This is a genomic window from Bacillus sp. PS108 (assembly GCF_037963335.1).
Lineage (GTDB): Bacteria > Bacillota > Bacilli > Bacillales > Bacillaceae > Bacillus > Bacillus subtilis.
Genome location: NZ_CP150155.1, coordinates 2,510,766 through 2,566,962 on the forward strand (window position 1 = coordinate 2,510,766; position 56,197 = coordinate 2,566,962).

A 56,197-nucleotide genomic window follows, 5' to 3' on the forward strand; every position below is an offset into this window, starting at 1 on the left:
TTAACACCAACAAACGATCTTTAATTGAGTAAAAAGTAAACATATTGGTATTATCTCTAAAACAGTATGCACTTAGATTAGTGATGATTTTGATGCTCTTGATGCTTTTTGTTATCAGGTTTAAAAACGTTCTTGTCCTCTTCAAGTAGCTTACCGACTATAACCTGTCTGGTGGGCATTACATGTGCGTCTCTTGTTTTTACATCTGCTTTAATATTATATAAGCCATCATCAGTAAATGTCTTTGTAGCAACGTATATCCCATTGTTTTCATACTCAGCTTCTACCACTTCTAAATGCTCTTTATGATTTTCTTTCCATATCTCAAACTTTACATTCGTTGCATACTCTACTTTTTTTCCTTCTTGCGTCAGTTTCATTTTTAAATTTTGTTCTTTATTCTTTGATAGGCTAGAAGGTAAAATTATCTCTACATCAAGTTGTTTTGATTGTACATACTGGTCAGCAGCATTAGGATCAACAGTGCATGAAGTTAATAGGAGCATTAATATGATTAGGAAAAAGAAAGACAATCCTCTACTATTCAAATCGACCTCACTAATCAATCAATTTTTATTAATTTATTATGGTTTTCAACTTTGAAATCCTTTTAATGAGGAGATTATCAATTATCCAGACTAGCACAAGAGATATTCCTACCAAAGGGAATAGGACACCAAACATTATGATGATAAGTATTAGGAGTTTCATGGTTTTGAGTTCGGGAGATTTTGGTGCCCCTAACTTTCCGGCAGGTTTACGTTTCCACCAAAGAATAAATCCACTTATCCCAACTGCTACAATTCCAATACAGATCATTAAACCGATCAATTGGTTAACCAGTCCAAACTGTGTCCCTTTGTGAAGAGTTATTCCAAGAGCAATTATTTTTCCCATAGTGCCGTAGTTGTCATAACGATAATCTGCTAGGACAGCCCCCGTGTATTGATCTATATGCATCGTTGCCTCATCTTGTGCTTTGGGCGGAAAAACGGACATTGTATAAACTCCGTCAGTTTTTTGAGGAATGTAAATATCATAACCAGGCGTAATGTTTTGTTCTTCTGCAATCGTTACAACATCATCAATAGAAAGTTACTTGAAACAGGAACTTCTAGATTCTCAGCTGCCCAAGGGACATCGGCAACTTCTTTTGTTTGAGTTGATGTCGGAGCTTCTCCAACCCAAATAGATGGAGGATATCCGAATCCTGAATTTGTAGTTAATTGCTGAAATGTGTTTCCCCATAAACCAGACCATGGTAATCCCGTTAAAACCAAAAATAACATGCCTGCAGAAATCCAGAATGCAGGTACTGCATGTAAATCCCTAGTCAATATTTTCTTTCCTTTTGTAACTCTGGGAATCATGACACCCCGTACCTTCATTCTATTTCTGGGCCACCATAAATAAATACCGGTCACGATAAGTATTAGCGCCCAACAAGCTGTTAATTCCACAATTCTGTCCCCTGCTGTTCCTGCCATTAATTCACCGTGAAATTCTTCGATTTTATCCATTATTCGATTATCATCAGCAAGTTGCCCTATAATTTGCCCATTATGTGGATTAACAAACACAATATAGGAACTGTCTTTGGAAACAATACCCACTTCGGCAGATCGTTCTGGATGATCACTGGGTCTATATTTTATTATTTCAGCGTCAGGATACCTTTCTTTTATTGCTTCAAATTGTACTGATGGAGAGACTGTTTTTGATTCTGCCTGAACCTCGTATAGATCTTTGTATAAATGATTTTCGATTTGAGGCTTAAACAAGTACACACCACCTGTGACAGCCAATATAAGTAAGAAAGGCAAAAAGATCAAACCCGCATAAAAATGCCATCGCCAAACTGTCTGATAAAGTGAAGTTCTCGCTGTTTTTCTCTTAGAATATTCCTTCTTTTCAATTGCAGAATAATCTGATTTTAACATTTGTTTTCTCCTTTTTATTTTCTAAAACAAATTATTGTCTTATCACAAAGTCAATATTTAATGTTGTTACAAAAAGAAATGTGCAAGACAAATTACATAGCCCCTTCCTCATTCTCTCTTTTTAAAAAAATACTAAAGAGACCTTATAACAACAATACGATCATGTTAATATTTGTTAATTTTTGTTGAATTATGTTATTTCATAACAAAAAAAGACTCTTTTAAGGTCTTTTAAGATTTTACGCATAGGTTTTGTTTAGATTCCATTTTTTCAAACAAGAATAACCTTACTTTGGTGCAAGTCATGAAATCCTAAAGAAGATTTAATAAAACTCCAAAACAAAAAAGATACCAATATAGTTTGGTATCTTAAATAAAGTGAATGCTTATGAAGTAGTGAAGTCATTCATTATATGGTTTTAAGGCTAGCACTATAATCCTTGCTTACCTCAACGCTTGTTATACTTCAGGCCTCATTTCTGTTTTTATATTCGCTATATCTTTTTCTGTTACGTAAAGAGTAGAGATTGAACCAATAGAATTAAGTGAGCTTTAGAAGACTTAAAAAGCTCTGATAACAAATCTCTTTATAATATTCATGTGAATTTATATCTTCACTCATTAGCCATTGAATGAGCAATCCATCTACAATAGATCGCATTGTTTTTGAAGCTTTTTCAACATCTATACTTTGGTCAAATACTCCTGTTTCCTGTCCAAAAATAATAATGTTAGATGTGATGCCCCAGCACTGTTGATAAAAGCTATGGTTAATTTTCCTGTACGTTTCATTTCGGGTTGCCTGAGACAAGAAATCTAAATAAACCTTGTAAAACTTTTCATTTTCCTCGGGAGAGACAAATATTGAATTTACATAAGCTTTCAACTTATCCAGTGGCGTAGATTCCGAATCCACTGCTTTCAATTCATGTTTATAAATTTTATTTGTAATCCACTCAAGTAGTTGAGAAAGGGTATCTTCCTTATTATCAAAGTAATAATGCACGACGCCCTTACTAACTCCTGCGTGATCAGCAATACTTTGTAGTGTAACTGAATTATAACCTTGTGTTGACACAGCTTGGAAAGCTGCCCTTAATATCTGATTCTTTCTTTCTTCTGCTTTTTTCTTCATAATAAACCTCCAGAAAGCTAACCTTCAATTAGTATACAACAGTTCATGAAATCCACACAAAATTATTCTGACCAGACAAAATAGTTTGACCGGTCAGAATAATTGTGTATACTTAAAGTGGTTTCACATCAAGATAGCATATTGGAGGATTTATAAAATGAAAGACGAATTCAAGGCTCTAGTTGTAAACAAAGTTGATGATGAATTTTCAATTAAAGTAAAGAATGTTTCTCCAGCGTTTTTACCAGAAAGTGATGTCCACATCCAAGTACACTACTCTGGAATTAACTACAAAGATGGACTTGCAGGGAACCCCAATGGGAAAATCGTAAGAAAATACCCATTTATACCGGGTATAGATTTAGCAGGTGTAGTCATTTCTTCTAATGATCCTCGCTTTAAAGAGGGGGATAAGGTGATTGCCACAAGTTATGATATAGGTGTTTCTCATTTTGGCGGTTTTAGCGAATATGCAAGTCTCCCTGGAGACTGGATTGTACCTTTACCCGATAATTTGACCCTCAAAGAAGCAATGATAGTAGGAACAGCTGGCTTCACAGCGGCACTGTCTATTCAACGTCTAGAAGAAAACAACCTATCTCCTGAAAAAGGAAAAGTTCTGGTAACAGGAGCAACAGGTGGTGTTGGTAGTTTTGCTGTTTCATTCCTTAACTCTCTCGGTTATCAAGTAGAAGCTAGTACAGGTAAAGAATCAGAATATGATTACTTACGAAAACTTGGAGCTAGTACAATTATTTCACGGGATATGACCTATGGAGGGAAGGTTAAAGCCTTAGGATCACAAAAATGGGCGGCAGCTGTTGATCCTGTAGGCGGGGAACCTCTTGCCTCTATCTTAAGCCAAATTCAATATGGAGGTTCCGTTGCTGTTAGTGGATTAACAGCTGGAACAAAACTGCCAACTACTGTTTTTCCATTCATCTTAAGAGGTGTTAATTTACTTGGGATTGATTCTGTATATTGTCCAATGGAAACACGGTTAAAAACATGGCATCGTGTAGCAACAGATTTTAAACCATCTAGTTTAGAGGAATTTATTTCACAAGAAATTACTTTAGATCAACTTCCTAACGTTCTTCCTGAAATATTGGAAGGACAAGTAAGAGGGAGAACGATTGTAAATATCGTATGATTATTCATCAGAACTCATCCAGTTGCTAAAGATGAAACAATGTCTTAAAGGGCTAGTAAAGGGATTCTCAACAGGAATTCCTTTACTTATTATAGCTTACTTTATGTAAATGCAAAAATATAAGGAGTGATCCTCCCCATTCAGCTTACACAGTCTTAATGATATGAAAACGCTTATTCATCGTACATTATAAATGTGGCTCCTAGTCTAGAGTTTCGTTTATGGGCAAACAAAGCTCAAATAAATAGGAACCCACCTTGTCACAATAAACTCAATAGACTAATGCTGAGAAGTCTCCATATTTACTACAATACACCCACACCCCTGTTTGACTGGTTCCCTTGGAGAGAAGAAGACTTTGAAAAAGCCAAATGCGAAAACAAGCCGTTTCTGGTCAGCATCGGTTATTCGAACTTTCATTAGTGACAAGTTCGTGTATCTACACATATCCCTTAAGATGTACATAACTTTGAAATTGTAATTAAAGACAAATAAAAAAGGAACTCATTTGAATTCCTTTTTATAACTTATTAGTTTAATCGAATGATAGTCAAGGCTGCTCCGGTTGATCCCCCTCCTAAAAGAATAACTGTAGCTACTACTCCGAATAATTGAAGTGATATTCTGTCTCCTGCATCCAAAGTAGCGAACACATCATCATTGTAACTAGAAGTTGATACTGCTGGAGAAATGATTGAACCTGGTATTGGATCACCATTACGCATTAATCTAGAACCAGCAAGTAATGAAAGAGTGGTATTGATTTGATATGAGAGATAATAACGTCCTGCCACTGGCACAGTAAACATATTATTACCTCCATTTACTGTAAAACCGTCTAAGCTTTGATTGTTCGGTAAGGGTACTGGGGAACCACCCAGTACCACTGCAATTGTACTACCAACTGTATTAGATGCATACATAGAGTTTCCTGTTACACTTCCGCCTGTTCCTGTTGGTCCGGTTATTCCTGTTGGTCCGGTTATTCCTGTTGCTCCCGTTACTCCCGTTGGTCCCGTTGCTCCCGTTATTCCGGTTGCTCCCGTTATTCCGGTTGCTCCCGTTGCTCCGGTTGGTCCTGTTGCACCCGTTGGTCCGGTTATTCCTGTTGCTCCCGTTACTCCCGTTGGTCCGGTTGCTCCTGTTATTCCGGTTGCACCCGTTGGTCCGGTTGGTCCTGTTATTCCTGTTGCTCCCGTTATTCCGGTTGCCCCTGTTGCTCCCGTTGCTCCGGTTGGTCCTGTTGCACCCGTTGGTCCGGTTATTCCCGTTACTCCCGTTGGTCCGGTTGCTCCTGTTATTCCGGTTGCACCCGTTGGTCCGGTTATTCCCGTTACTCCCGTTGGTCCGGTTGCTCCTGTTATTCCGGTTGCACCCGTTGGTCCGGTTGCTCCCGTTGCTCCGGTCGGTCCTGTTGGTCCTCTACTACTACCTCCACATGCGTTAAGTTGAGCGCACATTTCTGTCACTACTTTCAGCAAAAGTTTGTGGAATCAAAGATACAAACTGATTAATATTGATAATTTAATGAAAAAGAAACGGTCACATTTGCTGTTCCAGTTCCCCCTGCCCCAACAATACCTATTGAGTTGATATCATTCAAAGTGATTGATCTACTTTCTCCTGGTGCTACTGTAAATCCCGCAACTGCTGTTCCATTAACTGTAAGAGAAGCTGTGGGGCCTACTCCTACAATCCCATTGTTTTCTACCATTATTGTTCCATTTATAACAAAAGAAGTTGCGTCTTCCCAAACTGGTGTAGCTACAGCTCCAGTATCCCCCAAATCAATCGTGAAACATACAGCATCGTTTACAAAACCCGTTTGCTCGTTACTACAACCGCCCAAAATAGCCATAATTATCCTCCTCATTCATATTATCTTTATAAAAATATGTTATTAAAAACAATTTCGATTGGATAATCAACCAAACTTAAAAATATTTAATAGATTTAATAATGTGATTCAGCTGAACATCTATTTGTCCTTTCGATTTTCTTTTTGATGATTCGATCTTAAGACACTCAAGATCTTTAACCGTAATAGAGCAACTTTCTCCTTTATTCACACCTAATGAATATATATTTTCTTTAGTCTGAAGAATAATTTTAATCGAAGAATTCTTGGTATCTTTATGATGAAGAGTGACTGTAGCAGTATTAGCAAAGTTAGATTCGTTGTTCCATAGAACTCCTGTTTTATTTTCATTTGTTAAAAAACAAATTTCAAATTTATCTTTTATACTTGGTTTTAAAATCAGATAATCATATACAGGAATTTTAACTTCACCAATACCACAAAAAAATGAAATATCAATCAAAATACGTGAATCTGAACGATACAAAACCTTATTGGCACATAATGTTTTCATACAACAAGGAACGAGTAATTCTAGCACAACACATTTTCGCAGTTCATTAACCGAAATAACTTTAAAATAACACGTCTGAAATAGTTCTCCATTCGATATGCCAGATGCAATAAAATGTTCTCCTTCTTGATTAATTAAAAAAACTGGTGTTACAGCAAAACATTCATCAACTTTTATTTGTTTTTCACTTTGAATTCGTTTAAGTTTTTCAATGATGCAGCATGTCAAGTTAAACCAACTCAATTCATTGCTTTAAAGTTAAAGTGGCTTTTTATAACTTATAATATGTGACGTGAGATTAATTGTGCATTTGGTGAGGTACACCTTCATTGACTTGTATTTGATGCTATGTAATTGGTGATCTTCTAGACAAATTGACTAACTAAAACAAGAAGATGAGAGGCCAACAAGTGTAATAAAAAAGTTATTGCGGTCTCACCGAAAATTTAAATTGCGGTGCCCTATTGCCTTTTTCTGCGAACCAAAACTTGTTAATATTTACATTACTAGTAGAGTTAAGGGAAGGGTGAATATCTTGATATCAATCACATCAGCTGAAGTGGGAATGAAGATTAATGAATGGCATAGGCATATTCAAAAATTCAACGTTACTGATGCTGAAATGTTAAAAGCTGAAATCGAACGTGATATAGAGGTTATGGAAGAAGATCAAGATTTGCTTATTTATTATCAATTAATGGCCTTCCGCCATAAAATCATGTTGGAATACACGATGCCATCCGATGAAAACCGAATGGAACTTTCAGAATATTTAAAGAAAATCGAAGGGCATAAGAAGAAGCTAGACAATATGCGGGCATATTATTATAACTTCTTCCGCGGGATGTATGAGTTTAGAAACGGTGAATACACAAAGGCCATTACATATTACAAAAAAGCTGAACGCAAAATTCCTACAATCTCCGACAAGATTGAAAAAGCTGAGTTTTATTTTAAACTGTCTGAAGTCTATTATCATATGAAAATGACACACATTTCGATGCATTACGCTGAGCTTTCATATAACATCTATAAAAAACACGAGCTTTATTCTGTTCGGCGTATACAGTGCCATTTTGTCATTGCCGGTAACTATGATGACCTTGAAAATCATGAGAAAGCTCTCCCCCACCTTCAAGAAGCTTTAAAAGGTGCTGAGCTGCTTAAAAGTAAAAATACTCATATCTATGCCACTGCGTTTTTCAATCTCGGCAATTGTTATCACAAAATGGACAACTTAAATAAGGCTGCTCGTTACATCGAACAAGCCTTGGTTCAATACAGAAAAATTAACTCTGACGTACTTCCGCAAGCTTATCATGACCTAGCATTGATTTATTTTAAACAAGGCAAAAAAGAACAAGCAATGGATTGCTTCCGCAAAGGAATTAGAAGTGCTGTAGATTTTAAAGACGAACTTTTTATGAACTTATTTGAAGCATTAGACGTTCTTTATATAAGAAATGGCGATACACCTAAACTCCTCAACATTTTTTCTCGTTTAGAGAACGGCAAAGGATACCCTTATCTGGAAGAGCTGGCATTGTTAGGAGGCAACCTTTTCGATTATAATGGAAAAATAGAGGATAGTATCATCTGTTTCAAGAAGATGGTATATGCTCAAAAGCAAATATCGAAAGGGGAATGCATGTATGAAATCTAAATTGTTTATCAGTTTATCCGCCGTTTTAATTGGACTTGCCTTTTTCGGATCTATGTCTAATGGCGAAATGAAGGAAGCATCCCGGAATGTAACTCTAGCACCTACTCATGAATTCCTTGTTTGATTCGATAAACAACATTAGTTCTGATTCCCTTTAGCCGTTTCATAACGGCTTTTTCTTATTTCTGATACTGAAAAAATCCATCATACATAAAGCTTTTGAGGTGAACATTTTGGACTTATTTGATGAATGCTTAGAAGCTCTAGGGAAAAACAAAGAAATCTTATCAGAAGAATTAACGGCAAATTATTATGAACTGCTTTCAAACAGTTTTCCCTTTACATCTTGGGGACAAATCAAGTGGAAAGAAGTTTGTTGTCATCAATCTATAGTTTACGAGGACGAGATTTACGATTGGCTAGCTAAACACCATTTTAAAGATAGGAACATTATTATTCTTTGGGGTTACGGAGAACAGCCAGCATTAAAAACCAGTCTTGAGCATGCATTAAACGTAATTGATGATGTAACTGCCGTTGGATCAGATACTTTTATGTTTAGTGAATTTGGCTACGTTATCGAATTTTTTCATGATGGCGATGTTACAATTGGAAAGTCCCCTTTCATTGAAAGGATTAACAAATAGGTAAAATGACACAGATCGAATGATTCATTTCCACCATTTGATCCACATAACAGTTAGTTTCATCATTCTTCCATGGTAATATTTTGTTATGACGATTAAATGAAAGGATATGATCATGAAAGTATTTGAAGCCAAAACCTTGCTCACCGAGGCTGAAAAGCGAGCAAAGGAATACAAAGATTTAAAAAGTAAAATGGTCAAATTAAAGAAAGCGTTCAAAGCTGTTGCAGATTTAGATGATAGCGAGTTTTCAGGCAAAGGTGCTAATAACATCAAATCATTTTATGAAGATCAAGCTGGCATTGCTGACCAATGGATTGATTTAATTGAGATGAAAATTTCTTTCTTAACGAGTATTCCTGGTTTCTTAGAAGACGCCAACTTATCAGATGCCTACATAGAAGAAACCTTTTTAGCGCATGAGCTTGCTAACGCCTCCACCAAATCAAAATCCATCATGTCTGAACAGAAAAAAGCCATGCAAGATATATTAAATGATATCAACGATATACTGCCTTTGGATCTGTTCTCGACAGAAACTTTTAAAAATGAACTTTCGTCTGCCGAAAAGAAACGAAAAGAAGCCATTGAGAAAATGGATGAAGTTGACGAAAACTTAACATCAGAATACGGACTATCAGAAGCAAATGAACAAATGATTCAAGCTGATTATCAAGCTTTAATGAATGCGACAGCAAAAGGCAAAAGCGCCTCTCCTATTCACTATAATGCGATGGCTTATAGAGACAGTGAGATTCACAAGATGACTGAGGATGTAAAGAAACAATCAACAGACTACATCTCTTTTAAGGACCAACAGGCGGAACAAAGAAGAATAGCAAAAGAACAAGAAGAACTGGCGAACAGACCATGGTATGAAAAGTCTTGGGATGCTGTTTGTAATTTTACAGGAGAGGTCTCTGGATATTATGATTATAAAAGAGCCGCTGATGGGGTTGATCCTGTTACCGGCGAAAAGCTAACTGCTGGACAACGGGTCGCTGCCGGTGCAATGGCTGCGGCAGGATACATCCCTATCGTAGGATGGGCAGGTAAATTAGCTAAAGGCGGAAAAGCTGTTTATTCAACAAGTAAGGCATTGTATAGAGCAGACAAAGCTCTCGATGTATACAAAACACCTAAGACATTCCATGCTCTTCAAAACTCCAGCAAAGGACTTTATGGACTTGCTTCTGCAAATGGTTTTAGCGAGGCCATAACAGGACGCGATATGTTCGGGAATAAAGTCTCTAAAGAGAGGCAAGAACAGAGCCTTAGTGGAGCAATGGCAATGTTGGTTCCTTTCGGAGCTCGTGGAATTAACAAAAAGCTTAATGCAAAATCGAGTTCCCGAGTTAGCGAAACATCTACTAACACCAGCAAAAAACCTAAAGTTCCTAAAACGTACAAAAGACCAACTTATTTCCGTAAAGGCGTTAGAGATAAGGTTTGGGAAAATGCTAAGGATTCAACCGGATCTGTTAAAGACCCGTTAACAAAACAGGTAATGAAAAAAGATGAACCATGGGATATGGGTCATAAACCAGGTTATGAATTTAGAAAACATCAACAAAGTGCAATGGAAAGAAATATTAGTCGAAAGCAATTTTTAGATGAACATAATAATCCAGACCATTATCAACCTGAATTACCTTCCTCCAATAGGAGTCATAAAGGGGAAGATATGACGGATGATTACTTTGGAGATTAAGGAGAGATTGTCTAATGGGCGTTACACAAGAAAATAAAGTAATTGCTAGAACAGTTTTAGGAGCTTTTGGAGGTAAACCGAAGGTTACGAAATATTGGGATGATAACAAGAGTAGCAGCATTGATATTTTATCGGTCAGTGACCAGCCTCAGGAAGGTATCACGTCATATTCAACTCTAGGTTTGTCGGATCATTCTATTAATTATGAGGTGAATGGCACTCCGTTGCGGATAGAAATCGTAGCTGCAATGGAGTCAGCTTCAGACATATATGCTAATGTTTTATCAACTTGTGCCTTTAATATAATCAACTCAAATTTCACTTGTGCACCAGGTGTTATTTTTAAAAATGTGATTAGTATGTATGATCAGGAAACCGATATGAAACATATTATGTTCGTTCCCCCATTTTTATGGGAGGAAGATTTAGAACTACTTGAATTTAGTAACAAAAATGTTACTTGGCTAATGGCTTTACCTATATCCGAAGGAGAATTGCAAGTAGCTGAAAAACACGGCTCAGATTATTTACAAGATCTTCTGGAATCAAAACAGATTGATATTTTTGATATAAAGAGAGAATCTGTTGTTTAATGACTTTAATAAAGAAGAGTCACTTTATAAGCCCCTCTCAATGAGAAGGGCTTATTTTATTTAATTTGAAATCAGCTGCAAATAATAGAAGAAAATGACTGAGGTAAGGAGAATTCTATGATTAATGAAGAAAAACACACAAACCCTCAAGCTAATAACAATATATTTGGAAGGATAGATACCTGGTATTCTGTTCATAGGAGTTCGAACTTGAGGGAAAATAAAGAAAGACCAGCTTATTATGTGGCTGGTCCTTATCTTTAATTAAAGAAATGGTTATGTAAAGCTTTAGAAAATCCAAAACCTTCTTCTGGTCCCTTTAACCAGAGAGAAATAAACTTTTCGAAATCCACTTCTTTTTCAATATCTTTCAAAATTCTTTTAAATTCTTCAGTAAAGTTATGAAGAGAGACCTCTTCGCCATTTTTAATCTTATCAGTGTACTGGCTCGTTAACTCTCTTAATTCTTGATACTGTTTTTCACTTAAATCATAGGCCAAAACTTGATCAAATAAGCCAAACCGATCATAATCAGCTGCTAATTGTTGGACTAACCTTAGTTGAAAAGCCTGCTTCTCGACTTTTTTTTCTAGGTTGTCAAGCCTTTCTTCTACTGTTACCAATTCAAATCACCTCAATTAAAAAGCTAAGAAAGTAAATACACTTGCAATAGTTCTAGCTGTAGAAGATTTTACACCAGCATCAATTAGATATGAGGAAACCGTGTCAATAATTGCGTCCTCCACAACGTCACCTCGTTTAACTAACTCGTCCAAAGCATCTGCTACATCATCAGTATGTTTTGCGAATGTTTTTCCTGCTGATCCACCTAACTCATCGACTACCTCACCAACAATTCTCCCACCATGTCGAAGCGCACTGGCTGTTGCCTTCATTGCTTCTTTAGCAATCCATTTTTTAATACCATTTGTGTGAAATTCACCAGATTGTTCAGTTGTATTAGTTGGTAATTCGGATAGTTTAACGGGAGTTTGATAAGTGACTTCCTGCTGTGCCTGTAATGTTACCTCTTGAGCTTTGGCATGTCCATCCAACGGAAGAACTAATGATAAAGAGAATGTTAATGCAGATGTTGCTAAAAGTAATTTCTTAAACATGAAATCAATCCCTTTCTTTTAAATTATTTACATGTAAATGATAACATTATGTTCAGACTAGAAAAATAATACTTTTTACTCAAATATTAGAATAATTTTGAACTATCTGTAACAAAATAAACATAAGTATCTCCTTGAGAAAGATACTCAAGGAGACTATTTATTTACTTCAAGAGAGCTTCAAGTTTCGCTTTCGTTTTTGGTCCGTAAATACCGTCTTGAGTAAGCCCGTACATAGACTGGAATCGTCTAATTGCATCTGCTGTTTTCGGACCATACACGCCGTCAATGCCGTTGTTTTTTGCTCCTTTATCCGGGTAAAAGTATAGTGCAGCCAGTGCTTTTTGAATTTGTGTTACCTTTTCCCCTCTCATCATTGGGCTCTTCACTTTAAAAATACCGGATGGTAGCGCATATGACGTTTTTTTGCTGCTTGTGTTTGTTGTTTTCTTTTTAGCTACACTTGCTTTGCTTGAGTTTGTTTTTCCGCCCAACTTTTTCAATTCTGCTTCAATTGCAGTCTTAACTTGAATCCATCTTCCCTCTGACAAAATGCGGTGCGGGCAATACTTACCATTCCAGTCTTGATGTTTGCGGACTCGATCAATACCCCATCCACGTTCTTTAAGTAGCTGCGCCACAAACTTAATAGCAAGCTTTTCCGCTGCCTTATATCGTACCCCTCCTGACTTGCTATAACAAATTTCGACACCAATAGACTTGCGATTCCCTGTACCGTTTGTTCCATCTCCTGTGTGCCAAGCGTTACGATTCGTTGGAATACCTTGAATGACTTGTTTATCGTCTACTGCAAAGTGAAAACTTGTTGAGCTAGAGTTATTCTTCATGTAAGAAATCTCATTGGCTGCTGAAGCATCATTCGCAGTGTTGTGAATAGTGATATATTCAGCTTTCATTGGATTAGGACATTTCAATCCATACTTTGATTTAGAGACTAGATTCTTTACAACTTTAATGGCCATATACCCTCTCTCCTTCTGTCAGTAAGATAAAAAAAGCCACTGGCTTAGCCAGCAGCTTTGTCTGCGTTATTCTTACTCTGTTCTTTTTCGTTCTCAATTGTTTGTAATCGATCTGTTATTGATGATGGTATTTTAACACCAATCTGTGCTAAGTTTTCAGTTATTGACAAACCTTCATTAGCGATATAAAAAAGAACGGTACCAAAGGTTAAGACACCGTTCAAATTGAGTACTGTATCAATCACGTTTGCTAAAATGACCGCAAAGAAATTGAGTAGCTTGCGGACATAGCCAAACCATGCGCTTCGACTTCGCAGTTTTTTGAATTTCCATGCCTTGATTACTCCTGTTAAAACGTCAATTATGCTAAGTACTAGAAGTAAATCAAGGTACTTCACCCCTCCAAATAAATATACTCTTGCTAAATCTAATGTTTCAAAATTGATAAACAAACTTGTCTCCTCCATTCTAATCACCTCCTCCGAGGCAAATAAAAAAGGACAGCCGGATCTTATGAGACGGCCGTCCCTCTAACTGAAAAGTTTCCATTTGTTAAAGCTGTAAGCTCCATAACAATTTCTTTAAAGCCAGTAATGCTAAAAGACCAAGCTTCTGATTTCCCTTTGGTGCTAGTGGCAAATGTTCCGTCATCTACTTTCTGCCCTCTAAGGGCTCTTTTTGTTCCCGATAAGGATTTACCCCAGAACTTCAATTCACTTGTCTCAGCCGTCCCATAAACCTCAATGAGTAACGTTTTGAATGATCCAACGGTGAATGGGTTACCCTCACCTATGGTTTCTGTTTTATCGTGAAAGACAATATCCATTGTTTTTGCTTGAGTGTCTAATGAGCTAAGGTTCAAGCCTTCAGTTTGAACTTTTAAACGACCATCATTAGTTAAACCGTTTTTATCTAACTGGACTGACAACGGAGCAACTGCTGTAATAGGAACAGTGTGGTTAATGGTTATATCCTCTTCACCTGCGCCCAGTGACTGGTATAGTAAAAATTCAGATTGCTGCAGGTTACCATTTGCGTATCTGAAACGGAAATAGCGTTTAGTTAAATGAATCCATTCAGTCTCGCCAAGCGTATTTGCTTTAACTACCAATGAAGAGACAGTGGTCCATGTATTCATATCATTACTTTCTTCGATGAATAAGGTTCCTTCACGATCAGAATAAGCGTGACCTTTTACTTTTGAAATTAAAACCTGACCTAATCGATCTTGACCATATTGAGTGTATACTTCAGTGGCTTTTAAAACTGCGTTCGTTAGTAGCTCCGCATTACCTGAAATAGCAGCCACGGGTACTACAAAATCCCTGTTCCCTTCTCGATAAGGTTTAGCCGCTCCTGGCTTACCGGTTGCATCTGTTGGAAATTGAAAATTATATGATGCCATAATAATCCTCCTTGCTATAGTAGATCATTAGTGGTGAGTATGGGTTTACAACGGAACCACCCCCTTTAAGGCAAAATAAAAAAGCCCTAATTGGCTTCTCCTGTGATCTCTTTATACTGTTCAGCTGTAATGAGTTTTTTCTCTACCCCTTTTTGTAAATCCTCAGGCGAGCAATCTTTATAATGAATTGCCTGTTTCACCATTTCAGGAGTAGCCCAGTCATAATGTAAAGCCCAAATCCAATAATTCATGAATCTTTCCCTCCTTGTAGAGTAAGCAGTTGCAACTTTATTTTTGAGAGCTCGCTTCCCAAAGTTTGGTTTAATTCTTCAAACTGTTTACGGGCTAGCTTCTCCTGAGATAACTCTCTTGCAAGTAGATCCACTTGAACTGGTGGTTCATATGCAGATGTAGATGTACTCTGAAGCTCTTCCCACCAAGTTTTTAACTCTGCTTCCGTTGGTATAGGTGCCCTAATATTCCACTCTGCTATATATGAGGGAGTTCCGTCACCATTATTCTGGACAATAAAATCCTTTGTGGGATCAGCTGTTGGGTATTTAAAAAGAATAGCTTCACCTATATTCATCGTTACCTCCTAAAATCTCGGATAATTTCTCCCGCCTAATTCCTGTATGTCAATAAAGTTAAACGATCCATCCTTATCGTCCACGCCCCTTTGACCATTTCCTACGTAATTACAATAACACCAGATTTCTAAGTAATCACCTTTGTTCATTGGGACAGTTGCATTACCATTTAAACCGAGGTACATTTCATTATCTCTATTTTCATAATACCCTCGAATATGATGTAGCGTTTTGTATTTTTTTCCATTTAAATAAACTTTTAAATGAAGGTTAATATAAGAAGGAGAGTTTATCACATAAATTCCTGAACCAACCAAATACATTCCATCATTCGGTGCAATAAACCTGTTATTTTTAATGTCAAAAGCATTGTGACTGTCCTTGATTATTCTATTGAAAGCTATTTTAGTATGGTCAACTTTTTTTAAGTATTGAATGCCTGTAGTTCCCACATTTGCATGAGCAAAACCCGATATTTTCTCCCATTTTGTCCAGCCTGAACCACTCCACCAGTGCCTAATCCAAACTCCTGTACTGTAGTAGTAAGTCCCAGACTCATTTCCTGTCCCATAAAAGTATTGCGTAAATCGGTAATTATTATATTTTTCATTTTTGACAATGCCATAACTCAAAGGGTACCCTGTAGTATTGCCCTGACCAATGTCCATTAAGGTCAGTCCTAAAGGATATTCTTCCCCTCCCTTTCTAGCATCTTGAATAGCATTGTCACCAGTAATTAATGTCAGATTGTTATTTTTGTAGTTGGTATCTACGTAATATTTTGCATCCGATAAAGCCTTATCAGCTTTTTCCTGAGCTCCGGCAGTTGTTTCTTTTGCATTCCAATTCTCCCGCTCTACTGGTGTTATGTGCCGTTGTGAATCATTAATATGCTCTTCAAATTCTTTTTTCGAAGCTTGCTGTACATTATCAACGTTCCCTAGCCCGATTTGCGCCTTTGTTGTATTGTGAGGGTTGTTCATGTCATTTTTATGTACATCTAAATCTTTATGCGCGTCTTGAATACCTTTCTCCCAACGGTTCACATCATCCTCATTAATAGGATCATCTGGCAGCCAGTCTGTTTTTGCTTCATATGCCATTTGTTACACCACCTCAAAAGTAATCCTAAAATCAAGCGTTCTATTATTACTGACGTCTAAATCTGTTGTTCTTCCCGTAATCACGTTGTTTTGCTCATCAAGGATCTGCACACTCTCAATGTGTTTGATATCTTCTTCTCGATGAGTAAGTACCGTGACAACGGCCTCCTGAATAGTGACTTCCACAATTTCTGTTTCATTTCCATTCAGCAGCACTTTCGATATTCTATTTTTCAAATCTGCAGCTGTTCGCTCTCTATAAAGCTGTGTAATCATACAAGGACCACCTCGTTATTATTGAGCGTGACGGAATAACCTACCTTTAGCTCACTTGTTTTTCGATACCTTCTGTTATTCAGAATGACAGTATCTTTTATCTTGAGTGGCTCATTCAAAGCAGCTCGCAAGGTATATGCCAAATGAGCTGGCTTCATATTCTCCAATGTTTCTATGAGCTCGCTCATATGCTGCATATCATCTATATCAATATCAACATTAAAACGGTACTGTCCTTGAAGTAGCCTGACCTGAGCAGACGGATTTTTCAGGAACCGATTTAATGCCTGTTCAATAGCCTTATATGTTGCCGGCGGTATATTGGACATTTTAGAGATTAGGCGCAATCGGCGGATCTCATCAGTGTCACCTGATTCCCGCGGTACGTTCAAAATCTTTTCCCAACGTTCAAGCCCCCAGGTTGCTGTTGTGACAAATAGCTGATCTGTCAGATCAAAGATGCCGTTATTTTGCTTTTCAAATTCGGGAGCTTCTGCCTCAAGAAGCTCAGACATTTCCTTTAACTTGGTAAGGAACAGCGGCAAATAAGCGGTCATTTCATCGAGTTTGCTCAATGATGTTCACCTGCCCCAATTTAGGGATTTCCACGTCACTCAGAACTAAGTTTTCAGCTAAACCATTGATCTTAATATCTGCATAATCACTTACTGAAGGTGAATTGTAGACGATATTATTAATCTGCGATAAACGGATGACGTTATCTTCAAAAGCCATCTTTTTAAAGAGATTTAAAACACCTGATTCGATTTCTTGCTTTACCTGCTCGATAGAGCTATTGACCTCGGGAAGTACCTCGGCTGAAATCTCAACCTCTTTCCATACCGCACTCTCCACTGTGACAAAGGCACCTATTGGCGCTTGTCCCTCGCCTTGTCCTGGTTCAGGATCAATATAGTTTTTAACCTTAGAAATCAATATATCGGAAGCAGGTTCCAAGTTAGAATTGGTCACGACAATTTTGACTGTGCCGTCCCCGTTCCAAAGCGGAAAGATTTTTGCCTTTCCGACTCCGTCAACTTCTTCCGCCCATTGTTTATAATGCTCTTTATTTGCACTGACAGCTTCTCGGCGAACACGGGTAAAATATCTAGCCCTTAAACTGTCATCATCCTCTTCATCACGTCCTGGAATCAGGATTTCTTTCACAATAGCCTTTTGAAGTCCAGGTATAGTGTCAAGTGACAATAGATTCTGGCCGGATATGTTTGCGTTCCCTGCTTCTCCGGCTGTTTCGCATTCCAACGTCCCGTCTGCTGTGTATTGAAAGTAGAGGTTTTCAACAAAAAAGCGGGCACCCACCGGAATGGTTATTCCTTCAGTAAACTCCGCTGCCCTGACTGCTTTCGTAGCAGCCGTTCGCTCGATGCCGGCTTCAGTAGCCCGACGATCTAAAAATTCCCCTTGTGCTGTGTCCGAGAAGACAAGTTCCAGCACCGTATCGAGCCAAATATAAGACTTGGCCAATTCTGCAGCTGCAGGAGCTAACGCGTTATAAATCACGCTTCCTTCCCTTGTATCAATGTCCGCTGAAATTCTGTTCAGCATCCGGTCCATAATTTCTTCAAAAGTTTGATCTTCAAACATCTTCACCAAGCACCTCCTCGATCTCCAATTTTCCCTCGTCCGTTTCGACTGTAAAGGAAACATGGAACGAATCACCTTGTTTTTCTATTTCAAAATCTGATACAGAGGAAACACGATCGTCATAGATCAGCGCTTCCTCTATTAGCCGCGGAATCTCCATTTTCTTATATGCGTCTGTTGTTTCATTATCCGCCAAGATGTCTCGAAGCTCATTTCCAATGTCATGGCTGAAAACAGAATAGGCGTATCGCTCAGTATGAAGAGATAAATATACAAACTGCCTGATTGCTTCAAGGCCAGTAATCATTTCATTTGTGATACGGCCATTTTCAAAATCTATTTTGTAGGTTTGCGAGGTCTCTATTACTTCGCTGTCATCTTCTATATCATCAAATTCAATTTCTGGCGAAAGGGGCATGATAAGATCACTCCTCCTATAACGTTCTTCCATTTATTGATTGAATAACATAATAAAAACCGCTCCTAAAGAGCGGTTTTAAAATATAAGAAGTAATCATTCTAAGAAGAAATCGAAAGGGATTTATTTACTGCTTTTTGAGCATGGATTAAAGTCGTATCAAATAATGGCACTTCTGAATCCTCTACCTTTACTAATAATCCAATTTCAGTGCATCCAAGAATGATGCCTTCTGCTCCTCTATCTACCAAATTATTTATGATCTTCTTATAAATGTTTTTGGAAGACTGTTTAATTTCACCTAGACATAGTTCTTGATAAATAATATTATTTATTAATTCCCTTTCATCATCATTAGGAACAATGACATTAATATCATGAGACGCAATACGCGATTTATAAAATTCTTGTTCCATCGTATATTTAGTACCAAGCAATCCTACTGAACGAATGTCTTGTCTAATGATTTGTTCTGCAGTTGCGTCGGCAATATGCAAAATAGGTATAGTGATCATTTCTTGTATATATCCAATAACTTTATGCATAGTATTTGTACATATTACAATAAAATCTGCACCCGCTTTTTCTAATGATCTTGCAACTTCCCCTAAAGCTTCACCTGCTTTATCCCAAGCACCTACAGATTGATAATGTTCAATTTCCTTAAAATCAACACTGTATAAAAGACATTTTGCCGAGTGAAGCCCTCCTAACTTCTTTTTTATTTCTTCATTGATAATTCGATAATACTCAGCTGAAGATTCCCAACTTATTCCACCAATAAGACCAATAGTTTTCATAACCCACCTCGGATAAAATTTTCAAAATATTATAGTTATTCTAAAGCATAGATTAGGCCTTTACAATTATTATGTCAGGATTACTATTATTAAATTTTATCGAGAATAAAAAATGATTGTCCGCCTTTTAAAGAGACAATCATCACACGCTCACCTGTATTCAGTGCTTCTTCTTCACCGGCCCGCAGCCGCTTTGGAACAATAATCAAATCAGCAGGTATTATTAATTTGTCACTTTCATTAAGCTTTATTTCAATAGGTGAAACGGAAACCACTTCAGCCGGCATAATATCCACCGGTGACTCAGAATCAACTGCACCGACAGCCAAATGTTTGATTGCTTCACTTAATCTCATGAGGAAACACCATCAGGTATAGAATTTTTCTCAACCACATCAATGGTCATCGTGTGTGTCGATCCTTTAAATTCGTGTTTATCTGTATCAATCCAGTATGTTTTCTTAACCCCGACTTCCGGAATTGAAATATAGACGGGCAAACCGCTCTGAAGATCTGGAATCCCAATTGCTTGAATACTTTTGAGTTCTTTTTTGACGCCTTTCTTCTGTGCCTGTTTAACTTTCGCACGCTGCTGAAGCTGTGCTTGGTTAATGTTATCTGATACTGTTTCAACATACTGAAGCACGCCGTATTTGCTGATACCCGTGTTGTCACTTGCGGTAGCCGTATAAGTTTTATTGTCTTTCTGACGCCGCAGCTTTACTCTTGTAGCTGTGTCATTAATGGAAGTGCTGTATTGATAACCAGTAATGTTCACACCCGATTCTAGCACCCATACTTCTGAGGGATCAGGCCAAGCGCGAAGGCCGAGCTTCCCCTTCGCCGAATATAATTGATAATTCCTTCCGGTTTGGCTCTTCGTTTGTTTCAAGGCTTTCAGAATCATGTCATAAAGGCTCGTATCGTCTTTGAACACAAGTGATTTAATTGTATGACCTGTGTTTGCAATAGACGTTGTGGGAATCTGAAAGTCTCTTGCCAGACGTTTTATGATCTCGTCTGCACGCTTATTAGAGAACACATAAACATCTTTGTTTTTGACCAGATATTGCAGCATATCATAAGCCGTAAAGGTCAGCCCGTGTTCTTCTGGATTGCGAGAAAACACAATGCCCCGGAACAGTTCTTTGCCCTTCCACTTAAATAAAACTGTATCCCCTTCAGATACGCTGTAATATGAATGGGTTCCTTGTTTCGTTATGATCTTGGCTGTGATCGATCGGGGTGCCTGATACCGTTGTCCCTCAAGAGAAACACTTTCAGTTACCAGCTCAAGCCACTCCGTTTCTTTAATGACGAAAAGTTCTATCATGTCATCACCTGCTTACTGCGGTATCTTTAATTTTTGACCAGGAAATATCCAGTGCCCTGGCTGCCTGATATTCCGTTTGCTTCGTTTGATCATAGCCTTTTTATTGACGTTCCAGATCTTGCGCCATTTTGTGCTGTCTCCATAAAATTTGCCGGCAAGGTCCCACAGTGTATCGCCTTTATTAACCGTATATGTTTTAGGAGCTGATTTAGATGGCCGTTTCTTCTTCGTCTTTTTCTTCTGCTTGATCTTCCGCGGCGAAGCAGTTTTGTATTCCTTCAGCTTTATTTCATAATCACGATCACCTATGTCTTTTTGGCCCTCGCTATAAGAAAAAACCTCGATACTGCAAGTTACATTAATTTTCGTTCCAGTAATTAAGAATTGAACCGGCTTTTTAGATTTCACCCATTTCTCGATCTTTGCAATAGCATTTTCAGGGGAAGGAAATCCCTTATACTCAGCAAGCGGGCTATGTTTCTTTGGAAAAAAAGAAGAGAACGAAATCTCTTTCGCTCCCGGTTTATCAATAAAAGTGATCTCCCCAAAACTAGCCACTTTTACTGATTCATTTTGAATTGTATTTGAAATATCAATTTGTTCAGGAAGGACAGGAAGCCGCAGCTTATCCTTCCCTTGTGAAATCCAGAATTCATATATGGATTTAGTCAAAAGCAACGACTCCCTTCGTTCCAATGTTGATATCCTGTTCAAGCTCATCGACAAGGGCCTGCTTAATCTTAGCTACAAGGCTGTTCATGTCTTTGTCATTGTGAAAATGCTGATCGCCATTAAATTGAATAATAACCTCTTTACCTCCTGATGCTGTAACAGTTGTTTGCTGACTGCCTGTTGTAGCTGCTGTTACCTGACCGGAAGATAATTCAGTTTGACCTTTTTGAGATGGGTCTGTAACTTCCATTCCGAGTGCCTTAGCTGCTTGGGCTAATAAATAACGTCCACGGATACCTCTCTCCTCTGGGATGATCCATTCCCTTTTGTTTCCTTCACCGACACGTGCAATCTGCTCTTTGGTAATAAGTCCGCCGTTAGCGTAGCCAACATATGGACCTCCGTGCCTCATGCTTCTAATGCCTGGTACATTATTAATTGATCCATATCTGCTTTTGATATAGCCAATCGCAGCAGCAGCGTTGTGTATCGGGTTAAGAATATTATCCATTCCCGGCAATTTGTGTGCGTTGAAGGTACTTGGGATTGTCTGCATGAGCCCCTGAGATGGATGTCCTGCTTTCGCATTACTATCCCATAAGTTGATTGCCTTCGGATTACCGCCTGACTCATGCTGAGCAATTGTCATCAGCCCTGGAAGCCAGCTCATCGGTGTCTTTGTAGCCATGATAGCAGCCATGAGCCATTGCTTCACATTTCCGCTTACTGCGCCCATTCCAGAATAAGCGGCAGCTAGTGAGCCTGCTTGTTTTTCAGCAAACTTTTTTACATCAACAGAATCCAGACCTTTTACAATACCTATAGAGGCAAAACGCCCAAGACTCATCATGACACGGGAAGGTGAATGAATATCCAGCTCTTCACGAAATGCCTTCTCAACTTTTTTCGCCAGTTCCTTGGCAGCCTCATTGACTTCACTTGCCTTAGAAGTCATGCCTGAAACAAAATTACCAATCATACCGCTTCCCCATCCGTTTGATGATTCTTTAGAGCGGATAAACGGCTTGTTAATATGAGTGCTGACGTATTGATCAGTACCAGTTTGTGAACTATTTTGTCCGGAAGCAAAACCTTTGATCGTTCCGCTTCCCCATGATGAAGATTTATTAACAGTGTTCTGAAATGGTGTTTTAACCTTCGTCTGCAAGAATCCATCTGTACCGGTCGAAGTGCTGTTCTGACCTTTAGCATATCCATTGACCACTTGCTTTCCGTAATTCGAAGAATATGAGATTAAATTGTTCATTGGCTGTCCAACGTTTTTCTGTTTCCATGCTTCCATAGAAACAACATTATCTCTAATTCCTTGATCAAAGCTCTTCGTGAACTGTTGACCAAATGATGTTGCTTGTTCATCAAGACTGGATGTGTCAATAATAGGAGATACAGAAGCAGTCACCGCCGCACTACGGACTAGCGGGGAAGTTGCCGGTTCACCTCCTGCAGATGAAGCAGACGCTATATCATCAACCACACTCATCCCTAATTTCGAAGCAGCTTGAGAAAGGAGCATTTTGCCGCGACCTTTATTATTCTCAACAGGGATAACGAATTCTTTACCAGCTTCACCAATCCAAGATATTGTTGGCTTCGTAATGTAACCACCAGTAGCATGTTTCTTTGGCTTTTCTTTTCCCGAACCAAATAAATAATTTACGCCACTCTTCACATATCCCCACGCTTTACCAGCAGTTTTTTTCGTACTTGAAGCTACTTTACCACCAACTTCTTTTACCCCGCCTAAAATACTGCTTCCCAATTCCTTTACACTCTGCCACTTTTCAGACCACCACTTCTTACTAAAAAGGGTTTCTGAGATGGAACTCTTAACACTTTTCCATATTGATTTAGCATTGTCCCATTTATTTTTGGACCAGCTTTTTACACTTTCCCATTTTCCTGACCACCACTTCTCGCTAAATAGAGTGGATTTCAGCTTTCCTTTAACTGATTGCCAAACAGAAGACGCGCTGTCCCACTTACTTTGAGCCCAACTTTTTACGCCTTCCCATTTACCTGACCACCACTTCTCACTAAACAAAGTGGATTTTATTTTTCCCTTTACGGACTCCCAAACAGATGATGCACTATTCCATTTGTTTTGTGCCCAGCTTTTAACGCCAGACCACTTTTCAGACCACCATTCACTATTAAATAAAGTGGACTTCACCTTTTCTTTTACATTAGACCATGTATCACTTAACCCATTGATGGAAGTCTTCGCATTACTCTTAATGCCTGACCATTTTTCAGACCACCATTTTTGATCAAATAATGTACTGTTTAGTTTCTTCTTTACTTCTGAACCATCAAACGCTTTACCTAAACTTGAGCCGCCCATGGTGCCTGCTATACCACCAACTAATCCACCAATAGCTGTTCCCACTCCTGGAATAACACTGCCAATAGCTGCTCCTGTAGCCGCTCCAGCAAGGCCACCGCCAGCTGATCCAATTTTTTCACCAACATTATCTTTATTCATCCCAATTAAATCGGTTGCCGCTAACGCTGTTCCTAATAGAGGGACTCCCTTTGCAAACTTGCCAACACTTTTCAGAGGACTTAAGACTTTCCCGAACTTCGATGTACCGCCTGCAGCTCTACCAGCTGAGTATAGCTCCGATCTCGTAGTGATTATTGCTGATCTTGAATCTCTAGTTGGATTAGTACCTACAGTTCTACCGGAACGCCTTCTCTCCAACCGTTCAGATGACACAGCAATTGAACTATCAGAAGGGTTCATTCGGTTTGGATTACCGCGTCGACCTAAAACTCTTTTCCCTCGTCTTCTACGAATGCGATCATTTTTACCTCCATCGCTACAACAGCAATATGTCAAGCTGCCGCTTCGAGGTAAACTCGTTGGACCTGTGGCAGTTTTGGATTCTCTGCCCCTTGTGCTAGCATTACGATTACTGTTTCTATTCCTCCTTTCACTTTGCGTATTAGTACCAGCTTTAGGAGTACGTTTTGGAATTAATTTTCGGATTACGCCTGCTGCATCACTTCCGACAGTACCTATGCCTTTTAACAGCGGACGAAGTATTTTCAAATAACCAATCAATCCAATTAAAGAGGGGATCACAACTTTAATCGCTGTTTTCAAATCATCCCAATGGTTGACGCTCCACTCAATGGCTACGTTTAACTTATCACCTATCTCCTCACCTAGATCAGCAATATCTTTTTTGATCTCTTTAAGTTTTTCCTGACCTTCTTTACTGTTAATGAACGAGCTGATTTTATCAAAGGCCGGTCCTAATCCAGTTAGCAGAGAGGTTCCCATATCCTTAGATATGCTTTCAAAATCTCTCATGGCATCATTAACCGGTGTCATCGGGTTATTATCCCGAAGTTTCGTAAAGCTACGTTCTAATTCACCGCTTGTTTTAGCACTTGTACCAATACCCTCAGCCATATCTAAAATAGGCTGCTTAAGGTCTTCGTATTGTGTTCCAATAAGCTCAGTTGCAATAGCAGCCCGCTTTGTTTTATTTTTCACTTTAGAAAGGGCTTTTGCCACCCTAAATAAACTTTCCTCTCCGCTTATTGAACCATCTTTGAAGCCCTTGAACATTTTCTTAGTTTCCTTGGCTCCGAACAGCGTTTTAAATGCGTCCACTTGGCTATCAGACATTTCGGTTCGGCGGATGTTAAACTCACGCATACTATCGGCTAGGTTATCGAAGTTTCTGGCGCCACCCTTTGTTCCTTTTATCATGGCGTTTGCAATTTGGCCGCCTGTGAGTTTCAAGTCTTTAAAGGTGGAACTGTATTCATTCATCGTGTCCAATAAATCGTCAGCCTGGTCCCCGGCATTCCGATATACATAAGCAATTAAGTCTCCGCTTTGTTTCCCAGACAATTTCAAGTTGTTATACATCGAACTAAAAGCACGATCTACCTCTGCCTGATCAGCATTCATAAGCTGGGCAATCTTACTTGACGACTCAGTCAAATCAGCCAGAGCTTTTTTAGACGCCCCTGTCTGTTGCGATAAGTTTCTCAAAGATAAACTGACTTCTTCACGAGAACTGCCCGCTTTATTGTTGAAATAGATCTGATCCGTCATTCTTGCAACATCTTTCTTATTAACGTTTGAAGTTGCTGACACATAAGCATCCTGAGACATTGTACTCTTACCAGAACCCATAATTGAACCTGCAGAAAAACCACCTGCAACTGCCAGAGTAATGGTAGCATTCTTCAAGCTGTCTATTTTCGCTTCAATAGCATCCAGAGCAGCTGAAGCTCTGTCCTTAATAGAAACAGTTGGCTCTGCATGTTCGCTATCTACATCGGACACATGACGACGGATCTCATCTAATTGGTTTGAAGCATGATCACGAACTGAAACAGTTGGCTCAGCGTGCGAGCGATTCAAATCAGTGAGACCTCCACGGATCAAACGAAAACGTGGTGTAGCTTGATCATTTACGGAAACTGTAATCTCATGGCTACCCTCGGTAAGATCCTCAGCTTGCTGACGTATAGAATGTAATCCATTCGAAGCTCGATCATCTAAATCCACTTCAAGCGATCGAGCCCGACCGGTCAAACGGTTGGCTGATCGGTCAATTCTCCGCATAACTCTCTCAGTCCGATCTTCAGCATCAAAAATAAGAGGGCCATTAGCGGCCCTCTTAAGTCTTTCAGCATTGCCTTGTAACAATCGAAGCTTGCGGGAAATTTTATCATGTAATTCAAACGTGGCTGTTAGTTTAGCCATAGTTAATTACCTCCCTTCTTCGCTTCTTTTTCTAACAGCTCAAGCTTATAACCGATTAAACCATATAAGAGCGCCTTGAATTGTCGCGGTGCCTCATATAGTTCTCTTAATTCTGACGGGGCGTATTTGAGCTCATGCATAGCATAGTAAAGATATACAGCTTCTTTATCCCCGTCCTTCACTAGTTTTTTGCTGCTTCTTCAAGATCTTCGAGATCATCATCGAAGCCGTTGATCTCAATTGCTTTGTTCAGCCAGTTCGCATACTCACCCCCGACTGAAAGAACACGTTTTGCGACTTCCACTGGATCTTCTGTTTTGTACGCTTCACGTAGTTCCTTAGCTTTAAAGTTAGGGTAAACAGTCGTTTCAACCGCAATACGCGCATAAAAGCGTTGGCTGTCCAAGTCCTTCACACGACCGCGGCCTTTTACATTCTTGTAAGTCGTATTCTCTTTCTCAAGTTCGTCAATTCGTTCAGTCGTAATGGCTTTGAAAATGAATGGAACAACATTGCCTTCTTTGTCTACAAATCGTTTAGAAATCGGTACTTTCACTTCCTCAGCTTCAATTGTTTGTCCCGGCATAAAGAATGAAAGATCGTATACCTTTTTGTTTTGTTTTTCGCTCATGTACATTAACTCCTTTAAAATTAAATTCAATCGATTTAAGCCAACAAAAAAGACAACCACAAAAATGGTTGTCTAGTGTATAATTATTCCTGTACATTTGCACGGCTAACTCAAAGGTGGTCTGCTGGCTAAATCCCCTGAAAGGGGGTGACGCCTATGTCGACATTTCAAGCGCTTAGTTTAATGCTTGGAACGGGAATGTTTATTCTCGCCTTGTTGACGTATATAGACAAAAAGAAATAGACCACCCTTTGAGGCCTGAGAAACTTCTAGGGTAGGTCCATATCTAAATACACCTATAGCCAGCGCTCCAATGAGGAGCCAGCATTTGTACGGGCCGGAGTGTTGCAGCACTCCGGTATTTTTTTATTTTATGCATTTCTTTTGAAAGAAATACATGTTTCTATATGAAACTTGTTCAGTTGAATTACTTCTAAAGTAATCTTACCACATTTTTTCGTGAATATCTCGTGAGAGTTCACGATTTTTCGTGAATATCTTCGTTAAAGTTCGGCGATTTTTCGTGAAAGTGATTAGAATGTGGATTTTAACTGTTCAGGCACATCGAAGTCCTCAAAGGTAAACGGTACCTCTTCCTCTAATGCTTCTGAATCAACATCAAGCCCAGCGATTTTCGCAGAATCAAAGTTTACATCGTACAAGGTGACTCGTTCAGTACCACGTCCTGAAGAAGCATCATCCAGAACAGCTTGTAAGGTGAAATAAGGATCGCTTCCCTTTTTCACATAGTCCATCATAATAAGAACAAATTGAGAAGTCACTTTATAAAAAGTGGCTGTTCCCGTTCCATTTGCTCCGGTCGTTTTGTGCCCCGTCATCCGACGACCCATGATATTGACCTCGGATTTGTTTTTCTCTACATTGGCTTCAAACGTTTTGATATGGGCCATTTCTTCTCCATCAAGAAACAACCTGCCCTCTTTACCTGAAATGGTGTTTTGCGCTTTTAATGCCATTCCTATTTCACCTCAACATTAAAGTAGAACTTTTCAGCTGCATCCACCGGTTGAACTGCTAGATCAATCAGGAAGCCGTCACGATCATTATTCAGAGCAATTGTAATGTCATTCTCTGAATCAAAATCAGTAATGCCCCCATTATCTTGAAGAACACTCAAGTATTGAGTAATCAGCGTTTTTACAAACTGTAGTCCGTCATTTGTAGCAGGAACGTCACTGCCGCTTGCTTTGCGAGACTTGATCAATGCTTTCAATTGAGATGTCAGGTCATTATTGATTGCATCAAGTACACGGACAATTTTGTTTTTCTGGAACATCTTATTTTTCTCTGCTGTTAGGCTTGTGAGTGAATTAATGTCCTTTTCAACCGATACTGATTTATCACGAGAATCATAAGTAAACAAGAATTCGCCATTTGACAATCGTTCAACGATTTCATCGTTGTCAATTCGGTTAAGGACATCTACAGCTCCCTCGTATTCTACAAATGTAAGTGATTGATTAAATGTAGCCCCCGCACTTGCGCCTGCAACCCAAGCAGTAGCTTTTTCAGGAGTGATCTCCGTTCCGTCTTGAAGTAGGACGCCACCAGTTACATTGATAATACCCTCATGGTCTCCCTTGTAATTTGAAAGTACACCTTGAACCTTTTGCCCTTGGTTGTCTCTCAGCCGTTTGATAAACGCAACAAACGTTGCTTTTAATTGCTCGTTATCCTCTACAGGCAGTGCAATTGTGTCAAAGTATTCCGTTTCAGCCGCTTCCAAGAAAGCTGTATAATCAGCATTGGTCGGTGTTTTGTCTGTTCCACCTGACAAGCGGATTCCGGAAGTTGCCGGAAGAGCACCGCTGACGTCTTCAGGGGCCGTACCGGTTAACGGAATAGTGACTGTTAAATCCCCTTTCCCCGTAAACGTGACATAGTTATTTTGTTTAAGCTCTTCAGCTTTAGACACTGTTTGTTTATCCACTTCTGACTGATCAAGGTAGGTAGTGACATCAACTTTCGAAGAGTCAATAACGTTTTCTGTAATACTGATAATGATGTCATTCCCCTTTGTGCCGCCATAAAGAGCAGTAGCTTTTACACCTTCGCTAATGTCTGCTGAGGCACGAAGACCTTCCGTCAGACGATAAAGCAAGACTGTACTTGCCTTTTTCATTGCCTCACGTAAAAGCAACAGCGAAGGATCATCAATGTTCAACCCCACTTTTTTATTCAAGTCCTCGATTGAAGAGATAGAAATGAATTTCTTAACCTCACCCCAGCTGGATGCTATCGGTAGCGCAACTGTTCCACGTTCTCCGGCAGAAACACGGTTCTCCGCGGTCGTTTTAAAGTTAAAGTAAATACCGGCACGCTCTTTTTCCTTGCCGGGTGTGAATGTTCCGCCGTTCATCTATTTGACCTCCTTTTGAAGAAACTGAGTAATCAACTTCTTCGCTTCCGATTTTGTAATACTTGTTTTATGAACATGAAAAAGAGCACCGTCAAACACCTCGGGTCTTACCCCAAAGAGCTCTCGACTGTGCTCTCGCAAATCCTTAATATAAAAAGCATTTTCTGCTTTCTCTTTTTTAGTGGCCATCATTTCACCCCACTTTTAAATTTAAAACCATCAATTGAACGCTGTTCTTCCTGCTCATACCAATAGCGGCTCGTCCAGTTTAAGACAATGGTGGCGTAATCATCTGATACCCGCGTTTCTATTCGAGATAGGCGAATAAAATCCCCCGTATCCTCGCCAGATTCTTGTATAAGCGGAATTATGCCCCTTCTGCTTCTAAGTGTATCCGCAATCCTTTCTGCTTCATTATGAGCCTTCTGTGCGTTTTCGTGAAAGAGTTTTACGTTTAAAACATAGGCTTTCTGAAACGTAGATACTGTGTCCGCCCCATCGACCGTTGAAGCCGGTGGAAAGTAAAGAGACGGAACAGCAAAGTCCTGCGGTATTCCTTCTTCATACACTTGAACAGGATACAGTTTGTATAGATAGCCCATAATTGAACCTACTTCTTGATTCATGGCAGCACCGCCTTAAAATTCTTCATCGATCCATTGTTGCAGCTTCCGCTCAAGGCTTCTCTCAAACATCAACTGAAAAATAGCCATGGCGTTATCCCAAAAACCAGAACCGTCGATCCACTGGAACCTTAGCATCATTCCGGAATTTCTTTCAGCAGGGTCATACTCAAAACGGTCGCCTTTCCACCGCCCTGGAACCCACCGTCTATCCTGATTTTTAGACGGATCGATAGTAAAGTGACCATCATTGACGTATGAGGCGTATTCCAGATTTGTTCCAACATCCAACTTTAAGCTGCCTTTTGTCATTGAAAAGATATTATCCTGGTCACCTTTCTGAAAGGAATTAAGCAAGCGGCGTGTGTCTACCGTCTTCGTCCTGATAATTTCATCTTGAATAATGTCTAGGAACTCAAAACCCATAGCTTCAAGCCACTCCTCGTATTTCCCTTTCAATCCACCAAGAGAAGCACGGTTTAATGATTGAATGAACTGATCAAGACCTTTGATCTTCACAAATATTCAACCTCCCGTACTGCCGTAACTTCCCAATGATGATTCCTGATTTTGCTGGGCTTCTGTAATTTATAAGCAGTACCATCCCAAACCGCCCTGTCATTTACTCGAATATCAGCATTAGCAGGGAAATGCACAAGGAACGATTGATAAACAGCTACATTTGGCTCCTGTTGGATAATGGACTGACTCTTTTCTGTAAAATAACACGGCTGATTTTCTATGTCTGGCTCATCAGGGTACGAAAAAACCGGTTGAACATCTTCAACCGGCACCCCGAATTTTTGCTTTCTATTTTCTTTTTTCTCCTGTAGATGGTAAATGTCGCATCTGTGAGTCAGTAAAGACCGATAACTCATATTGATCTCATCCGCACTTTCGCTTCAATCCCTTCTAAATCAGGGTCAGCCGGTTTCACATAATCTTTTATTAATGCATACACATCAGGTTTTTGAAGAGAACTGCCATCCCCTAGAGTATATGAATAGTCACCAATTTTTTCAGTTGTATATCCTTTAATAATTGACTCGTCGCCATTTATAAGAGCATAAAACTGAGACAACTTTAATAGGGCCAGTCGAACCGTTTCAGGCAAAGGAATATACTCTGCATCTGAAAAATCATGTCCAACTTTAAGAATGATATCGGCAGTTGCCTCTAGTATATCCTGTTTTAACAACTCGTCAGGTCTGGTCTTTACAGATTCAAAAACTGAATAACTCTTTAATTCATCGGGAGTGATTAACAGCATAGGTCACTCCCCATTGTTATCTATTTGCTTAAGGATATAGGCAATTCTTTCATCTGCGTTTTTGAAGTCAGACGGATTGCCACCAAGATTAGAAATAATGGATTCATGCTCTGCTTTATTCATACCTTTCAATTCCGATTCAGTATAATTTATCGGATCATCTTTTTGATTCTTAAGATCTTTATCCAGCACAAAATATGGATTTTCATTTAAATACTCATAGAGCTTTTTCGATACTGTTTGACTGACACCTGCTCGAAAGGTTATTCCCATAACATTGTACGTTTTGCCTTTAATAAGCTTTGCAGTATACACGCCAGACCACCTACTCCTTCACTTTCACGATCTTGGCTACGGCGTCCTCTTCTTCAAAAACACTATCCAATTTCGCTGTCAAAACAATGATAAACATACGGCGACGAATGTCCTTATCTACTTCAATTCGAATGTTACGAGAGAATCCGAGAATAATATTCTTCGGATGAGTTAGGATGATATCAGAAACATCGGCTGCAGTATCTCCCTCTCCAATCGTATAAGGCTGTAAATTTGCAATACCTTTGATCGGAACACCAAAAGCAGATGAAAGGCCACCTTGAACAGCTGCATCCCCTAAATTTGTTTGACGATCAGCTACACGATCTTTCCATTCAACTTCAATACCAGGCGATGTATAGAAGCGGAACTCCTGCGGAATTCGCAAATATTTAGGAGGTACTGCTTTGTATCCCCGCTTGAACGTTTGCCGTGTCAGTTCCTCACCTGTAGCATCAACAATGTGAGATGTAGCTTGTTTTCTGATGCCATCTAATTGTGCAAGATATGAGTCGGATGAAGATGTATCTCCATTTACAAGCAACTCTTCAATATCAACCGCAGCACGCTCAGCTATCATTTGCATAATTGTATTTTGAAGACCATCTTTTTCGATGTTGTTTTCAAGTGTGTCATAGGTAATGTTAACTTCAGCAATAACTTCTTTTGTGCTTAAGTTAACTGTGCTAGTTGATGGAACTGATTTTTGATCTTTAGTTAGCGCAACTCCCTCTTGGGCTGCCCTTAAAATACGCTGACCAAAACCGATCTTCTCGATTTTCTGTGTGTCATGGTCCATTTGAATAACACGCGCATCTCTTAAAATAGTTGGCGTATCTTGAACCATTCGTATAAAAGTTGAAGCTTGAGTAGGATTCATAATCCCGCCGCTCTCTAAAGTAGAAAGCGTCATTTCTGCTTTATTAATAACCTCTTGATTTCTCATTCGTATCCTCCTTATACATTAAAACAACCCTGACCAGATTGATTTTTGAACTTGTTCGGAACCTGATTCTTCAGTTTGCTTAGATGTTCCGCGACTTTTTTCGATTGCTTCAATACGATCAGCGAGCGGTTGAACAGCTTCTGATATTGCCTTTTTCAACTTCTCGCCCTCTTTTTCAACCTCTTCGTCTGTTTTTTCTTTATCTGTCTTTTTAGGATCTTCTTCTTTTTCTAGATCTGCCAGCCGCTTCTCAATCGGCTCTAAAGCGGCTTGAATTGATTTCGTTACTTCCTCCGAAGTCATTTCTTCTTCCCCCTCTTCTGTTTCCACTTGGCTCAGTAAATTTCCAAGAGCGGTGTGAGCATTTTTGATTTCTTGCAGGTTTGAAGCGGAAAATTTTCTGCCCGCCTTTGTAACTGGCTCTTCATATGATTGCTGTTGTTTACCCATAAAAAAGTTTTTGAGCAAATTAAAAAGCCCTTTCTCATCTGTTTTCACTTGAGAAACGGGCTTTTCTTCTTGCTTTTCAATTGTCTCGGCGGTACCAGCCATTGAATAACCGGTAATTTCACCTTTTTTGATTTGCTCCCATACTTCTTCGGAAGCCTTCGTCACAAGGACCCATGATCCTTTTTTGATGGTTTCCCCATTCATTTCAAAGTCTGCAGGCGCGACATAGGACTCAACCACCTCACCAACACCGCCCTGAAAATCATGTTGCTTATCAATTTCTCGGGCATCTTTCAGGAATCCATGAGCGGCTTTTTCGATTTCTGCAGCTGTCATGAAATCGCCGTGGGCGTCTACTGTATCTGGTTCATATACGATTCCATAAACAAGTTTTTGCTCGTCCGCTTCTTTCGCAAGGACCTTTACTTCCTTTTGGAAGTCTGGCTGTTTTTCCGATTTCATAAAAAAGAACTGCTTTTGATTAGCAGCCTTGTCGACATAAGAAACATGTGTGATTTTTGCGTTTACCAATTCTCTTGGCATGTTGTTCACCTCCTTCCAAGAAACTAATTTGCAACTTTACCCTTCTGGTATATCTGTTTTATTGATTAACTTCTCTATTTTTAGCTTCAAAGAGGTAAATTTAATTCTCTTAATAAAGACGAATTGAACTTAGATGAGTATTTAACACAAAAGTTGTAGCCTTCTTTAGAAAAATAAATTTTATCTGATTCTATGATAATGTTATCTAGTTTATTTGTTAATTTATTCATAAAATCCATATCAGTTGTTCCTAAGGTCACTAGCATCTTTGGAGGTAATGCCTTCATAGAAATTGGTATCCAAGGTCTTTCTTTAGAAACAACTACTGCATGTGCAGTACCACTAATGACAAAATTAAATGTATCTTGATCCCTTTCTGTTTTCATTTTCAGAGTATTCTTTAGCCATTCTCGAAAAATAGGCACTGATTTTACAGGAAATCCAATTTCTCTTAGATACATGGCTTTAAGATTTCCGGATAGTTCTATCTGATTTTCTTTTATATACTCATGTGCAATTATTTCTAGAAGGTTTCCATCACCATCACGAAAATATAAGTTTTTTCTACCATTTGTTTCATCAATATACTGGCCATTTTCTTGTTTTAAGATAAATAAACCCGACTGACGTATAAAAGATGAAATATCAATAAACTGAGAGTAGGGAACTTGTATCGCGAAGTGTACTGGATAAATGGCTTCATAAGTTTCTTTAAAACTTAAAGTAGTAAATGGTGTAAGTTGAAACCTTATATAATTTCTTGATTCATGTAATATTGGCAACTGGAGACGATCAGCATAAGCTTGTTTTACCCCTTGTATTGAGACAGTCTGTAATTCTAAATCAGCGTAATGTGTAATCAAAATTTTCTTCCTCCCAATCAGTAAGCTAATTACTTCTATTATAGATATTTTATTCCTAGTTTACTAAGATTTCTTTTCGAATCTCTTCTTTTTCTTTGGGAGATAATCCTAAAATCTCGTTATCTACTACAGGGGCTAATACACAATGGCAATTTATCCGCTCCCCCGCTGAAAGTTTAGGGTCTCGCGGAAACATGCAAGTCTCGCTGCTACCTGGTATCTGAAATTCTTCATCTATTCCAATTACTGTGCCATCGAGATTGATGTGACTCTCACGCGGGTTGTTTTTCTTCCCTCCGCTGTGCCGCCATTTCTTTTTCTTTACTGCTGGCGATTGTGCATATGATTCATGCTGCGCGGCAGAGGAAGCGGCAAGCACTTCTGTGATGGCCGTTGTGCGAGCTCGCTCCCTATCAAATTGCGGCATTTCTTTGAGGGTCAACTCAATGTCCTGAATCGATGAACCGTTCTCGATGGCATCTGTCAGAATGTTCTCCACCGCTTCATGAGTGTTTAACTTCATGATCTGAGCCAGTTTCTCAGACCAATCCCTAATCCAATTAACTGTACGGGTAGATAAAACTTTAAAAGGAACTTCTGGATCTATAGAATCCATGATGACTTTAGCCAGCTCTTCAATAGTCTGTTGTAGGAATCCCTCAGTCAGTTCCTGAAATTCCTCCTCGAAATCATCCTCAGCAAATAAGTTTTGCGTAAAAAACACTAAAAGGGCTTCTAACGTCTCATTTGAGTCTTTGCTTACAAAACCTTTAAGACCATCTAAAAGCTTCTTACGCTGGCGTCTGAGTAATCGAGCGATGCCTTTTTCATATACCTCTACATATTTGGGTATATTAGATTTGCCAGGAAAGTCAGGTACCATCTCCCCCAATTGCTTAAACTGATTTTCCTCGGCTTTTAGAATGAAAACGTTCAGACTTTCCAACAACTTATCCGTTTTGTTCATCTCTTCAGATCCTCCAAAACATCCCGCATATCTTTTAGTAACCCAATCATATTAGGAGCACCGCTCTTAGATTTAAAAAGCGCAGCCAAAGGATCGGAAGCGGACGACTCGTAAGTCTTACCAAGCGGCCTGTTGTATTCTTCTTCTGGCCATTCTTCAAGTGTCTTACCAAGAACTCTACCAGCTAAATCACGTAGATCATTCGGAGAAACTGCACCAGCTGTTATAAACGGTGTTAAAACCTTAGCAATCTCAAGTGGGTCTCTAAAGTCAGGCCCTTTCAACATAAGACGAACCTTATGAATTTCAAGGTCATTTAGAAATAAAGCATTTAGTTTACCTGTGATTAATTTTCTTTCTGGCTGAAAGACTTGTTCCTCAGTGATCTTTCTTGCTGTATCAGCAGTCGCTCTGTTGTAATCTTGAGCTTCACCTGTATAAAGTGGTGGCAAACGAAAAGCCGATCTAATTTTGTCTCGGCTCTTTTGGTCATATTCAAGAAACAAGGCATCCTCTTGAAGGATTTCAGCAAGTGATTTAATATCGACTTTCACTGGAGCAATCTCTTCATCGCCATGAATGTTTTTCCCCTTCGCTATGCCTTCCGCTTCAAGTAAAAGAAACTTATGTGCATTCTCCACTCCTTCAAGCCCATTCATGTAATCCTGCAATTGTGTATATGAGTCCTCTGACAACATTCCGTTTTCAATTGTAATGGCAGCGGGAATATGTCTACCTTGCTTGAAGTACATAAAGTTCAGCTCTTCAGCTTTACGAGCACCATACAAATTAACAATATGGCCAATCCATCTGGGCTTACCATAAGTACCGCTTCCTATCTTGAAATGAACCACTTCATTTGCTCGTTTTTCAAATGGTGTTTGTTCATCATATTGGCCTGTCTCTAAATTTAAAATTCGTGGATCACCATATTCCTTAAAGTAAACGATACGACCATCAATCATCTGAACATATTTTCGGAATCGTTTCTCTCTTTTGATTGATTTCATCTTTCCTTGTTCGAAGTACGTAAAATCAACTTCGATTGGTTCAGACAATTTACAAACCCGAACATTTTGAACATCCATGTATTCAATGCCAGCTGGCTTATTTTCACCGTTTCGAATGACCTCGATAAATCCATTCCCTGTCTTTTCTCGATCTTCAATAACAAAGCCGAGTAAAGTCTCAGCTGACTCATCAAAGTGAAGATATTTAACGAACTCTTCAAGCTTAGTCCATTCACTTTCAGCTTCTGTTTTTTCTTCATTTGTCACATCTGGCGAATTCACATCAAATGAATACTCAAAATCAAACCCAAAGCCTACAATATTTGTCCTGTAGGCATCAACACATTGCTGTAAGATCGTTGAATACTCAGCAATAATCTTTAATTCTTTGAGATTATACGGAGGCGGTAAAATATTGCTGTCATAGGTGTCCGCAAATTCATCCTCATAAATTTGTTTCGTTGATTCAGTTGGTGGAGTAGCTTTGATCACTCGTGCTTTAACAGATTGTTTTGACATCCTTTACCTCCTCCCTGGTCTTGTTCTTTGCGGTCTTCCTTTAGATTCTTCTTTCAGATCAGTTACCTCGTAATCATCAAGCGCATACCAAATAGCTGATAGTGTATGCGGATCTATGGTGAATTCGTCTTCTATGATGTTCCCCAGCTTATCGGTAGCATAAGTGAGCGGTTTAAGTTCATAAATCGTGTTCTCGCAACTGTCAGAGCAAATGATCTTCTTGAACCGTTTGATCTTCTTTGTGTATTGGAGGCGTGAACCCTGATACTTACGGGCGCCCACCATATTAAACCCATGCTGTTGAAAATATCGGATTGTTTTAGGCTCCGCAGAATCCGCCTTTATTAATTCCTTAGTCTCTGCAAATTCCTTGAGTTCTTCGGCCGTCTTATCATCAGTCAGTCCATTTTTGTAATACTCCCAGTAGATATAGAGATATTTCTTTTCATGATCCACAGCAACCCTAACGACGGCGTTATACGACTCAACAAAACCAAAGTCCATGCCAACCCGTTTAAGAGGGCGGTTAATATCAGCGATTGCCTTCAAAACCTCTTCATGCGGTCGCTCTTCAAACTGCGGCAGAACACGAATTCCATTCACGCCAAAATGACCTTTCCGCGCAATTCGGTAAAGGTCTGGATCATATTCCTTCAATTCTTCAAGTTGTTGCACATAGCTTTCTGGCAGAAAAAAATTATCGTCTGCCGTTGAGTGATGATAATAGGTGTCGTTGCTAACGATTATCCGCTTTTCATAAAGCTCCTTATCATCCAGTACAAATCGCTTCTCTCGATCGTCTTTAAAGAAATGCTTAAAAGTCCAATTATCTTCTCCGACTGGGTTTGTTGAGAGAATCATATGAAGCGGCAATGACGGATGACGAAGACGTCCTAATAACTCCTTGAATCCCTCATATTTCACTTCAGAACATTCTTCAATCCAAATGAGCGAAATATTATTGATTGATTTCAGTTTGGCTGGCTTATCCATCCCTTTAAAGATGATGCGACTGCCATTTGAAAATCGAATCTGCATAGGAGAAGATACACACCTAACGATATGATCTAATTTCAGATCACTTACAAGTTCATCAAAAAGAGAAAATGTGGAGTCCCTATGTGTGTCGTACACTTCTCTGATAACAAGAGCAGTCCGTTTTTCTTTAAGCAATTTCAGAATAATCTTCAAAGCAACATGATAACTTTTGGATGATCCATAACCACCAACAAGAAACTGAAACTTTTGATTCCAGTCAAAGAGAAATTCTTTAAAATGTGGATTTACTTGTTTAATCACTGTCATCACCTTTGTTCACAATGGTGATTTCAAAAGGTTTATCTTCTTCTGTAAGTTCTTCAATCTCTAATTTTTTCTTGTTGATATTTAAACACATATGCTCCAATTTAAGGCGTCGTTCGTCTTCTGCATGAGCTAATTCATCAAACTGTTTAATTAGATTCCTGAGCTCCGCCATTGCCCGAGATTGAGCATTTAAGAACGTTGCATGACGATCCCAAGAAAATTGGAATTCATACTCTTCCTCTTCAACTTCGTTTGTCTCAGATAGGACAGACTTTTTCTTTTTCAATTCTTTAATCATTTCTTCCTTATCAGAAACGAACATGATCTTTTGCGCTCTAATAATCGCGGCATATTGGATCTGTATTTGGTCCCATATCATATCGACAGGTGAGCGCTCCTGAATCTCTTCCATGATGGTTAGTGTTTCTTTTGGCAGGAACTTTGAGAAGAATCCATGTATCACAGCGTTTTGATTTCCATTTGGTGCACCACCCTTATTCCCTAAAGCATTTTTGTTACCGAGTGGTGCACCTACTTTTTTTGTGTGCACACTTTTCTTGGAGGGTGCACCCTTTTTTCTTTGCCAACCATGCCGCTGTTTCCACGATTTAATGGTGTTCACTGACACTCCGTACTTCTCGGCAAGATCCTTGTATTTCATACCTTTAACGTAATCTTTATACGCCTGTATGTGCTTTTCAATCATCTACATCCACCGCCGCCTCCTTTGAATTGAGTTGTTTTGAAATCAATGTGCTGGAATAAATGTAACCAGCAAAAAAATAAAAGCTCCCCCATGTAGGAGAGCGCATATGGTACTTTTTCTCGCACTTAAAGAACCTATTACAGTTCTATTTTTCGATAATCTTGATCATCTAATAGCCTAATAAGATAATTTATTTTTTTCCTTTCTTTTTTTTATGTTTATTATCAAAAAAACCAAATACAACTGCCAATGCAATAATTATCGCGACCCACCAAGACCAATCCACTTTATTACCTCTTTTCTATAAATATTAATTTAAGTAACCTGCTTAATTAGCTGCCTTCATCGGTACTGCTAATATTGATACGTTTATAATAAGTTCTAGGTTTCATTAATCATATCCTCTCTAAGCTAAGCCATTACTCAGAGGCTGTTAGTCGCAAATAATCTCTTCTAAGATAAAGGACATGGTTACATCGCAAATTAAAAGAGCATCCCGAGGGATACTCTTTTTTAATTAGTTTTATCTTTTTTTCACATCAAATTGCGTTACAAGTCGCATGTTTACATTCGCAATACGCTTACCATCTTCAAACTCATACCAATGTTCACATTCTTGCAATTCTTTTATAAGTGCTTTTTCAGATTCGGCAATTACTTTAGCTGTTCTTACATTTTCATTATCAAACCAAAAAACAACCTCAAATTTCATAATCTTTCACCTCTTGCTTTATTATCGGGCAAGAGGTCTTTAAATGGAATGGTTCGCAAAATTTGTCGAATGATTTATTATCCTGTGTACTATATAGTTTAGGTGGCTCAATAAAATTTCTGCCGCGCCGACCTGCCTCCCATTTTACACCACAGATTTTTTCAGATTCAACAAACGCTCAAAGTGACAATCTTGGCATAATTGGCTGATCAACACGTCTTTCATTTTGCGTACAGTTTCCCGTGAAAAGCCAAGATGAAGACTAATAGCACGGTAGCTCATTCCCTCCATCATGCAGTCATAAATGACTTTATGCTGCTCCCCTTTGATCTTTTCGGCACCTAGCTCAACTGCATATACTCGCTCTTCATAATACTTAAGACGTTTGAAAAGACGTTCCTCTCTCATATCCATTTGCCTCAGCTCAGCCTGACTCTTCCCAGGACTTCCTTTTGGCATAGCAGCTTCTAATCCATATTGTGCAATACCCCAATTCTTCATTGGAATTACGGAACCATAGAGTACTCTTTGCAATCGATGAACCTCTTTCACCATCCAGTGATAGCTATTGATTAGATTTTCAATTTCTTTTTGATTCATGATTGTGTCCTCCTTTTCAAATAAAAAACGGACACCAAACAAACAACGTAAATGCTGTAAGTTCAGTGTCCGCAGGCTTTCCGTCTTGGACTAATCTTTTAAATTTAATAATAAATCATTCAAATCGTAAATAAATTTGTAAACAACTTCGTGAAATTCTTTGCAAAATTCCCTATTTAGTATATGTATTCTGTCACGGTCATCAATTTCAATATAATTGGTTTTTCTAATAATTTGAATTAATTCTTTTTGCTTTGTTTCATCTGGTATCATTGTTATTATTCCTGAATTGTGAATATAACAATTTCTAATCTTAGAATAATCAACTATTTTATTCCAAACATTGTTCGAGAATATTTCTGACTCTTTAAATTTCTCATTACTTTTATATCTTAATTTAAAATAACTTTTGGCTTTAAAAATCCCTCTATCATACTTAACTTTTTCTAAAATTGCTTTATCTAAACATCTACTTATAAGGTGGTACTCTAAAAAGCTATATATACTTGTAAATACACTACTTCTCAAAATTGAAGGATATGTGATATTGAAGTCATGGTATTCATCAATATAATAATCCCAATAATCTTCTTCAATTTCTGGGCTTAATTCTTTTGCTTCATTTTCATATCGTTTTTTTGCTATTTCAAACCTATCTTCAACATCATCCAGATATTCTATAAATTCATTTAAAGGTGACAAAACTCTTAAATAGAAAACAGCACCTGATCCCTTTAAAAACATTACTATCCTCCAGCGTTTTAGTTTATTTTACTACAAACCAATTTTAAGTGCTTCTTAAAACAAAGTTTATACCACCTTAAACCCTATCTCATGATCAACCCGCGCAAAGCTCCCCTTCACAGTTTGGATCACTGTTTTACCGTGCTCAGGAGCATCTAAGACATGGGCAGTACCTTGATTCCCGTCTAAAACAATGATCTTAACTTTCCCTGGGTCAATCTTCTGCTGAATAGTGAAGTCTTTTTTGATGTTTATTTCTCTTGGATTGTACACTTGAAGCGCCCCCTATGTTATGATAGAAGTACCAGTTCATATCAAGAACACTGAGGCTAAGCGCTTCAGTGTTTTTTATTTTTACGCAGAAACCTCTTTTATCTTGATCTCCACCCTCGGCTCATCGCTATAAAACTTGCTGACTTTCAGATCCACAACCTGACTATCATCTTTGTATATCAGATGATTCAAAGCATCTTTCACACCCTTTACATAGTTATCAACGTCGGGCTTTGTGGTCGGCCTCAGAAGACCTTTTTCAGCTTTTTCTTTCTTCTTTGATGAGTTTGAAACTGATTTTGGCATTGGTCTATACACTTTGACATCCATTGCAACTGGACCAGTAATAATTGTTTCTGGGCGATGCTGAGATGCAACCAATGCCACATACTGCTTAAAGTGCTTTGATTTCGCTGGATCACGCATATGCACCTTCCCATTTCGTATTGATCCACGCGGCCGTCCTTGTGCGACTGGCTCACCATAAACAGTGAACTTAATGCAATCCAACTGTTCTTTACCTCCCGTCAAGCTGTTCCCATAGCTGAATTTCTTTTTCTATTCTCGATGCGGAGAGTAAAATTGTCAGCAGAGACACGACTGCTTTAAGCACTCAGCATCCGCTCCATTTGCTTTATTTTTTCCTTAAGTAAACGGATTGTTGGTGTAAGATCTTTACCTTCAGTTGGATTTGAAGGTCCAAATATATAAAGTCCACCAGTTGCTTTTACATTCATTTTCTCCTTCATTCCCAATCACCTAACCTATGATTTAATTGCATTCGATCGCCTTTAATAATCACTATGTAATCACGACACATCTGGTGAATACGTGAACCAAGAGCCTCGTCTATATCCAAAATCTCATCAATTGTTAACTCCGAAGAAATCAGCAAAGGCTTATGATTCAAATAACGATAATTTAGGACTGACTGGATTTGTTCAACCTGCCAGTCGGTTGCCCTTGGTTGACCGTTTATTGGTTTAAATAAGTCATCAAGGAATAGAACTTCGACCTTTCTCATGGCATCCAGTTTTGCTTCTAAATTGTCAAAGTCAGCTTTCAAATCACCCATGCCCTCTACATAAGGGAAATACATGCAGTGTACTGATTTTTTCTTGATCAGATTATTCATTATCGCCGTGAGCAAATGAGTTTTACCGCTACCTGGCTGTCCAAGTAATGCGATACTGTTTTGCCGTTCTCCTTTGATTTTTTGAAAATCTTTATAGTATTCCACTGCACATTCATAGGCGTCCTTGATCATGTCTGGCTTACCGTCCGTGATGAAGTTACCAAAGAGAAGCTTTTCAAACTCTTCTGTAATGCCACTAGCTGACATGAGTCTGGCTATTTTCTTTCGTCTCACACATTCACACTGTTTTGAATAAGTATCTTTCCATTCACTAGCTTTGTCCGGCGTGCAAACCTTCCCCAAAAGAAAATCATCTTCGAGTACCATTTCGTCTGGAACCATAAGATCTAACTGTTCATCTAAATGCCAAGGAGTATCTTTATGGACCCGATAAACGACAATTCCACGATCATTACAATAAGGACAATTAAATTCAGCCTTTTCTACGGATGCGGCCTGTTTTGTTCCCAAAAAGCGGGCTGACTTTTCCCGAAGTTCCTGCATGATCGTTTGAAATGCGGTGTCTATACTGACTGCTTTGTTTATAGCCATATTGTTTCTCCTTTCTCTTTTGAGTGAATGGATTTGATAAGATGGCTTGAACATATGACAAACTTGCTGATTTCCCCTTTAGCTGAAACGCTGTCTTGATAGCCTCCATCACTTTTTCTTCACCATAATCGTCGACCATGTATCCAATTCGCTGTGCCTCTATAGGACCGACTGACCGAGCAACTTTGTTTTCATATAGCTCAAAGGCATTTTTCATTTTGTCATCGACCTCCTGATGTTCAATCTCAGCTGGTTCCAAAGCTTTTTTCTTCATGTAATTTCCTAGCTGTATGTAGTCCGCATAATGAAGTATGGTGACGATGAACCCTCTTTTTTGTGGAAGACGGTGCAATTTGATATATCCCTGTTTCTCCATTCGGTCTAGTGAGTATTTGATCTGTGCAGCTGACCAGTTAAAATCTTTTGCAAGTTCCACAATTTTGATAATGGTCTGCCCAAGCTCTAGCTCTTGATTTGGCCTGTATTCAGCTCTTTTGAACAAGTGATCATAAATTTTTTCATCCCTAAACTCTTTGAATGGTAGTCGGGGTATGACCACATACCCCATTGCTTTTATGTCCAAGTCACTCACCTACTTCCTTTCACAGAGTACAGTTATGTCACAGGTGCCGGCCTCAATCGAACGGAAGTTCATCTTCTTTTATGTCTACAGGCTTACCGTCAAAAGGATCAGCTTCTTGTTCGCTTGTTTTTTCCGGTTCGTCTTTGTTTGAAGGCTCGGAATCGATAATTTCTGAGCTATCCGCTTCATTGGTAATGTCAATCCGTTCTCTTGTTTTATCTTCCTCAATAACTGCTTTTTGCATTTCCACAGAGAGAATCCCCCACTTGCTCAAAACTGCTTTTAATACAGTCTTAAGAGCCATCGCATCCCAATCATTTTTCCATCCAAAATCAGATTTGCTGAATTTCTTTTTGTGTTTCTCTACTTGTGCCTTTGTCCAGTACACTGTTTTTCGGAAGCCATTTATCAACTCAAAATAAGCTGCATAACCACTTACCGCGTCTGATTCTCGTTTTTCAAAATCAATCTCGATCTCCTCAGTCAATGGATTCCACTTCTGCAATTCTCCTTCATGAATCGGTATGCAATTGATGGACTTATATTGGCCTGTTCGTAAGGCAAGCTGGATATATCCTTTGTACCCAAGCTGGAATTGAGCCTTACCTCCATAAGGAACAATCCAGGCATATCCTAAGTTTTTATCTATAGGCAGATCGAGTGTAGCTGCCACCATTGCTGAGGATATGACACTCATAGGATCTGTTTTCTGCAGCATCTGCTCGCTGTTATATAGGCTTAAGATAGAGGCAGTAAACTGTGTAGCCCTCTTCCCTAATACTTCCTCAAATCGCTTAATAACGGATGGGGAGGAAAGTAAACCCTTCATGGTTGCTCCTTGCTGTTGCACAGGTGCGCTTTTTTGTTTCTTTTGGATGTTGTTTTTAATTGATTGATTAGTAGCCATAATCAGCTAACCTCCTTGATTCTAAAACGTCTGAAATGAGTTTCCTTTTTGACCTCCTCGTAAATATCCGGAAACTGCTCTTTCAGCTTTTTCGTGTCAACTCGATTTGAGACAACAGGCTTCCAATAAGCTTGATAGTTGCCGATAAACCCATACTCTGCATCCTTCATTTCATGTTTGATCTGGTTTTCTAATTCTTTTGCCTGACTTTGAAGCTCTGAGAGCTGTTCTTTAAGATGCAAATATTGTTGAATACGTTCTCGATTAGTCGCAGTTAAATCAATAGCTTTGTTATTTTCCGTTTCGGCATATCGCTTTTTGAGGTATTCCTCCGCAGCACTTGACCCATCTAAAGCAGGAGCTTGTCCACCTAAGACCTTTTCATTCCAGAACTCAATCTCTGCTTCAAAGATCATGTCAATTAACTCGTCGTCTCTCTCAATCTCTTTCCAAACAAACTTGTTTCCGCCAATCAGCACAGCAAAGTAAGCCTTCTGATATTCAGGTCCAAGTACACCCAGGTAATGCTGGACCTGAACGATATAGCTCTCGGGGATTTCTTCGTCCTCCCATTCTTTTAAGTTGTAAGCAGAGGTTGTTTTACATTCAAGGATCGCTTTTTCACCAACGATCATTCGGTCTACATTAGCCAAAATGAAATCATGTTCTGGATGTCTAAGTATTGCTTTTTTACGTCTAACCTTCTTGCCACTACGAATCTCAAATTCTTTTGCAACAATGTCTTCAAGCAATGATCCAAAGTAAGCAGCTTCACTTTGCGATTCACTAACAGGGACCTGTCCTGTTTTGTCTAACCATAATTCAAAAGGTGTCTTCCACTTGTTTAACCCCAAGATAATGGATGCATCTGAGCCGCCAATCCCTTTTCTTCTTTCAATAAGCCATTCATCACGGCTCATTTCAGAAGTCTTAGCAAGAACCTCAGCTCTTCTTGTCATAACCCTAACCCCCATTGTTTTTATTGAGGCTATCTGATAAAATATTTGCACATGAGTTTTTTAGATAGCCTTTAAAGAAGTCCACTTTGCCGAGTGGGCTTTTTTATTGCGCATTTTTAAATTCAAAACCAAGTTGCTCCCTTAAATATCTTTCCAAGTTCTCTCTCAGAATGATTTCGCCGCCATCAATTACATAATCATCAACTGGTGTTACTTCATCACCGTAAAAATCTATTTGCACATCCGTTTCAGTCAGCTTATCGTGCCAGTTGTTTATGACCATTGGATTTTCGACCATTCTTATTCTCCTCTCTGAATTTGTCTGCACGTCTATCCCATAACAGATGGAATTCACTATTGTTACGAATCATCGCACACCATTTACGAACTTCCAGAGCAGTTGCCGGTTTATGAACAAAATGAACCATCATCCTATACACCTGCTCACTACAGTTAAGTTGATACCTTGCTGTTGCATTTTCAATGCCGTTTCATAAAGACGTCCTTTGTTTGCAAGCCGGCTAATATCCTCAGTAAGAACCTTGATGCTTCCAGCGAGACTAATCGCTTCTTCATAATCACCATCACGTAAAGCCTCTGACAGCATGATTGATAGCTCTTCTGCTGATTCGATTTTTCTTTTTGCGATAGGAACATCTGACTTCAAGAAATGATTAGTATTCATACTGAAACCGCCTGCCTTCCTTCTTGTTTTGCCATAGCAACTTGATCAACTAGAGCTTTCCGCGTCCACCTATCTGCAAGCTCCTGCATTTTCAACCCGTGAGTACGAACAAGTGAATAAATCAATGTTTTGTTAGCCGCAATCAAATCAAAAATCTGCTTAATATCAGCCATCGGCAGCTCTTCAGTTTTACCTGGTCTATTATCAGTAAGCCAACGGGCTAAATGTTTGGTTGCTTGTAATGCTTCCTCCAATTGGTGAACCATATTAATCACCGCATTACTTGCACATTCATTGAGTGCCGGATCAATAGGAGCAGCGGCTGTGGGATGAAGTTTAAATAAGTAATGAACAAGATCAATATGTTCATAGGCATCGCACTTCTCAAACCACTTGATACATAACTCTGGAGTAAGCTTGGCAAGTCCATTTTCAACATCTGAAACATACCTTTGATCCTTACCTCCGATTAACTTTCCGATTTGGTATTGGGAAAGACCTGCAGCCTTACGGGCACTACGCATAATCTGCGGTAAATTCCGCATGTTGTATGGGTTGTTCTCCATATGTTTGCCTCCTGTTATATTAGGTTTTTAGTTTTAAAATTGAAGTTGAAAGACCATGCTGTTTATAAATGACTTAGGCTGATTCCTTTTTATTTTTTTGCGCAAGCTTCTCTTGGTGTTCATTCATACGCTGAACAAGTATGCCACTGAGGTATTTGTAGGCTTTGGCCTCTGCCTGTTCAAACAGTGGTCCTTTTTTCAAGATGACTTTCATAATTAAAAGGCCTCCTTTGTGAATTCTAATCATGCTGAATCCTTAGAATTATGTTTCGTTTCGTTACATACATCCTCAAAAAAAATAGTCCAGTCAAAGCCTAATTTCTCTCCTATTTTTTTTGAGACAATAACACTAGGCTTCCTAGTACCATTTTCTATCATGGTGTAGTATGCTCTACCAATCTGTGCAGCTTTGGCAACTTCTTCTTGAGTAAACCCTTTTTCTAAGCGGTTTTTCTTAAGCCATTTTCTCATCATTTTTCACCCCCTTAATCAGAAAATGTAACGTTTCGTTACTTAGATAATAGTATCGATTCGTTACATTGTCAACACATTTTCATAAAAAAAGTATCGTTTTGTTACCAAAACTTATATGTAACCCTTTGTTACGTTACAATGAGATATAGAATAAAAACAAAAGTCAGGTGATTAATATGTTCTCCGAGAACTTGAAAAAGTGCAGAAAACAAAAGAAACTAACCCAACAAAATATGGCTGATAAACTTGGAATTACTCGGCCTGCCTACACCGCCTATGAACTAGGTAGTCGTGAGCCTGACTATAAAACCTTAATTAATATTTCAAACATACTTGATGTTTCTTTGGATTATCTTCTTAAAGGAGAAAGCAATGAAAAAGTATTTCAGGATGAAGCAAAAAAAGTGTTAAACGATCCTGAAACATTCCTTGCAGCAAAAGACGGTGAGGTAACAGATGAGATCTTACAGGCTGCTTTGGAGATTATAACGGAGCAATTAAAAGAAAGACGGAAATCAGATAAATAAACGCAGTTAGTTTATTATTATTTATTTCTGTTTATTATGTTTAATTCTGTTTACTAATAAGATTTAGATTCTCATTTATATTTCATTCATACCCTCATTTAAAAAGTGATTTTGAATCCTTTACAAACCCTTACGTGACAAGGGTTTTTGTTGTTTTTCTCATTTATATTTTCATTTATGTTTCTTTTATATTCTCATGTAAAAAAATTGAGCGTTTATTGTGAGGGAAATTGCAGAGTATCGAAATGGGAAAAGAGGGCTTCTTGTTAAAAACCTTGCAAAGTGTATGTGAAAAAAATAAACAATACAATTATCGTAACAACAATAATTGTTTCTTTAATAAAATTTTTATTATCTTCATTCTTTTGTTTCTTTTTTTTAATCTCTTCTCTGTATTTTCTTTGAACCTCTTTCTTCTTATCATTATTTTTCATGATTAAACTCCTTTGAAGTCCATTTATTCCCTTGCCCCTATCATTTGCAATTGTAATAATTCACTAATGATTACACCAACAAAAAAGGATCGGCAAGTGCTTTTCACTCAATGGTAACCAACATAAGCACTAGCTGGACAGGTTTTAGGATGTATCTAATCGTTGAGGTTCCATTTCCTGCAACTGATCCAAAAACTTCCTTATGAAGAACAATCTCTTCTCTGTTGTGGGGATGCTACCAAAAATAGTAGGCAAATTGATAGCGGTATTAAAAAAACAGCTCATTAAATGCCATACTGGAACTGTCTTTGATTTTTGGATTTATTTTCTGATGCAGCTATTGCTATCCGTTAGTTTAATTAGAACTCAGATAATCCAAGACACGGTCAACTCTTTCATTGACTGAGCAGTCGTCTTCAATCTTTAACACTGGACAAGATAAATCTGCCATCCAATGTTCATGCAAAGCTCTACTTCTAACTTCCATTCCAGCATTATCATATAAAGAAGCCCACTCTAAAAATGTTTTTGATTGTTCATATTTACTGCCACCGGCTAACACTTCGTTTCCATAACGCTGAAATTCCCTGTGCCTTAGTCTCTCAAGCCGTATATCTTGTGGAATCCATAAGAAGACGACAAGGTCAAAATAACTTTTTAGATTATCGCCCCAGCCACACACTGCACCAGAAAGAATCCATTTTTCATTGATTGTTAAGTCTTTTTCAAGCAACTTTCTTCTTTCAGGAATTTCTCTTTTTTTAGTGAATTTGTCTAACCAATAGTAATTATCAGTATCAAGATGCGTATGAGGCAAACGCTTTGATAATGCAGCACCCAATGTTGAAGTTCCGACACCAGAGGCTCCCAATATGTGAATATTTTTTTTCATACTTCCCCTCCTTATTAAGCAACCAAACTCCCTGTTTGTTGCATAACGTACTTACTATTATTTTGACATAAATCCCTAAAAGACCTTTACTTTTCGAGGGAAATCCAGATGCGTGTTAAAATCATAATACTTACGAAAACAGTCATGATTAAACGGATTCATATTCCATCTCCTTAGACGCATTTTCCTATGAAAAAAGTCTTGATTTCCATATAATATTTAAACGAATCCAATTTTTAGATTGTCGTCTTTAAGGAGGTTTTTCATCTTGAGGTATACAAACAGTCATTTAGAGGATTGGATTGAAAACTTATACAAGAAGATTGATATTACAGAACCAGAACAAATTAATTTTGAACGGATTGCCGAGGCTTTAGATATCAGGCTTTCGTTTAAACCTGTTACAAGCTTCGCACTTAAACACAGCGGGATTTATAATATATGCTTGGACAGCCGAAAAAGCCGAACTGAACAATGGTATGATTTCGCTCATGAATTTTGCCATATATATAGACATGAAGGCGATAAAAAAACAATGCCTGCAACTTGGACAGATTATTTAGAGTGGCAGTCCAATTATTTTACATATCACTTTTGCATTCCAACTTTCATGTTGCGTAATATTAATCTTTCGTACATACAATCACATGCAATTGAAAATATAGCTTGGTTATTTAAGGTATCCCCTTCGTTTGCGAAGAAACGTTTGAGCATTTATTACAGGAAGCTGACTCAACCTTTATTTAATCAAACAGTTACGGGAAATCTGTGCACCCCCCTTTTGTAATGAATAATGAAATCCTCATGCATTTGCGCGCATTGAAAAAAACAAAAAAAGACGTCTCCCTTCACGATCCGATCGGGCAGGATAAGGAAGGGAATGAAATAAGCCTGATTGACGTTTTGAAATCAGAAAACGAAGACGTGATAGATACGATCCAGCTCAATATGGAGCTTGAAAAAGTAAAACAATACATTGACATTTTAGATGACCGTGAGAAAGAAGTGATTGTCGGGCGGTTTGGACTTGATTTGAAGAAGGAAAAAACGCAGCGAGAGATTGCCAAAGAACTCGGTATCTCACGCAGCTATGTATCGCGGATTGAAAAACGGGCGCTGATGAAGATGTTTCATGAGTTTTATCGGGCAGAGAAGGAAAAGCGGAAGAAGGCGAAGGGGAAATGATTTTGGAAAAAGCCGGATCTCATATTCCGGCTTTCTCTATTTCATTAAAGTTTTTTTAAAAAGAAATAGAGAAAAAATATATAAAAGAGTGATGAAAATCAGTTTTGTCATCACTGATAAACTCTTCGAGAAAAGCGTCTGGATCATAGCAGATGGCTTCTCTTATGGGGCGTTACTTCCCTCCATCAAGCATTCTAAGCCGGACGTTCTAAAAGCTCTCCTGAGAAAATCCTTAGATCGGTATACTTCAGTACATTCCTAGTCACTGCTTTCTTTATAGAGGCCTCATCTATGCTGTCGATACCCTTACATATATGACTATCACAATGAGAGGACTTTTAATGAATATGAAGAATCAGTTAAAAAACATTGGTTAGCAGCAGTTCGTTTTAAAGAACTACTCATTTTATTTCTTCTTCAATTAATCACTGATCGTTTAAGTACAATTCTTCACAATCTCTTCTGTTGACTCCAATCCCTAATAAGTGCTCCTCCAGTACGGTGACACATATAGAGGGACGAGAAAATCTCATTAAAACTGCCCATCCGATGGCGGGCAGTTTAATTATTACCTCTCCTGTTCCTTTATCACCCTCTCAATCCCATATAAAATCAGTTTCAAGCCAAACTCAAATGCTCTGTCAGTCCCCATCAACTCAAACAGCCCGTTCGTAAACATCCTCCGGAATAATCCCGCATCTGTCTCGCTCATGGAATCAAGAAGGCGTATCATCTCCTCCCCCGGATGCTCTTCTTGGTCCTTTAGGATAGCAGTGACATTGCGCTCATGCTGATAATCGTCTAAAACGAAGTAGAAGACATAGTTTACAAGCGTAGTAACCACTTGCATTTTCTGCTCTTGCTTAAGTGGTGTTGATTCCACGCAGAGTAACATTCGGTTCGTGAATCGGATGATGTCCGGTTCATGGGGCAGCGTCATCATCATGAGCTGCGTAGAGCAAGGATATCGGCTGAGCACGTTCCGTACCGTTATCGCAAGCCCCATCAGCTGCTCCTTCCAGTCTTCCTCGGAGTGGAACTCCTCCAGAATCATTTTCGATACTTGGTTAGCCAGACGCTGGTAAAGCTTCTGTTTGCTCTTGAAATACCAGTACAGAGAGGGAGCCTGAATCCCTAGCCTGTTGGCCAATCGTCTCATGCTGAATGTTTCGATGCCTCCCTCCCCAAGAAGTTCCCACGAGGTTTCTAAAATCTTTTCCTCTGAAATCTGAGGCTGTTGCTTTTTCATATTATCCGTCCTTTTATCTAACAGTGTAAGTTTCTCTTTACAGGTTTATAAAATGATGATACCATCTAACACTGTAAGACTCAAACTAACAGTGTTAGATTAAATATAAACAAGAAAGAAGTGAAATATAATGGATACAGAAAACCTCTATTATTTTGAAAAAGCACCGATCGCAAAAGCTGTTGCTCACTTCGCTATACCGATGATGCTAGGTACATCAATGAGTGTCATATATTCCATTCTAAATGCCTTTTTCCTTGGTACACTCCACAATACCGCCATATTAACCGCACTCGCATTAACCTTGCCGTTATTTGCAATCATTATGGCGTTAGGCAACTTGATTGGCATGGGCAGCGGTACATTCATCTCCCGTTTGCTCGGGGAGAAAAAATATGATGATGTAAAGCATGTATCCTCATTTGCCTTTTACAGCAGTTTATTTCTTGGTCTTATTGTGATGGCAGTGGGTCTCCCTTTAATCGATCCAATTGTTCATGGCCTGGGGGCAACATCTGACTCCTTCGGCTTCACGAAGGACTATGTCATGGTTATGCTTATTGGTTCACCTTTCGTCGTATTATTTTTCACGCTGGAGAATATCGTGCGCTCAGAGGGTTCAGCAATCACGTCGATGACCGGTATGATTCTCAGTGTTGTTGTAAATATTATGCTTGATGCGTTAGTCATCTTCGTATGCCATTGGGGTGTAATCGGAGTTGCGTCTGCTACCGTCATTTCCAACTTGGCTGCGAGTTCATTCTATGCCTTCCACATGGGATATAAGAGCCAGTTCTTAACTGTCTCCGTAAAGTGGTTCAAGGTTGGCCTGGATATTCTGAGCAATGTATTAAAAATCGGCATTCCGGTCTTTATTATGAGTATTTTTTTGGGGGCAATGTCTCTTATCTTTAATCATTTTCTTGTCGAATATGGGGACAAAGCCGTTGCTGCATACGGAATTTCATCCCGCTTATTTCAATTTCCTGAATTTATTTTGATGGGACTATGTGAAGGGGTTGTACCGTTAATTGCATTCTCTTTTACAGCGGATAAATTACGCATGAAAAATACCATTGGATTTACATTAAAAGCGATTGTGACGCTAGCAGTAATGTTTGGCGTTATCGTCTATTTAATTTCCGACCATCTAATAGGTTTATTTACAAATGACCCGCAATTAATTAAAATAGGCAGCTACATTCTACATGTTACGTTTTTATCCATATTTATTACAGGGATGTCCTCATTATTTACTGGTATCTTCCAAGCTACCGCGCAAGGAACGGCCGCTTTTGTTATGTCATTTATACAAGGAATTACTCTGATTCCTGTATTGTTCATCGCCAATCAGGTGAACGGCTTTCATGGGGTGGTTTGGTCACTTGTCATTGCAGATACAGTCGCATTCCTTGTAGGTGCCATCATGCTTTATGCTTTGAGGAACAAATTGCAGCCTGAATTGAATAGTTAAGTGCTAGTAAACATATGACATTTAAATCCGTATTGTAAACTAATTAAATATGTAAAAAAAGATAGTTTAGCCCTCATAATCGGCTAAACTATCTCCTTCTCAAATCCTCCCACTTTATTATTAACGTGGTTTAGAAGAATTGAAGCCGCACGAGTTATTCCGCTCACTATCATTGATTATGAAGCTTATATATTAAAAAATGGTGAGCTCAAAACAGTAAACGTCGGGCTTTTTTACTCTCTTCCTTTTAAATACACGATTAGAATCATCAAAAATAATAATGATATTTACACAAATTGCGATTTACGCAAAAGTCACCACTCCTCTTTTCATGGACAGAAAAAGAGGAGCAAACCTATGTCTTCGTCTTAACGTTTTTCTTTGCACAACGTCTAGTATCTTCTTTGGAAACCATAACGTCCATTTCTTCTATGATGAGATGAATTTTTCTGTAAGAAATTCAGCAAGCCTTACTAAACCATATGAAGAAATTGTTTACTCATTATGTCCTTTGTCATTTCAGTTATTCAACTATTGGTGTAAGTGAACTACCAGCCCATACCTCTCCCTTATTAAGGGTCCAGCTGTCATTATAAAAATTAGACCCACCTTTATTAACCGAAGGGCTGTGAACCTCATCCCAAGTTAGAAAGTACACGGTTTTCGGATATTTTTGTTTGACTGTATTAAGAAACACAGCATAATCCAAATTACCATCTTGTTTTTGTGTGCCGATTTCTGTGAACGCAAATGGCTTATTAAGAGCTGTTAACTCATCATATCCTTGAATTGTAAAATCATCTGAGAAATACGCATCTAATCCAACAATATCAACATATGAAGATCCAGGATAAAAGTCAGTCTTAAAGTCTCGATTGGCGTCCGGTGAGTAAACCCATATCAGGTTGTCCAAACCTCTTGTATCAGTCATATAATGATAGATTTTTTGATACAGTTGTTTATAAAGTGAGAAGCGCTGGCTGTCTTTTTTGTTATATTCGGTTAGTCCCCACCAAAACCATTCTCCATTCATTTCATGAAGAGGTCTGAATAGAACAGGTACACCTTCATTTTTTAACTGATCAAGGCCATCTGCAACTTTGCTCAGAACAGCCTCTAATCGCTTACCCTCTGTAGTTGATGAGTCTAAGATTTTTTCATACTCACTGTTTGAAATATGGGAAGCATTTTTCCCAAAAGTACTGGATGCAGGATTAGCTAGATGTAAGCTAATCTGTGGTATTCCACCGCTTTTCCAATATGAGATTAAGTCACTGTTGCAACTATAGTCGATCGTCTCAGTAATATCAGAAATATAGGGCTTCTCCAACCATCCACTGGAATAGTCACAACCATAAATTGCGGGTAGCTGGCCAGTAGCATTCTTAATTCGGTTGGCTTCTTTCATGGAAAACGAAGCATTTGTGAATCCGCCGAATGCACCTGACAGTATGCGATTTTCAGATCGGTTTGGCAGATGAGCCAGCCAATTCATCAACTCTTTCGTTGTTGCCTGTGCATTAGGATTCACAGGGTAAACTGTATGAGCAAGAGCCGACTGTGAAAAAGATGAAACGATTATGAAAGATAGTAATATAAAAACAGCAATTTTTTTATACATAATATTCTCCGTCTTCTACTTTTTATTATTTTAATCATTTATTCTGTTAAAGATTTATAAAGCACAGAATCTATTAAGTCATTTACGCTTTTTCATCCCCTTTCATATTTAAAATAAGAGAGACCTTCCTTAGAGATATTTGCATTTACCCATTGTAAATCTCCATTTTTTGGGCATTAATTATATTAAACCGAAAAATATCTTCTTTCATCAGACGTTTCACCTATTTTTTACTGTATGCCTCACAGACTATAAAGCAAACTTTCCCTTTTGCATTTAAACCTTATTACCTATTTCATTAAGTCGAATTATTTTCGATATTAAGTGGTGGATGATTTTCACTCTCTTTTTTATCCTATTAAATTATTTTAAAAAATAATCAAAAAACAAATCATTTTGATCCCTATTCATAGCAGCAAACGTTACTTTTGGTACAAAGTCCTTTATAAACAGAAAGAGGAGCAAACGTATGGTTTACTCCTCTAACTTAGTTTCTTTCTTCTTGGTTTTTCATAATCTGATGTTTTCCTTAACAGCAGTTCCAACCCGTCACTTTCTCCGCAGCATATAATCAAGATTCTAATACCAATCCAAAAGTTATTTTGATCTACTGAGAATTTTAATTTGCGGTGCCCTATTGCCTTTTTCTCTCTCTGACTCATAGTTTTAAACCATTCAATAAAAAACCCTCAATTGATGTTTCATATTCATTTGATTTTCAAAAACTTCAGCCGTATCAACCTGTTAATCTTTCATTTTACCCGCTGACTTATATCAAAGGAGCTCTAACCAAATTTTAATGGCTGTCGCACTTATTAATAGCGCTAAAATCCATTGCAGGAATTTTGTATTTACTTTTTGCCCAACTGATGCGCCAATAGGAGAAGCAATTAAACTAGCAATCATAAGAACCAGGGCTGGTACAAAAAGAACCTGGCCCGTCATTACTTTTCCAACTGTTGCGCCAATAGATGAAAGAAATGTAATCGCAAGAGATGAAGCGACTGTGATTCTAACAGGAATATTTAAATTCGATAACATAATGGGGACTAGGATAAAGGCGCCGCCAGCTCCTAAAATACCTGATACGCCACCAATGATAAACGCTAGGGACGAAGCTAACCATTTATTAAATATCACTTCTTCGCCTTCTCTATGGGCTTGTCCTCTTTTAGGTATAAACATTAAAATAACTGCTATAATAGCCAGAATTCCGTATATAAAGTTAATTCCTTTTTCAGATATATAATGAGAAAAGTAACTCCCCAATACACTCCCTAAAAGGATGCTGCTTCCCATGTAAATTATTAATGCTTTATTTAGAAGACCACTCTTACGATAAGCCCAAACACCGCCAAGTGTCGCAAAGAAAACTTGAATAGCCCCTATCCCTGAAACTTCATGGGCAGTTAATGACATCACTCCCACTAAAGAGGGAATATACAACAGCATTGGATAATTAATAACTGCTCCGCCAATACCAATCATTCCGGAAATAAAGGCACCAATAAACCCTATAATGAAAAGAGTTGTGATAAAGGCAATATCCACTTTGGTTTCCTCCTATCAAAGGAAAAGGGTATCTTTCTATTCGATACCCTTTCACATTCATTAGCCTTTTTGAATCCAAAATTTCAATACATCGCCCTCGTCCGTTTGCTCTAAAAGGTCATGTCCGCCTGATTTAGACCAGGCTGCAAGATCATTTTTAGCTCCCTTATCTGTTGCATGCACTTCTAATATTTGACCTGGTTCCAGTTCATTCATCGCTTTCTTTGTTCTGACAATTGGCATTGGGCATGCCAAGCCTTTTGCATCTAATACTTTATC

Annotated in this window: 71 protein-coding genes and 3 pseudogenes (1 of these 74 running past the window's edge); 12 read left to right on the top strand and 62 right to left on the bottom strand. The window is 38.6% G+C overall.

From position 1 onward, the window contains the following. Positions 1-77: 77 nt before the first annotated feature. The 3 genes and pseudogenes from NSQ16_RS12960 to NSQ16_RS12970 form a co-directional block, all read right to left on the bottom strand. A complete protein-coding gene (locus NSQ16_RS12960) occupies positions 78-548 on the bottom strand; it encodes a FixH family protein (protein WP_015714301.1) in 471 nt (156 codons plus the stop codon). Between the two features lie 28 nt (positions 549-576). After that, positions 577-1,940, bottom strand: a pseudogene (locus NSQ16_RS12965) (PepSY domain-containing protein). A 541-nt stretch (positions 1,941-2,481) separates the two neighbouring features. Next, entirely contained in the window at positions 2,482-3,075 is a 594-nt protein-coding gene (locus NSQ16_RS12970) for a TetR/AcrR family transcriptional regulator (protein WP_015714302.1), read from the bottom strand. A 157-nt stretch (positions 3,076-3,232) separates the two neighbouring features. Here NSQ16_RS12970 and NSQ16_RS12975 point away from each other — a divergent pair, with 157 nt between their 5' ends. Continuing rightward, complete coding sequence (locus NSQ16_RS12975; RefSeq protein WP_029318099.1) at positions 3,233-4,228, top strand: acryloyl-CoA reductase; 996 nt, start codon at positions 3,233-3,235, stop codon at positions 4,226-4,228. Positions 4,229-4,510: 282 nt separating this feature from the next. Beyond that, complete coding sequence (locus NSQ16_RS12980) at positions 4,511-4,651, top strand: DUF255 domain-containing protein (RefSeq protein ID WP_231940260.1); 141 nt, start codon at positions 4,511-4,513, stop codon at positions 4,649-4,651. 107 nt (positions 4,652-4,758) lie between these two features. Here NSQ16_RS12980 and NSQ16_RS12985 read toward each other — a convergent pair whose 3' ends face one another. From NSQ16_RS12985 to NSQ16_RS12995, 3 genes are all read right to left on the bottom strand, one after another. Further along, complete coding sequence (locus NSQ16_RS12985) at positions 4,759-5,688, bottom strand: hypothetical protein (protein WP_327837115.1); 930 nt, start codon at positions 5,686-5,688, stop codon at positions 4,759-4,761. A 50-nt stretch (positions 5,689-5,738) separates the two neighbouring features. After that, a complete protein-coding gene (locus NSQ16_RS12990) occupies positions 5,739-6,086 on the bottom strand; it encodes an S-Ena type endospore appendage (RefSeq protein WP_015714305.1) in 348 nt (115 codons plus the stop codon). A gap of 76 nt (positions 6,087-6,162) precedes the next feature. Continuing rightward, entirely contained in the window at positions 6,163-6,828 is a 666-nt protein-coding gene (locus NSQ16_RS12995) for a CotZ-related putative spore coat protein (RefSeq protein ID WP_015714306.1), read from the bottom strand. Positions 6,829-7,135: 307 nt separating this feature from the next. Between NSQ16_RS12995 and rapE the strand changes: the two genes are divergently transcribed. The 6 genes and pseudogenes from rapE to NSQ16_RS13025 all read left to right on the top strand — a co-directional run bounded on the left by rapE (position 7,136) and on the right by NSQ16_RS13025 (position 11,478). Then, positions 7,136-8,263 carry a response regulator aspartate phosphatase RapE gene (rapE, locus tag NSQ16_RS13000; protein ID WP_015714307.1) on the top strand — a complete coding sequence of 376 codons (1,128 nt, stop codon included), beginning with the start codon at positions 7,136-7,138 and terminating at the stop codon, positions 8,261-8,263. After that, positions 8,253-8,387, top strand: a complete 135-nt coding sequence (gene phrE / locus NSQ16_RS13005; RefSeq protein WP_014114495.1) for a phosphatase RapE inhibitor PhrE — start codon at positions 8,253-8,255, stop codon at positions 8,385-8,387. Before rapE ends, phrE begins: the two co-directional genes overlap by 11 nt. A 109-nt stretch (positions 8,388-8,496) precedes the next feature. After that, positions 8,497-8,656 (top strand): annotated as a pseudogene (locus NSQ16_RS13010) (hypothetical protein). A 369-nt stretch (positions 8,657-9,025) separates the two neighbouring features. After that, a complete protein-coding gene (gene yqcG, locus NSQ16_RS13015) occupies positions 9,026-10,621 on the top strand; it encodes an LXG family T7SS effector endonuclease toxin YqcG (protein ID WP_015714309.1) in 1,596 nt (531 codons plus the stop codon). A 14-nt stretch (positions 10,622-10,635) separates the two neighbouring features. Continuing rightward, entirely contained in the window at positions 10,636-11,214 is a 579-nt protein-coding gene (gene yqcF, locus NSQ16_RS13020; protein WP_015714310.1) for a type VII secretion system immunity protein YqcF, read from the top strand. A gap of 117 nt (positions 11,215-11,331) precedes the next feature. Then, positions 11,332-11,478 carry a hypothetical protein gene (locus tag NSQ16_RS13025; protein WP_009967791.1) on the top strand — a complete coding sequence of 49 codons (147 nt, stop codon included), beginning with the start codon at positions 11,332-11,334 and terminating at the stop codon, positions 11,476-11,478. Here the strand turns inward: NSQ16_RS13025 and NSQ16_RS13030 are convergent. The 50 genes from NSQ16_RS13030 to NSQ16_RS13275 all read right to left on the bottom strand — a co-directional run bounded on the left by NSQ16_RS13030 (position 11,475) and on the right by NSQ16_RS13275 (position 46,985). Then, positions 11,475-11,837, bottom strand: coding sequence for a hypothetical protein (locus NSQ16_RS13030; protein ID WP_003229947.1), 363 nt, complete (start codon positions 11,835-11,837; stop codon positions 11,475-11,477). The two genes, NSQ16_RS13025 and NSQ16_RS13030, sit on opposite strands and share 4 nt — an antisense overlap. Before the next feature lie 15 nt (positions 11,838-11,852). Next, on the bottom strand, positions 11,853-12,332 hold the full coding sequence (locus NSQ16_RS13035) for a hypothetical protein (RefSeq protein ID WP_004399085.1): 480 nt from the start codon (positions 12,330-12,332) through the stop codon (positions 11,853-11,855). Positions 12,333-12,496: 164 nt separating this feature from the next. Next, positions 12,497-13,315 (bottom strand): N-acetylmuramoyl-L-alanine amidase CwlA, encoded by an 819-nt coding sequence (gene cwlA, locus NSQ16_RS13040; protein WP_003229946.1) that lies wholly within the window; start codon positions 13,313-13,315, stop codon positions 12,497-12,499. A 44-nt stretch (positions 13,316-13,359) separates the two neighbouring features. After that, positions 13,360-13,782, bottom strand: coding sequence for a holin family protein (locus NSQ16_RS13045; protein WP_003246208.1), 423 nt, complete (start codon positions 13,780-13,782; stop codon positions 13,360-13,362). A gap of 44 nt (positions 13,783-13,826) precedes the next feature. After that, positions 13,827-14,720 (bottom strand): phage portal protein, encoded by an 894-nt coding sequence (locus NSQ16_RS13050; protein WP_230488263.1) that lies wholly within the window; start codon positions 14,718-14,720, stop codon positions 13,827-13,829. Between the two features lie 86 nt (positions 14,721-14,806). Further along, a complete protein-coding gene (locus NSQ16_RS13055; RefSeq protein WP_213383340.1) occupies positions 14,807-14,971 on the bottom strand; it encodes an XkdX family protein in 165 nt (54 codons plus the stop codon). Continuing rightward, complete coding sequence (locus NSQ16_RS13060) at positions 14,968-15,309, bottom strand: XkdW family protein (RefSeq protein ID WP_230488264.1); 342 nt, start codon at positions 15,307-15,309, stop codon at positions 14,968-14,970. Before NSQ16_RS13060 ends, NSQ16_RS13055 begins: the two co-directional genes overlap by 4 nt. Positions 15,310-15,318: 9 nt before the next feature. Then, on the bottom strand, positions 15,319-16,413 hold the full coding sequence (locus tag NSQ16_RS13065; protein WP_128993183.1) for a hypothetical protein: 1,095 nt from the start codon (positions 16,411-16,413) through the stop codon (positions 15,319-15,321). A 3-nt stretch (positions 16,414-16,416) separates the two neighbouring features. Further along, on the bottom strand, positions 16,417-16,689 hold the full coding sequence (locus tag NSQ16_RS13070) for a hypothetical protein (protein ID WP_195727804.1): 273 nt from the start codon (positions 16,687-16,689) through the stop codon (positions 16,417-16,419). Continuing rightward, on the bottom strand, positions 16,686-17,264 hold the full coding sequence (locus NSQ16_RS13075; protein ID WP_128993184.1) for a putative phage tail protein: 579 nt from the start codon (positions 17,262-17,264) through the stop codon (positions 16,686-16,688). The genes NSQ16_RS13070 and NSQ16_RS13075 overlap by 4 nt, the downstream gene beginning before the upstream one ends. After that, complete coding sequence (locus NSQ16_RS13080) at positions 17,248-18,294, bottom strand: baseplate J/gp47 family protein (RefSeq protein ID WP_128993185.1); 1,047 nt, start codon at positions 18,292-18,294, stop codon at positions 17,248-17,250. Before NSQ16_RS13080 ends, NSQ16_RS13075 begins: the two co-directional genes overlap by 17 nt. Next, positions 18,287-18,712: a DUF2634 domain-containing protein gene (locus NSQ16_RS13085; RefSeq protein WP_128993186.1), complete on the bottom strand. Its 426-nt coding sequence runs from the start codon at positions 18,710-18,712 to the stop codon at positions 18,287-18,289. Before NSQ16_RS13085 ends, NSQ16_RS13080 begins: the two co-directional genes overlap by 8 nt. A gap of 101 nt (positions 18,713-18,813) precedes the next feature. Continuing rightward, the gene (locus NSQ16_RS13090; protein ID WP_195727802.1) at positions 18,814-19,512 is read right to left on the bottom strand and encodes an aspartate/glutamate racemase family protein; all 699 of its coding nucleotides are present in this window, start codon (positions 19,510-19,512) and stop codon (positions 18,814-18,816) included. An 89-nt stretch (positions 19,513-19,601) separates the two neighbouring features. After that, positions 19,602-19,868, bottom strand: a complete 267-nt coding sequence (locus NSQ16_RS13095; protein WP_024122153.1) for a DUF2577 family protein — start codon at positions 19,866-19,868, stop codon at positions 19,602-19,604. Then, positions 19,865-20,845 (bottom strand): phage portal protein, encoded by a 981-nt coding sequence (locus NSQ16_RS13100; protein ID WP_128993189.1) that lies wholly within the window; start codon positions 20,843-20,845, stop codon positions 19,865-19,867. Before NSQ16_RS13100 ends, NSQ16_RS13095 begins: the two co-directional genes overlap by 4 nt. 12 nt (positions 20,846-20,857) lie before the next feature. Then, positions 20,858-21,517, bottom strand: a complete 660-nt coding sequence (locus NSQ16_RS13105) for a LysM peptidoglycan-binding domain-containing protein (RefSeq protein ID WP_195727801.1) — start codon at positions 21,515-21,517, stop codon at positions 20,858-20,860. Next, positions 21,510-26,267, bottom strand: a complete 4,758-nt coding sequence (locus NSQ16_RS13110; RefSeq protein WP_230488265.1) for a phage tail tape measure protein — start codon at positions 26,265-26,267, stop codon at positions 21,510-21,512. The genes NSQ16_RS13105 and NSQ16_RS13110 overlap by 8 nt, the downstream gene beginning before the upstream one ends. A gap of 2 nt (positions 26,268-26,269) precedes the next feature. After that, positions 26,270-26,407, bottom strand: coding sequence for a hypothetical protein (locus NSQ16_RS13115; RefSeq protein ID WP_042976732.1), 138 nt, complete (start codon positions 26,405-26,407; stop codon positions 26,270-26,272). Between the two features lie 41 nt (positions 26,408-26,448). Beyond that, the gene (locus tag NSQ16_RS13120; protein ID WP_017697468.1) at positions 26,449-26,898 is read right to left on the bottom strand and encodes a phage portal protein; all 450 of its coding nucleotides are present in this window, start codon (positions 26,896-26,898) and stop codon (positions 26,449-26,451) included. Between the two features lie 533 nt (positions 26,899-27,431). After that, on the bottom strand, positions 27,432-27,875 hold the full coding sequence (locus NSQ16_RS13125) for a phage tail tube protein (protein ID WP_003229930.1): 444 nt from the start codon (positions 27,873-27,875) through the stop codon (positions 27,432-27,434). 2 nt (positions 27,876-27,877) lie between these two features. Continuing rightward, positions 27,878-29,278, bottom strand: coding sequence for a phage tail sheath family protein (locus NSQ16_RS13130; protein WP_015714313.1), 1,401 nt, complete (start codon positions 29,276-29,278; stop codon positions 27,878-27,880). Next, entirely contained in the window at positions 29,279-29,470 is a 192-nt protein-coding gene (locus NSQ16_RS13135) for a hypothetical protein (RefSeq protein WP_032679171.1), read from the bottom strand. It lies immediately after the preceding gene. After that, on the bottom strand, positions 29,467-29,904 hold the full coding sequence (locus NSQ16_RS13140; protein WP_015714315.1) for a DUF6838 family protein: 438 nt from the start codon (positions 29,902-29,904) through the stop codon (positions 29,467-29,469). Before NSQ16_RS13140 ends, NSQ16_RS13135 begins: the two co-directional genes overlap by 4 nt. 12 nt (positions 29,905-29,916) lie before the next feature. Beyond that, positions 29,917-30,420, bottom strand: coding sequence for an HK97 gp10 family phage protein (locus NSQ16_RS13145; protein ID WP_204551340.1), 504 nt, complete (start codon positions 30,418-30,420; stop codon positions 29,917-29,919). Beyond that, positions 30,417-30,779, bottom strand: a complete 363-nt coding sequence (locus NSQ16_RS13150; RefSeq protein ID WP_204551341.1) for a YqbH/XkdH family protein — start codon at positions 30,777-30,779, stop codon at positions 30,417-30,419. Before NSQ16_RS13150 ends, NSQ16_RS13145 begins: the two co-directional genes overlap by 4 nt. Further along, a complete protein-coding gene (locus NSQ16_RS13155) occupies positions 30,776-31,171 on the bottom strand; it encodes a DUF3199 family protein (RefSeq protein ID WP_004398566.1) in 396 nt (131 codons plus the stop codon). Before NSQ16_RS13155 ends, NSQ16_RS13150 begins: the two co-directional genes overlap by 4 nt. A 3-nt stretch (positions 31,172-31,174) precedes the next feature. After that, positions 31,175-31,486 (bottom strand): YqbF domain-containing protein, encoded by a 312-nt coding sequence (locus tag NSQ16_RS13160; protein WP_044430323.1) that lies wholly within the window; start codon positions 31,484-31,486, stop codon positions 31,175-31,177. 10 nt (positions 31,487-31,496) lie between these two features. Then, positions 31,497-32,432, bottom strand: coding sequence for a phage major capsid protein (locus tag NSQ16_RS13165; RefSeq protein WP_204551342.1), 936 nt, complete (start codon positions 32,430-32,432; stop codon positions 31,497-31,499). 18 nt (positions 32,433-32,450) lie between these two features. After that, a complete protein-coding gene (locus tag NSQ16_RS13170) occupies positions 32,451-33,425 on the bottom strand; it encodes an XkdF-like putative serine protease domain-containing protein (RefSeq protein WP_204551343.1) in 975 nt (324 codons plus the stop codon). 86 nt (positions 33,426-33,511) lie between these two features. Then, positions 33,512-34,288, bottom strand: a complete 777-nt coding sequence (locus NSQ16_RS13175) for a glyoxalase/bleomycin resistance/dioxygenase family protein (RefSeq protein WP_134991339.1) — start codon at positions 34,286-34,288, stop codon at positions 33,512-33,514. Between the two features lie 55 nt (positions 34,289-34,343). Then, positions 34,344-35,255, bottom strand: a complete 912-nt coding sequence (locus NSQ16_RS13180) for a phage head morphogenesis protein (protein ID WP_204551344.1) — start codon at positions 35,253-35,255, stop codon at positions 34,344-34,346. Further along, positions 35,252-36,784, bottom strand: a complete 1,533-nt coding sequence (locus NSQ16_RS13185) for a phage portal protein (protein ID WP_085186554.1) — start codon at positions 36,782-36,784, stop codon at positions 35,252-35,254. The genes NSQ16_RS13180 and NSQ16_RS13185 overlap by 4 nt, the downstream gene beginning before the upstream one ends. A 3-nt stretch (positions 36,785-36,787) precedes the next feature. Then, complete coding sequence (locus NSQ16_RS13190; protein WP_085186556.1) at positions 36,788-38,083, bottom strand: PBSX family phage terminase large subunit; 1,296 nt, start codon at positions 38,081-38,083, stop codon at positions 36,788-36,790. Next, complete coding sequence (gene terS / locus NSQ16_RS13195; RefSeq protein WP_032722175.1) at positions 38,076-38,795, bottom strand: phage terminase small subunit; 720 nt, start codon at positions 38,793-38,795, stop codon at positions 38,076-38,078. Before terS ends, NSQ16_RS13190 begins: the two co-directional genes overlap by 8 nt. A 523-nt stretch (positions 38,796-39,318) precedes the next feature. After that, entirely contained in the window at positions 39,319-39,507 is a 189-nt protein-coding gene (locus NSQ16_RS13200; protein WP_032722176.1) for a hypothetical protein, read from the bottom strand. 144 nt (positions 39,508-39,651) lie between these two features. Beyond that, entirely contained in the window at positions 39,652-40,107 is a 456-nt protein-coding gene (locus NSQ16_RS13205; RefSeq protein WP_032722177.1) for a hypothetical protein, read from the bottom strand. Between the two features lie 90 nt (positions 40,108-40,197). Continuing rightward, a complete protein-coding gene (locus NSQ16_RS13210; protein ID WP_032722179.1) occupies positions 40,198-40,851 on the bottom strand; it encodes a hypothetical protein in 654 nt (217 codons plus the stop codon). A gap of 66 nt (positions 40,852-40,917) precedes the next feature. Further along, positions 40,918-41,124, bottom strand: a complete 207-nt coding sequence (locus NSQ16_RS13215) for an XtrA/YqaO family protein (protein WP_032722180.1) — start codon at positions 41,122-41,124, stop codon at positions 40,918-40,920. Between the two features lie 81 nt (positions 41,125-41,205). After that, positions 41,206-41,634 (bottom strand): RusA family crossover junction endodeoxyribonuclease, encoded by a 429-nt coding sequence (locus tag NSQ16_RS13220; protein ID WP_032722181.1) that lies wholly within the window; start codon positions 41,632-41,634, stop codon positions 41,206-41,208. Between the two features lie 95 nt (positions 41,635-41,729). Then, on the bottom strand, positions 41,730-41,879 hold the full coding sequence (locus tag NSQ16_RS13225; RefSeq protein WP_074794430.1) for a hypothetical protein: 150 nt from the start codon (positions 41,877-41,879) through the stop codon (positions 41,730-41,732). Beyond that, on the bottom strand, positions 41,870-42,811 hold the full coding sequence (locus NSQ16_RS13230) for an ATP-binding protein (protein WP_074794427.1): 942 nt from the start codon (positions 42,809-42,811) through the stop codon (positions 41,870-41,872). The genes NSQ16_RS13225 and NSQ16_RS13230 overlap by 10 nt, the downstream gene beginning before the upstream one ends. Beyond that, the gene (locus tag NSQ16_RS13235; protein ID WP_116758330.1) at positions 42,693-43,370 is read right to left on the bottom strand and encodes a DnaD domain protein; all 678 of its coding nucleotides are present in this window, start codon (positions 43,368-43,370) and stop codon (positions 42,693-42,695) included. Before NSQ16_RS13235 ends, NSQ16_RS13230 begins: the two co-directional genes overlap by 119 nt. 76 nt (positions 43,371-43,446) lie before the next feature. Continuing rightward, positions 43,447-44,301, bottom strand: a complete 855-nt coding sequence (locus tag NSQ16_RS13240) for a recombinase RecT (RefSeq protein WP_015714338.1) — start codon at positions 44,299-44,301, stop codon at positions 43,447-43,449. Between the two features lie 2 nt (positions 44,302-44,303). Then, positions 44,304-45,275 (bottom strand): YqaJ viral recombinase family protein, encoded by a 972-nt coding sequence (locus tag NSQ16_RS13245; protein ID WP_072175921.1) that lies wholly within the window; start codon positions 45,273-45,275, stop codon positions 44,304-44,306. Positions 45,276-45,363: 88 nt separating this feature from the next. Continuing rightward, positions 45,364-45,558 carry a hypothetical protein gene (locus NSQ16_RS13250; RefSeq protein WP_003229905.1) on the bottom strand — a complete coding sequence of 65 codons (195 nt, stop codon included), beginning with the start codon at positions 45,556-45,558 and terminating at the stop codon, positions 45,364-45,366. Further along, on the bottom strand, positions 45,518-45,691 hold the full coding sequence (locus NSQ16_RS13255) for a hypothetical protein (RefSeq protein WP_120028409.1): 174 nt from the start codon (positions 45,689-45,691) through the stop codon (positions 45,518-45,520). The genes NSQ16_RS13250 and NSQ16_RS13255 overlap by 41 nt, the downstream gene beginning before the upstream one ends. Continuing rightward, positions 45,688-45,945, bottom strand: a complete 258-nt coding sequence (locus NSQ16_RS13260) for a YqaH family protein (RefSeq protein ID WP_015714340.1) — start codon at positions 45,943-45,945, stop codon at positions 45,688-45,690. Before NSQ16_RS13260 ends, NSQ16_RS13255 begins: the two co-directional genes overlap by 4 nt. Continuing rightward, positions 45,942-46,511, bottom strand: a complete 570-nt coding sequence (locus NSQ16_RS13265) for a helix-turn-helix transcriptional regulator (RefSeq protein ID WP_015714341.1) — start codon at positions 46,509-46,511, stop codon at positions 45,942-45,944. The genes NSQ16_RS13260 and NSQ16_RS13265 overlap by 4 nt, the downstream gene beginning before the upstream one ends. A gap of 73 nt (positions 46,512-46,584) precedes the next feature. Then, positions 46,585-46,725, bottom strand: a complete 141-nt coding sequence (locus NSQ16_RS13270) for a hypothetical protein (protein WP_003229902.1) — start codon at positions 46,723-46,725, stop codon at positions 46,585-46,587. Between the two features lie 29 nt (positions 46,726-46,754). Beyond that, on the bottom strand, positions 46,755-46,985 hold the full coding sequence (locus NSQ16_RS13275; RefSeq protein WP_004398958.1) for a helix-turn-helix transcriptional regulator: 231 nt from the start codon (positions 46,983-46,985) through the stop codon (positions 46,755-46,757). Between the two features lie 176 nt (positions 46,986-47,161). On the opposite strand from NSQ16_RS13275, the gene sknR reads away from it, so the two are divergent. Beyond that, complete coding sequence (gene sknR, locus NSQ16_RS13280; protein ID WP_004398704.1) at positions 47,162-47,512, top strand: transcriptional regulator SknR; 351 nt, start codon at positions 47,162-47,164, stop codon at positions 47,510-47,512. 266 nt (positions 47,513-47,778) lie between these two features. On the opposite strand, the gene NSQ16_RS13285 is transcribed toward sknR, so the two are convergent. Further along, the gene (locus tag NSQ16_RS13285) at positions 47,779-47,946 is read right to left on the bottom strand and encodes a hypothetical protein (protein ID WP_003229900.1); all 168 of its coding nucleotides are present in this window, start codon (positions 47,944-47,946) and stop codon (positions 47,779-47,781) included. Between the two features lie 355 nt (positions 47,947-48,301). Next, positions 48,302-48,838 (bottom strand): AAA family ATPase, encoded by a 537-nt coding sequence (locus NSQ16_RS13290; protein WP_004399117.1) that lies wholly within the window; start codon positions 48,836-48,838, stop codon positions 48,302-48,304. 268 nt (positions 48,839-49,106) lie between these two features. Between NSQ16_RS13290 and NSQ16_RS13295 the strand changes: the two genes are divergently transcribed. Both NSQ16_RS13295 and NSQ16_RS13300 read left to right on the top strand, forming a co-directional pair. Then, the gene (locus NSQ16_RS13295; protein ID WP_015714342.1) at positions 49,107-49,625 is read left to right on the top strand and encodes an ImmA/IrrE family metallo-endopeptidase; all 519 of its coding nucleotides are present in this window, start codon (positions 49,107-49,109) and stop codon (positions 49,623-49,625) included. Between the two features lie 5 nt (positions 49,626-49,630). Further along, positions 49,631-50,023, top strand: a pseudogene (locus NSQ16_RS13300) (sigma-70 family RNA polymerase sigma factor); the annotation flags it as partial. A 568-nt stretch (positions 50,024-50,591) separates the two neighbouring features. On the opposite strand, the gene NSQ16_RS13305 reads toward NSQ16_RS13300, so the two are convergent. Beyond that, positions 50,592-51,272, bottom strand: coding sequence for a TetR/AcrR family transcriptional regulator C-terminal domain-containing protein (locus NSQ16_RS13305; RefSeq protein WP_174223052.1), 681 nt, complete (start codon positions 51,270-51,272; stop codon positions 50,592-50,594). A gap of 130 nt (positions 51,273-51,402) precedes the next feature. Here NSQ16_RS13305 and NSQ16_RS13310 point away from each other — a divergent pair, with 130 nt between their 5' ends. Continuing rightward, positions 51,403-52,746 (top strand): MATE family efflux transporter, encoded by a 1,344-nt coding sequence (locus NSQ16_RS13310; protein WP_227057747.1) that lies wholly within the window; start codon positions 51,403-51,405, stop codon positions 52,744-52,746. 523 nt (positions 52,747-53,269) lie between these two features. Here the strand turns inward: NSQ16_RS13310 and NSQ16_RS13315 are convergent. The 3 genes from NSQ16_RS13315 to NSQ16_RS13325 form a co-directional block, all read right to left on the bottom strand. Next, positions 53,270-54,367 (bottom strand): glycosyl hydrolase, encoded by a 1,098-nt coding sequence (locus NSQ16_RS13315; RefSeq protein ID WP_038429356.1) that lies wholly within the window; start codon positions 54,365-54,367, stop codon positions 53,270-53,272. Between the two features lie 774 nt (positions 54,368-55,141). Next, positions 55,142-55,918, bottom strand: coding sequence for a sulfite exporter TauE/SafE family protein (locus tag NSQ16_RS13320; RefSeq protein WP_230488266.1), 777 nt, complete (start codon positions 55,916-55,918; stop codon positions 55,142-55,144). Between the two features lie 60 nt (positions 55,919-55,978). Beyond that, positions 55,979-56,197, bottom strand: partial view of a sulfurtransferase TusA family protein gene (locus tag NSQ16_RS13325; RefSeq protein ID WP_015714349.1) — the 3' portion only. 9 nt of this gene lie beyond the right edge of the window; only the last 219 of its 228 coding nucleotides appear in the window; its start codon lies beyond the right edge, outside the window; the stop codon is at positions 55,979-55,981.

Bases quoted from the DNA above. Each gene is read 5' to 3' on its own strand.
- yqcG (WP_015714309.1), top strand. From the start codon at position 9,026: ATGAAAGTATTTGAAGCCAAAACCTTGCTCACCGAGGCTGAAAAGCGA.
- NSQ16_RS13065 (WP_128993183.1), bottom strand. From the start codon at position 16,413: ATGGCATATGAAGCAAAAACAGACTGGCTGCCAGATGATCCTATTAAT.
- phrE (WP_014114495.1), top strand. From the start codon at position 8,253: ATGAAATCTAAATTGTTTATCAGTTTATCCGCCGTTTTAATTGGACTT.
- NSQ16_RS13255 (WP_120028409.1), bottom strand. From the start codon at position 45,691: ATGATGGTTCATTTTGTTCATAAACCGGCAACTGCTCTGGAAGTTCGT.
- NSQ16_RS13035 (WP_004399085.1), bottom strand. From the start codon at position 12,332: ATGTTTAAGAAATTACTTTTAGCAACATCTGCATTAACATTCTCTTTA.
- NSQ16_RS13305 (WP_174223052.1), bottom strand. From the start codon at position 51,272: ATGAAAAAGCAACAGCCTCAGATTTCAGAGGAAAAGATTTTAGAAACC.
- NSQ16_RS13125 (WP_003229930.1), bottom strand. From the start codon at position 27,875: ATGGCATTAAAAGCGCAAAACACCATTTCAGGTAAAGAGGGCAGGTTG.
- NSQ16_RS13050 (WP_230488263.1), bottom strand. From the start codon at position 14,720: ATGGCATCATATAATTTTCAATTTCCAACAGATGCAACCGGTAAGCCA.
- NSQ16_RS13110 (WP_230488265.1), bottom strand. From the start codon at position 26,267: ATGGCTAAACTAACAGCCACGTTTGAATTACATGATAAAATTTCCCGC.
- NSQ16_RS13285 (WP_003229900.1), bottom strand. From the start codon at position 47,946: ATGAAAAATAATGATAAGAAGAAAGAGGTTCAAAGAAAATACAGAGAA.
- terS (WP_032722175.1), bottom strand. From the start codon at position 38,795: ATGATTGAAAAGCACATACAGGCGTATAAAGATTACGTTAAAGGTATG.
- NSQ16_RS13250 (WP_003229905.1), bottom strand. From the start codon at position 45,558: ATGGTCGAAAATCCAATGGTCATAAACAACTGGCACGATAAGCTGACT.
- NSQ16_RS13275 (WP_004398958.1), bottom strand. From the start codon at position 46,985: ATGATGAGAAAATGGCTTAAGAAAAACCGCTTAGAAAAAGGGTTTACT.
- NSQ16_RS13240 (WP_015714338.1), bottom strand. From the start codon at position 44,301: ATGGCTACTAATCAATCAATTAAAAACAACATCCAAAAGAAACAAAAA.
- NSQ16_RS12975 (WP_029318099.1), top strand. From the start codon at position 3,233: ATGAAAGACGAATTCAAGGCTCTAGTTGTAAACAAAGTTGATGATGAA.
- NSQ16_RS13080 (WP_128993185.1), bottom strand. From the start codon at position 18,294: ATGTTTGAAGATCAAACTTTTGAAGAAATTATGGACCGGATGCTGAAC.
- NSQ16_RS12970 (WP_015714302.1), bottom strand. From the start codon at position 3,075: ATGAAGAAAAAAGCAGAAGAAAGAAAGAATCAGATATTAAGGGCAGCT.
- NSQ16_RS13170 (WP_204551343.1), bottom strand. From the start codon at position 33,425: ATGCCAAGAGAATTGGTAAACGCAAAAATCACACATGTTTCTTATGTC.
- NSQ16_RS13045 (WP_003246208.1), bottom strand. From the start codon at position 13,782: ATGGAGGAGACAAGTTTGTTTATCAATTTTGAAACATTAGATTTAGCA.
- NSQ16_RS13085 (WP_128993186.1), bottom strand. From the start codon at position 18,712: ATGCCCCTTTCGCCAGAAATTGAATTTGATGATATAGAAGATGACAGC.
- NSQ16_RS13100 (WP_128993189.1), bottom strand. From the start codon at position 20,845: ATGATAGAACTTTTCGTCATTAAAGAAACGGAGTGGCTTGAGCTGGTA.
- NSQ16_RS12985 (WP_327837115.1), bottom strand. From the start codon at position 5,688: ATGTGCGCTCAACTTAACGCATGTGGAGGTAGTAGTAGAGGACCAACA.
- NSQ16_RS13140 (WP_015714315.1), bottom strand. From the start codon at position 29,904: ATGAATCAAGAAGTAGGTTCAATTATGGGCTATCTATACAAACTGTAT.
- sknR (WP_004398704.1), top strand. From the start codon at position 47,162: ATGTTCTCCGAGAACTTGAAAAAGTGCAGAAAACAAAAGAAACTAACC.
- NSQ16_RS13245 (WP_072175921.1), bottom strand. From the start codon at position 45,275: ATGGGGGTTAGGGTTATGACAAGAAGAGCTGAGGTTCTTGCTAAGACT.
- NSQ16_RS13210 (WP_032722179.1), bottom strand. From the start codon at position 40,851: ATGTTTTTAAAGGGATCAGGTGCTGTTTTCTATTTAAGAGTTTTGTCA.
- NSQ16_RS13185 (WP_085186554.1), bottom strand. From the start codon at position 36,784: ATGTCAAAACAATCTGTTAAAGCACGAGTGATCAAAGCTACTCCACCA.
- NSQ16_RS12980 (WP_231940260.1), top strand. From the start codon at position 4,511: ATGCTGAGAAGTCTCCATATTTACTACAATACACCCACACCCCTGTTT.
- NSQ16_RS13060 (WP_230488264.1), bottom strand. From the start codon at position 15,309: ATGAATATAGGTGAAGCTATTCTTTTTAAATACCCAACAGCTGATCCC.
- NSQ16_RS13120 (WP_017697468.1), bottom strand. From the start codon at position 26,898: ATGAGCGAAAAACAAAACAAAAAGGTATACGATCTTTCATTCTTTATG.
- NSQ16_RS13130 (WP_015714313.1), bottom strand. From the start codon at position 29,278: ATGAACGGCGGAACATTCACACCCGGCAAGGAAAAAGAGCGTGCCGGT.
- NSQ16_RS13025 (WP_009967791.1), top strand. From the start codon at position 11,332: ATGATTAATGAAGAAAAACACACAAACCCTCAAGCTAATAACAATATA.
- NSQ16_RS13055 (WP_213383340.1), bottom strand. From the start codon at position 14,971: ATGAATTATTGGATTTGGGCTTTACATTATGACTGGGCTACTCCTGAA.
- NSQ16_RS13230 (WP_074794427.1), bottom strand. From the start codon at position 42,811: ATGGCTATAAACAAAGCAGTCAGTATAGACACCGCATTTCAAACGATC.
- NSQ16_RS13090 (WP_195727802.1), bottom strand. From the start codon at position 19,512: ATGAAAACTATTGGTCTTATTGGTGGAATAAGTTGGGAATCTTCAGCT.
- NSQ16_RS13310 (WP_227057747.1), top strand. From the start codon at position 51,403: ATGGATACAGAAAACCTCTATTATTTTGAAAAAGCACCGATCGCAAAA.
- NSQ16_RS13270 (WP_003229902.1), bottom strand. From the start codon at position 46,725: ATGAAAGTCATCTTGAAAAAAGGACCACTGTTTGAACAGGCAGAGGCC.
- NSQ16_RS13150 (WP_204551341.1), bottom strand. From the start codon at position 30,779: ATGAGTTATCGGTCTTTACTGACTCACAGATGCGACATTTACCATCTA.
- NSQ16_RS13070 (WP_195727804.1), bottom strand. From the start codon at position 16,689: ATGATTACACAGCTTTATAGAGAGCGAACAGCTGCAGATTTGAAAAAT.
- NSQ16_RS13200 (WP_032722176.1), bottom strand. From the start codon at position 39,507: ATGAAATTTGAGGTTGTTTTTTGGTTTGATAATGAAAATGTAAGAACA.
- yqcF (WP_015714310.1), top strand. From the start codon at position 10,636: ATGGGCGTTACACAAGAAAATAAAGTAATTGCTAGAACAGTTTTAGGA.
- NSQ16_RS12990 (WP_015714305.1), bottom strand. From the start codon at position 6,086: ATGGCTATTTTGGGCGGTTGTAGTAACGAGCAAACGGGTTTTGTAAAC.
- NSQ16_RS13155 (WP_004398566.1), bottom strand. From the start codon at position 31,171: ATGCTGTTAATCACTCCCGATGAATTAAAGAGTTATTCAGTTTTTGAA.
- NSQ16_RS13205 (WP_032722177.1), bottom strand. From the start codon at position 40,107: ATGAATCAAAAAGAAATTGAAAATCTAATCAATAGCTATCACTGGATG.
- NSQ16_RS13265 (WP_015714341.1), bottom strand. From the start codon at position 46,511: ATGGAGAACAACCCATACAACATGCGGAATTTACCGCAGATTATGCGT.
- NSQ16_RS13260 (WP_015714340.1), bottom strand. From the start codon at position 45,945: ATGAATACTAATCATTTCTTGAAGTCAGATGTTCCTATCGCAAAAAGA.
- NSQ16_RS13115 (WP_042976732.1), bottom strand. From the start codon at position 26,407: ATGCATGAGCTCAAATACGCCCCGTCAGAATTAAGAGAACTATATGAG.
- NSQ16_RS13095 (WP_024122153.1), bottom strand. From the start codon at position 19,868: ATGAGATTAAGTGAAGCAATCAAACATTTGGCTGTCGGTGCAGTTGAT.
- NSQ16_RS13290 (WP_004399117.1), bottom strand. From the start codon at position 48,838: ATGAAAAAAAATATTCACATATTGGGAGCCTCTGGTGTCGGAACTTCA.
- NSQ16_RS13180 (WP_204551344.1), bottom strand. From the start codon at position 35,255: ATGAACAAAACGGATAAGTTGTTGGAAAGTCTGAACGTTTTCATTCTA.
- NSQ16_RS13165 (WP_204551342.1), bottom strand. From the start codon at position 32,432: ATGAGAAATCAAGAGGTTATTAATAAAGCAGAAATGACGCTTTCTACT.
- NSQ16_RS13135 (WP_032679171.1), bottom strand. From the start codon at position 29,470: ATGATGGCCACTAAAAAAGAGAAAGCAGAAAATGCTTTTTATATTAAG.
- NSQ16_RS13315 (WP_038429356.1), bottom strand. From the start codon at position 54,367: ATGTATAAAAAAATTGCTGTTTTTATATTACTATCTTTCATAATCGTT.
- cwlA (WP_003229946.1), bottom strand. From the start codon at position 13,315: ATGGCCATTAAAGTTGTAAAGAATCTAGTCTCTAAATCAAAGTATGGA.